This is a genomic window from Luteococcus sp. H91, from assembly GCF_038433135.1.
Classification (GTDB): Bacteria; Actinomycetota; Actinomycetes; order Propionibacteriales; family Propionibacteriaceae; genus Luteococcus.
Map to the genome: position 1 here is coordinate 1 of NZ_JBCDMV010000002.1, position 57,671 is coordinate 57,671.

Below are 57,671 nucleotides of genomic sequence, written 5' to 3' on the forward strand. Positions count from 1 at the left end.
GGGTGGGGGGCCTCCACCCCTGTCGTGGGGGAAGACACCACGGGGTCGCTCAGCTCAGGCTGGCGCCGTTGGTTGCGATCACTTCACGATAGAAGTCGAAGGACTTCTTGCGGTAGCGCTCCAGCGTGCCGGTGCCGTCGTCATTGCGGTCGACGTAGATGAAGCCGTAGCGCTTGGAGAGCTGGGCGGTCGATGCGCTGACCACGTCGATCGGGCCCCACCAGGTGTAACCCAGCAGGTTCACCCCGTCGGCGACGGCCTCACGCACCTGCACCAGGTGGTCGTTGAGGTACTGGATCCGGTAGTCGTCCTCGACGGTCTTGACGCCGTCCTTCTCCACCAGCACGTCCTTGGCACCCAGACCGTTCTCCACGATGAACAGCGGCTTCTGCCAGCGATCCCAGTAGTCGTTGAGCACCAGGCGCAGGCCGACCGGGTCGATCTGCCAGCCCCATTCGGAGGCGGGCAGCGTCGGGTTCGGGACGCCGGCGAAGATGTTGCCGGGGCCCTTCTCCACCGACGGGTCGGCCGAGGCGCAGATGCTCACGTAGTAGCTGAAGCTGACGAAGTCGACGGTGTGCTTGAGGGTCTCGCGATCCTCGTCGGTGATCTCCAGCTCGACGCCCAGCTCGGCCAGCTTGCGCAGGAAGTAGCCGGGGTATTCGCCGCGGCAGTGCACGTCGCCGAAGGCATAGTTGTCGCGGTCGATCATCTTGCCGGCCAGCACATCGGCCGGGTCCGGGGTGAGCGGGTAGACCGGCATGGAGATGATCATGCAGCCCACCTGCAGCTCCGGGTTCACCTCATGGGCAATCCGGGTGGCGGCCGCCGAGGCCACCAGCTCGTGGTGGATCGCCTGGTACAGGTCCTGGGTGGAGAGCTGCTCCTTGGGGGTCCAGATGCCGCCGGACATCAGCGGCGCGTGCAGCACCGAGTTGATCTCGTTGAAGGTCAGCCAGTACTTCACTCGGCTGCCGTAGCGCTCGAAGCAGGTGCGGGCGTAGGTCTCGTAGAAGCCGATCAGCCGGCGATCCACCCAGCCGTCGTAGGTCTTGGCCAGGTGCAGCGGGGTCTCGTAGTGGCTGAGCGTGATCAGCGGCTCGATGCCGTGCTTCTCGCACTCGTCGATCACCCGGTCGTAGAAGGCCAGGCCGGCCTCATTCGGTTCGGTCTCGTCGCCCTTGGGGAAGATCCGGCTCCAGCCGATCGAGAAGCGGAAGACCTTGAAACCCATCTCCGCGAACAGGGCGATGTCCTCGGCGTAGCGGTGGTAGAAGTCGATGCCCTCCAGCTTCAGGTTGTCCGGGGTGGGCTCGTCGGTGGGCGGGGCGGCGATGCCCTTGGGCATCACGTCCTGGATGCTGGGCAGCTTGCCGTCGGTCAGGTAGGCGCCCTCGTACTGGTTGGCGGCAACCGCGCCGCCCCAGAGGAAGCCGTCAGGGAATGTGATGCTGGTCATGGTCTGATTCTCCTTGATCGTGGGTTGTCGGGTGTGGGTTGTCAGGCGACGACGACGCACGCGTCGGTGCCGGCGGCGACCGGTCCGGCGGCGGCCGGGGTGACCTCGGCGAGCTTCGCGGTATTTGTGACGACGACGATGGTGGTGGGGTCGTAGCCAGCCGCAGCCACCTTGGCCAGGTCGACGGTGCACAGCACCTGGCCCTTGGTGACCTTGTCGCCCTTGGCCACCTTCATCTGGAAGCCGTCGCCCTTCATCTGCACGGTGTCGATGCCGACGTGCACCAGCACCTCTGCGCCCTGCTCCGACTTGATGCCGAAGGCATGGCCGGTCTTCATCGCGACGATGACCTCGCCGTCACACGGGGCGACGATGGTGCCGTCGTCGGGCATGACGCCGAAGCCGGAGCCCATGGCGCCCGACGCGAAGACCTTGTCCGGCACATCGGCCAGCGCAACCAGCTGACCGGCGACGGGGGAGCCCAGGGTGACGGTGCTGCCAGCCAGTGCGGAGGGAGGGGCGTCGTCGGCATCCTCGACGACGTCCGGGATCAGGTCGTCGACGTCGGCCGACTCGCGATCGGCGAACAGGAAGGTCAGGACGAAGGCGATGCCGACGGCCGCGGCGCAGCCGATCAGCTGCATCGTGAAGTTGCCGACCTTCATGTAGGCGGGCAGGCCCAGCAGGCTGGGGAAGACGAACTGGTTGTTGGCGCTGCCACCGATCGCGGCGATCATGCCGCCCACGGCACCGCCGGCGATGCCGAAGTAGAAGGGGAGCTTGAGCGGCAGGTTGACGCCGTAGATCACGGGCTCGGTGACGCCGGCGACGAAGCCGGAGAGTGATCCGGCGGTGGCAATGTCGCGACGCTTCTTGCTGCGGGTGCGCAGCACGATGGCCAGCGCGGCGGCGGCCTGGGCGAGCACGGCCGGCGGGATCGGGCCACCGAGCAGCGTGTAGCCCTGCGTCGAGAGGTCATTCAGCATGATCGGCACCAGACCCCAGTGCAGGCCGAAGAGCACGAAGACCTGCCACAGGCCACCCATCACGGCACCGGCCAGCCAGGGGGCGGTGTGGAAGAGGTAGTTGACGCCCGACGAGACGCCCTGGGCGGCCATGGTGGTGACCGGGCCGACGGTGATCAGGATCAGCGGGACCATGATCAGCATGGCCAGCAGCGGGGTCATGAAGTTGCGCAGCCAGTCGGGCAGCACCTTGTTCAGTCCGCGCTCCAGGTAGCTCTGCAGCCAGACGCCGACGATGATCGGGATGACCGAGCTGACATAGCTCATCATGGTCACCGGGATGCCGAAGAACTCCACCTGGGCGCCGGGGGTGTTCAGCGCGATGATCGACGGGTAGACCAGCGCCGCACCGATCGCCATGGCGGTGAACTGGTTGGCCTTGAAGCGCTTGGCTGCGGTCACGGCCAGGAAGATCGGCAGGAAGTTGAACATCGCGTCGGCCGCGGCATTCAGGATCATGTAGGTGGTACTGCCGGTGCTGATCCACTTGAAGGTGGTGGCCGCGGCCAGACCGGCCTTGAACAGGCCGGCGCCGGAGAGCGTCCACAGCACGGGCAGGAAGATCGAGCTGATCAACGCGATGAACTGGTTGAGCAGGTTGCCCTTGGGGCCATCGTCCTGGGCGGCGTTCTCGCCGGTCAGCTTGCTGATCTCGCCGAGCGCGGCGTAGACCTTGGGGACGTTGTTGCCCACGACCACCTGGTACTGGCCGCCGGCCTTCATCACGGTGATCACGCCGGGGATCTTCTCCACGGCCTTGTCATCGGCCAGCGACTCGTCCTTCAGCTTGAGCCGCAGCCGGGTGGCGCAGTGGGTTGCGCTCGCCACATTGGCCTCGCCACCCACCTTGGCGAGGATCTCCTCCGCCGTCTTCCTGTAGTCCACCGACGCCATTGCCGGACTTCCTTCCATCGTGTTCGGAAAACAAAAAAGACCCAGAACACGCTGACGTGTTCCGGGTCTTGCCCCAGCCAGTGGCCGGGTAACAATCCTGGTGTCCCTGAGGACGAGCAGAACATTACACCTGCTTCTGACCGAGTGGAAGGGTGGTGTGGGTTTTTCTGTTCCGCCCCTTGCCAGTGCAACCTTCGTGGGCGGTGGGCGGGATTCCCCCTGACCAGCGCGGCGGTGCACCCCGGAGGACCACTGGGCACCCGGTGCAGCGGGTGCAGAGTTGCATCGTGGGGTGCAGAGTGGTGAAGGGCAATGCTGACACGTCAAGGAGGGGCCATGGAGTTCGAGTTCGACGCCGAGGTCTTCGAGTGGCGCGGCCCCGCGCCATTCCACTTCGTCCGGGTGCCCGACGACGTCGCCGACGACATCAAGCTGGTGGTGGCACAGGTGACCTACGGCTGGGGCATGGTGCCGGTCACCGGCCGGATCGGTGACACCGGCTTCACCACCTCGCTGTGGCCCCGCGAGGGCGGCTACGTGGTGCCGCTCAAGGATGCGGTGCGTCGGGCGGAGGGGATCGAGCTTGACGACCGGATCACCGTCTGGCTCCGGCTGGGCCGGGATTGACCTGGTGCACGTCACGACGACGAAAGGAGAGCCGGATGAGCAAGCGCGTCGCCCTGCTGCGCGGGATCAATGTCGGCAAGGCCAACCGGGTGGCCATGGCGGAGTTGCGGGACTTGGCCTCCTGCCTTGGCCTGACGGACGTCGCGACCCATCTGCAGTCCGGCAACCTGATCTACGCCTCCACCGACACCCCCGCGGAAGACCGGACGTTGCTCAGCAGCGCGCTGGGCGAGCGGTTCGGCTTCGAGATCCCCGTCGTGGTGGCGGAGCAGGCAACCATCACCCGGGTGCTGGCCGAGCATCCCTTCGCCGACGGCGACCCGAAGAGCGTCCACATCGGGTTCGCGTCGCAACCACTGCCGGAGAACCTCACCGGGGAGCTGAACCTGATCGCCCGGGACTGGGAACGTTTCGCGGTGCAGGGCGACATCCTGTTTGCTGACTACGGCGGCCGCTTCCACGACTCCAAGGCAGCCAGCAAGCTCGCCCGCCTGGTCAGCCCCGGCTTCATCACGCTGCGCAACCTGGCGACGGTGCGAGCCATCGCCGAGAAGTTGGGGTGAGGCCCATGCCCCAGCGATTCCCGCGCACAGATCGGCGAATTCCTGCGCTCCTGCCGGCTGCGCACCAAGCCCACCGAGGCCGAGGCCGGTTTCCCGGGCCTGATTGCGTGCATCGACGGATCGATCGTTCGGGCCGCCGGGACCGGCTGCCCGGACGCCCCTGAAGTGGTCACCACTCCCAGTCGAGCGCGTGCATGCCGGGGGAGGGGTTGGAGATCACCAGCTCCACGATCGACCCCGGCGTCAGCTCCCGCTCCACCGTGGGCTCGGCGTCGCTCTGCGCCGGTTTGACGGTGTGCATGATCTTTCGGGGCAGCGGGCCTTCGAAGTGCACGGTCAGGGTCAAGAGCTGGGCGGGGCGGCTCAGGGCGTAGCCCATCGACGTGCATTCGCTGTCGCCGTGGAAGGTCAACCGATGCTGGGTGCGACGGTTGTCGCCCTTCTTCAGCGGCGGGTCGAAGAGGAATTCGTAGACCTGGGCGCCCTCGTCGACGGGGATCACCCGCCCCAGCTTGCAGCCGAGCCGGGCTTCGGCAGTCGCCTGCTGTTGCGCCAGATCGACGGAGATGGACCAGCCGCGCAGGTCGTCGGCGGTGGCCTCGATCACCAGCGTCGTGGTGGCCGAACGCTCGGCCCGCTTGGCGTCCACGAAGACCTCATGGTGGGCGGTCAGTAGCTTCTGCCCCGACGCATTGGGCAGATGGGCGTTCTGGATCACCCGCCGCAGCATCTGCACCCGGTCACTGGTCCAGGCCTTCTGCACGGCCGGACGGATCGCATTGCCGATGCGTTGGGCAAGGTCACTGCTGGGATTCTCGGGTCGGGACGTCGGTGTCACGATGCCTCCTTGGAGCGGAGAGTATTGGCCCATTCTTGCGCAGAGACCACCCCGCCGGACAGGACTTCGGACAATTCCTTCAGCCACTGCCCATGGAGGTGGCACGCGGTCAGGGGCGCATCACCAGCAGCGCGCCCGGCGCCACCTCGGCCTCGAAGACCCGGGCGTGGCCGGCGGTGTCGCCGTCGAGTTCATAGGGCATCTCCTCGGCGACGCTGATCCGCACCCGTCGGGCCTGGAGCTGGTCCACCCGGTTGACCCGTTCGCTGCCCAGGGCCATCACCTTGGCGGCCATCGCCGCCCAGTCGGCGTGGTTGCGCGGTGACGCGATTGCGACGTCCAGCAGCCCGTCGGTGGCCGAGGCACGGGGCATCAGCTGCAGCCCGCCCTGCAGGATGCCCACATTGCCGACAACGGCCATCATCGCCCGGCGACGCTCCGGCGGCTGTCCATCCACCTGGAAGCTGAGGTCCATCGGGCGGGCGTTCACCTCCTGCGCCGCGGCCAGGAAATAGGCGGCCGAACCGACCGTCTTCTTCAGCTCCGGCCGGGTCTTCTCCATGATCCGAGCGTCGATCCCGATCCCCGCCATTACCGCGAAGTGCTCCGCGCCGGCCTCGTCCCCGTCGATGGTCACCTTGACCAGGTCGATCGGCTCCGGCTTCCCGCCGAAGGCGACGCGGGCGGCGGCCACCTCGTCCAAGGGAATTCCCAGGTTGCGGGCCAGCAGGTTGCCGGTGCCGGCCGGGATGATCCCCAAGGGGATCCCGCTACCCGCCAGCTCCGAGCAGACCACCCGCACGGTGCCGTCGCCGCCGGCCACCACCACCAGGTCCACGTCGCGGGCGATGGCGGTGCGGGTCATCGAATAACCCGGGTCGGCCGGTTTGGTCTGCAGCCACAGCGCGTCGTCCCAGCCTCCCTGCTCCAGCTCGTACTCGACGGTGCGACGGAAGCTGGCCCGATCCATCACCTTCGACGGATTCCAGATCACCGCACAGCTGCGGGACGCTGCGGTGGTCCGGGGGCGGCGGCGCGGCACCGGAACCATGTGCACCCGGGCCAGCACGCACGCCAGGCTGGCGCAGATCAGCCCCATCAGGAAGCCGCCGATGATGTCGCTGGGCCAGTGGGCATTCATCACGAAGCGGTCATAGGCGATCAGCACGACACCCAGCACCCCAACGATCCGCCACAGGTAGCGCACATCCGACGGCTGCCGAGTGGTGGTGGTCGTCGCGATCACCATCAGCGCCGCCGTGGTGGCCATGGTCATGTGGCCGCTGGGGTAGGCCCAGCCGGCATGGGTCATCACGTCATCCATCGGCGAGCTGGGGCGCGGCCGGGTGAAGATCCGCTTGAGCAGGAAATTCCCGCCCCAGGACAGCAGCACGGCCAGCACCAGGCCCAGTGCCAGATTTCGGAGTCGCCGGCGCCAGGCCCAGCCGGCGATCAGCACCAGGATGGTGGCGAAGACCCCGGGCAGGGTGGCGATCGAGATCGCCGTCCACACCTGGGCGGCCTCGCTTCCCGGGGCCAGCCGCCAGCTCAGGGAAAGGGCGTCCAGCGGGGCCAGCGCATCAGTGCACAGCGTCAACCAGGTCCAGAAGATGAACAGCGCCAGGGCCGCGGCCAGCACATAGAGGGCGAAATGCGCCCGCACCCGGATCACGAGGCGGTGCAGGCTGGGCATGGCCCGATTCTGCCAGAGGGCCCGGCCGATGCCGATTTCCGAGAATCGACCTCCAGATTCGTCCACCGGAGCACGGGTTCCGCGTACACCCGTGCCCCGGCGCGATTCTGGAGGTCGGTTTTCGGAATCCGTTGCCGAGCATCCGGCCCGGGCGATATTGGTGGGCGCGCTGCGGCCCGCACTCGGTAGGCTGTCGTCCATGATTGATCCCAAGCTGCTGCGCACCGACCCCGAACGCATCCGACGTAGTGAGATTGCGCGTGGCGGCTCCGGGGAGGTCGTCGACCAGCTGCTGGCCGCCGACGAGGCCCGCCGCAGCAATATCCAGGCCTTCGAGACCATGCGCGCCGAGCAGAAGGAGCTCGGCAAGCAGGTGGCCAAGGCGCAAGGCGAACAGAAGGCCCAGCTGCTGGCCCGCACCAAGCAGCTCGCGGCAGATGTGAAGGCCGCCCAGGCCACCGCCGACGAGGCTGGGCAGAAGTTCGACGAGCTGATGAAGCAGCTCGGCAACCTGGTGATCGATGGCGTCCCCACCGGTGGTGAGGACGACCTCTACGTCGTCGAGACCATCGGACAGCCGCGCGACTTCGCCGCCGAGGGCTTCGAGCCCAAGGACCACCTGGAGCTGGGTGAGCTGCTCGGCGCCATCGACATGGAACGGGGCGCCAAGGTCTCCGGCAGCCGCTTCTACTTCCTCACCGGCGTCGGCGCCCAGCTGGAATTCGCCCTGTCCCAGTTCGCCATGGCCAAGGCGCTCGAGTGGGGCTTCACCCCGATGATCCCGCCGGCGCTGGTCAAGCCGTCGGCGATGGAGGGCACCGGATTCCTGGGCCAGGCCGCCGCCGACGTCTACCACCTGGAGGTGGACGACCTCTACCTGGTCGGCACGGCCGAGGTGCCGCTGGCCGCCTACCACTCCGACGAGATCCTGGAGGCCAAGCAGTTGCCGCTGCACTATGCCGGCTTCAGCCCGGCCTATCGCCGCGAGGCCGGCAGCTACGGCAAGGACACCCGCGGCATCTTCCGGGTCCACTGGTTCGACAAGTGGGAGATGTTCGTCTACTGCGATCCAGAGCAGGCCGAGGCGGAGCACCAGAAGCTCTTGAACTTCGAGAAGGAGTTCATCACCGCGCTGGAGCTGCCCTTCCAGGTGCTCGATGTCGCCAGTGGTGACCTGGGCCTGAGCGCCGCCCGCAAGTACGACTGTTACGCCTGGCTGCCCACCCAGAACCGCTACCGGGAGATCACCTCCACCTCCAACTGCACCGAATTCCAGGCCCGACGCCTGAACATCCGGCAGCGCAAGGACGGCGAGGTCAGCCCGTTGGCCACCCTGAACGGCACCCTGTGCGCCATGACCCGAATGATCATCATGCTGCTGGAGAACCACCAACAGGCCGACGGTTCGGTGCACATCCCCGAGGCGCTGCGCCCCTACATGGGCGGCCTGGAGAAGTTGACCCCCAAGGCCTGACGGCCCAGCCATGAGCTCACCCGAGCCCGGCGAACCCACCGGCTTCACCCGTCCCGACGGATGGGCGCCGCTGGGGGAGCCGGGCTCGTCCACGTCCCAGCCCAACGCCGCTGACGTGCCCGCGATTCCGAAAAGTGACCTCCAGAATCAGTCCCCGGAGACCGCCGCAGCGCAGCCCTTGGAGGACAGACCAAATCCGGAGGGCGATTCTCGGAATCCAGCATCGTCACCCGGGGCGCCCAGGCAGCTTCCGGAGGCTTGTGCCCGGATTCCCGCGCCGATGCCCACTCCAGAGGCCGCATCTCGGAATGCTGGGTCGCGGCTGGATGTGCGCTCCCGGGCGCTGCGCCGTGGCGCGTGGTTCGCCGTGCTGATGCTGCTGGTCTTCCTGCTGGTTCGGCCCGCACTGCGCCCGGACCCGAAGCCGGACAGTGTTCCGGACCTGCGGGTCCCCAGCTCTGCCCCCAGTGAGCTGGACGAGACCGAAACCCCGCGGCCCTACCCGCCGTCGCCACTGCCCAGCACGGCCACCCCGCCGCCCATCCCGAATGCGAAGCCGGCGCCCTATGCGTGGGGAGCGCAGGTCAAGAGCCTGCGGCCGGATCTGGTCAGCCCGGAGGTGGTGATGGCCCCGGACGCCACACCCGACCTGGACCAGCCGGTGATTGCCGCCGGGAAGACCTGGGTGTTGATGACCGGAGAAGGAATCCTGGGGCGGGAGAGCACCGCGCCTGACGCCAGGATCAGGCTGCACGGGCTGGATGCCGTCACCGGCAGGCGGCGCTGGCAGCTGGCGATGCCGTACGGCCTGTGTGGCAGCCACCTGTTGGATGGCAAGCTCGCCTGCGCATCGGGCGAAACGGTCGACGAGACCACCGGGCTGCCCACCCGGTGGAGACTGCAGCTGGTTGACCCCGCGAGCGGGAAGGTCACCGCCAGCACCACTGTCGACGGCTGGTTCACCATGGCCGCGGTGCAGTCCGACCGGTTCATCCTGGTGGAGCAGGCCCAGCCCGCCCCGAAGCTGGTGGTGCACGCCTTCACAGCGTCGTTGGCACCGGCCTGGCGCACGGACCTGTCTGTCCATCCGCTGCACGCCGGCTTCTTCAGCGGCAATCGCTTCGTCACCCGGCACGACCTGACGGTGCCCAAGGGACTCGCGTTGGAGAAGGTGCGGCTGCGGCAGGTGGACCAGATGCTGGCGCTGTGGGGCACTCGCCACATGGCCTTCCTTGACCTGACCAACGGCAAGGTCCGCGGCGTGCTGGCATGCTCCCGGCTGGTGGACGACGGCGTCCGGATCTGGTGCAACGAGCAGGGCCGCGCCGCCGCCTACTCCCGGGATCTCAAGCCACTGTTCCGTACCGCGCCGGGGGTCCGGCTGGCCCACCCCCGCGTGGACCGGCGCCACGGTGACCGCTCCGTTCCGGTCTTCGTGAACCAGCACGGCCAGGTGGTGGGGGTGAACCGGGCGATGGGCAAGACCCAGGGCGTGATCGCCGACACCTCCGCCCACAGCACCGTCGCCGACGCCCTGGAGCCCATCGCCGTGCAGGCGGGCGGAAGCATCTTCATCGACGACGCCAGCGGGGTGATCGGCTTGGACCAGTCCGGGACCAAGGCGGTCTGGGCCGTGCAGGACTACGTCACGCTGGAGGTGCTGTCCCACGGCAAGCAGGCGCTGCTCAGTGACCAGCAGGTGCTGGACGTGGTGGATCCGGTCACGGGTGCGGTCTCGGCCAGATTCAAAGACCTGCCCGGGTACACCATCGCCGGGGTCGGCAACCCGGCCGACGACGCGATCATCTCGGTTGGCCTCGACGGGCTCTGGCGGCTCCGGCTGCCGTAGCCACCCTCCTGCGGTTTGCACCCGAGCGACCAGCGCCCCGGCTCAGAACCAGCGGGCGAGTTCCTGGGCCGTGCCGCCGTCGTCGAAATTCCCCGTGACGTGGTCGGCGCAGGCCTTGACCTCGTCGGGGGCATCCCCGATCGCCACGCCGCGGCCGGCCCACTTGAGCATCTGGGTGTCATTGCGGCCGTCGCCCAGGGCCAGCACATTCTTCTTCTTGACGCCCAGCTCGGCGCAGACCTCCTTCAGCCCGGTCGCCTTGTTCACGCCGACGGGGGCAATGTCCAGCCACGCCGACCAGCCGATGAAGTAGCTGACGCCGCGCATGCCCAGCGCTCGGGCGATCTTCTTGAACTCCTCGCTGGAGGAGTTCGGGTCACGGATGATGACGCGGGTGACGGGTTCGGCGCACAGCTCCTCGACGGTCTGCAACCGCATCTCCCCGGTGAGGTCACCATCGGGGAAGAGTTCGTTGAGCCGGTAGCCGCCGCGCGGATCCTCGACGGCAACCCGCATGTGCGGGTGCTTGGCCAGCACCTTCTGGATTGCGGGGCCCGGGTCGAAGGTGACCTGCTTGCGCAGCCGGTAGGGCGGGAAGTCCACCACCACGGCGCCATTGGAGCTCACCGCGGGGCCGGGTGGCAGATCGAGCGCCTCGAAGATCGGCTGGGTGTCACCCCAAGCCCGTCCGGTGGCCAGTACCACCGGCACACCTGCGGTCTTGATCCGGTCAACCGCGTCACGGACTGAATCTGGGAGATGACCTTCGTGATCGACGAGTGTTCCGTCGATGTCCAGGGCCACCATCTCGGGGCGCCAATTCATGGATCGAGTCTGCCACCAAGCTGTGACCAAATGGTGAAGCGCGGGTGGCCACAGCATGTCAATGCCGGGCCCCCGCGCTTGTCAACGGGTACTGACCGGACGGTTCAGATGTCCCGAGCGGAATCAGGCCGCCAGGCGACGGCTGGTCCCGCCGCGGCGCAGCACCTCACGGGCAGCCTGCAGGACCACCTCCATGCTGGGCTTCACGCGGTGCAGGCTGCGGCTGGGCGTAGGACTGTTCCGGGCCTTGCGCAGGTGCCGCTTCACCGTGGAGAGGCTGCAGCCCAGGCGGGCCGCAATGGTCTCCAGCGAGTCGTGCGGGTTGGCGGCGCGCAGCCGGACCACCTCGGTCGGGTCGATCTGCCGGTTGGGGGTCACGACACCGGCGAAGGAGTCGAGATCCTCCGGCTTCACACGAACGCCCAAGCGGGAGCGGATCGCGTTGCGCTGGGCGGGGGTGGTCCCGGCCACATAGCCGGCGACGTCGTGCTCCACGACGGCGGTGTAGAGGCAACGCTCCAGCAGCGGGCAGCTGCCACAGGCCTGTTCGGCCTTGCGGGTCAGCATGGACTGCAGGTGGCGCTCCTGGGCATTGGCCGGGGGGATGTGATCCTCCAGCAGCGGATGCTGGAAGACCTCAGCGAGTTCAACACAGGCCCTGGCCGGAGTGACGGTTCTGGTCTGGATGGTCATTTTGGTTGTGACAACTTTCGGTGCGGGAATCGGGGTGACGGTGTCCCTACGACGGAGTTCGTGTCCCTTGCGGTTCCCACGGTGACCCCGACGGCTCTAGGTTGTCAGGCCGAATCGCGCTCCAGTCGCCCCAATGGTGAGGGGGGCTACCTGTTCCCCGGGTGCCCGGATACTCACCGAAACATGAGTACTGGTACTCATAGTTCACCTTTGAACTGTTGAAGGCGGAAATGGCCACTCGCAATCCCTGTGAGGGCAGGGATTTTGCGGGGGGTGACCGGCGGGCCTGGCGACGACGCCGTCTGATTCTTGGCCACAGAAGGCACTTTTCCACCGTGTCACGTATTTGCGTGACAGTGCACCGATTGTCCCCCGTGGCGGTGTCACCTGAACAGAGGACAAGCGAAACTGTGAGTGTTAAGTATTCGATCAGAAAAGCCGCTGCTGTCCTGACGACGTGCCGGTCTATGTGGTGGCCAGCGCACTCGCCAGCAGGGCCATCACCCTCATCCCGCGCGAGACGGCCTCCTGCCAGTTGGTGGCGCCGGCTCGGTCGCGTGGCCACGGCCAAGAGGGTGTGGTGCAACCGACATGGCTCTGCTCACCTCCCAACTCTGGTTCAGATGACGAGATCGTAGCCCCCGGTGCGGCGACGATGGGTGGTGGTTCACGGGCGGGCGGCCGGGACGGAACACCGGTCCGCGGCCCGCCGTCGACGCCTGCGCCCCGGCATAGTCTGGGGCAATGAGCGCGAGCGACGAGGTGCTGCAACGGCTGCCCGACGGAACCGTCAAGCAGCGCAACCCCTTCACCGGAACCCAGGTGTGGACCGTGCCGGGGCGTGGCAAGCGTCCGTTGCCCAAGACGCTGGACGATCCGGCGCCGCTGCCGCCCGGCGGGGGAGTGCCCGGCTGCGCCTTCTGCCCGGGGCATGCGCTCGACAACCCGCCCGAGCGCTCCCGGCTCGTGCGCGACGGGAAGGGATGGAGCACCATCACCGGGTTGACGGCCATGGAACTGGATGACACCGAGGCGGACTTTCGTCGGGTGCCGAATCTCTTCGAGATCTGCTCGCTGGACTATTGGCGGCTCAACCACGGCATCGAGCCCAGCCGGGAGGTGCTGGAGCGGGCCGACGCCTACCTGGCCGATTCCGCCGGCCATGAGCACATCGAGCGGGTCTGGCGGCTCCGGGAGCGCTTCGCCAAGGTTGGCGTCGAGCCCACCGAGGAGCTGCTGCGCCAGGCGGCGCTGGGCTGGTTCGGCACCACGCACGAGCTGGTGATCCCGCGGCGGCACCACGTCGACGACGCGCAGGACACCAGCGAGTTGGCGTCCTCGGGCTGGCTTGGCGTCGACGAGCACCGGGCCTATGTGGGGCTCACGGTGCAGGCGATGGCGGACCTGTATGCGGCCAATGCCGCGGCGCGTTATGTCTCGGTCTTCCAGAACTGGCTCAAGCCGGCCGGCGCCAGCTTCGAGCATCTGCACCGGCAGGTCGTCGCCATCGACGAGGTGGGGGAGCACGCCGGGGCCGCCGCGGAGGTGCTGGTGCGCAAGCCCAACGCCTTCAACGAGTACGGGCTGGACATCGCGATCGAGAACGGGTTGCTGCTGGCGGCCAATGACCATGCGGTGGCCTTCGCCGGCTTCGGGCACCGTTACCCGTCGGTGGAGATCTACTCGCTCTCCGAGCGTAGGGAGCCCTGGCTGCTGGACCAGCAGGAGATGGACGCGATGAGCGACCTGCTGCACGCGATGCACGCCGCCGGCGGGGAGAAGCTCTCCTGCAATGAGGAGTGGCATCACCGGCCGCCGTCGCTGGCGGACGGGATCGGCGCGATCGGGGAGGAGCACATCCCTTGGCGGATCGTCGTGAAGTGGCGGATCTCCACCCTGGCCGGCTTCGAGGGCGCCACCAAGATCTACCTGAACACTCTGTCTCCGTGGGATGTGCACCGTCGGGTGCTCAAGGAGCTCTACCGGCTGCGCGACGAGGGCCGGATTGCCCCGATGAAGCTGGGCGACGAGTGCGACGTCGTCCCCGGGAGCATTCCCTGCTGAGCTGTTGTCAGCTGGCCAGCTGACCCTCCACAGGCCCGTGGCGGACGGGGTGTAGTCATCAAGGTCCCTGGCGATCCGGAAGGACGGTGCCGGAGGTGACGAGTGTCATGAGGTGGGCGCCTTGTGGCGGCAGCGCCGGGCCATCGTTGGGGTGCTGGAGGCACACAATGGGACGAGTGTGACACGGGTATGGGCGATGTTTGCGGGCCGTCGAAAAATCGGATGAAAACTGTCAGAGGCTCCCTCTAGTGTCATTCCTGCCATGCAGACCTTTCCTCCGGCCACCCAGGCCTTCAGCCACCGCACCCGCGACGCCCTGACCCCATCCGCTCGGGGCGGCGCGGGTGCCACCGCGCGCGGCGATGAGCCCGACACCCGCAGCCCGGCGCGTTTCCTGCGCTGGCTGCTGGGTCAGCAGCTGGATCTGGTGCTGGCCAGTGCCGCCGTCGGGGCGCTGTGGTTCCTGCCCAGCGCCGTGAACCCGTGGTTGCTCGGCCGCGCCATCGACGAGGGAGTCAGCAAGGGCAGCGTGCTGGCCACCCTGCCGTGGGCGCTCGCGATGGTGGCCAGCATCACCATCGGCGTGGTGGGCGGCACCCTGATGCACACCAGCGCCGTCACCGGCTTCCTGGTGGCGATGTACAAGACCATGAAGCTGGTGCTGCGCAAGGGCACCCAACTGGGGCACGTGGCCACCAGGCGGACGCCGTCGGGGGAGATGCTCTCCATCGCCGGCGGCGACGCCGAGACCTACGGCATGGTCTTCGAGGTGGTGGGCCGCACGATCGCGGCCGCAGCAGCCTTCATCTTTGTCGCCGGGCTGGTGCTGGGCGAATCGGTGAAGCTTGGGCTGGTCACCCTGATTGCCGCGCCGCTGCTGGTCGGGGCCGCATCGCCCCTGCTGAAACCGCTGCAGCGCGCTCAGGCCAGCGAACGCAGCCGCTCCAGCGAGCTGACCGGCATGGCCACCGACATCGTCGCCGGCCTGCGGATCCTGCGCGGTATCGGCGGCGAGCAGACCTTTGGTGACAACTACGCCACCCAGTCGCAAAAGGTGCGGCACGCGGGGGTGCTGGCCGGCAGCTGGCAGGCAGCCGTCGACGCGCTGAGCGTGCTGCTCTCCGGCCTGCTGCTGGTGGTGCTCACCTGGTTGGGCACCCGAGAGATGCTGGCCGGACGCCTCTCGATCGGGCAGTTGGTCAGCTTCTTCGGCTACGCCATCTTCATGGTCTGGCCGATCAGCACCTTCTTCGAGTTCGTGCAGAAATGGGTGCAGGGGTTGGTGGCGGCCAAGAAGACCATCGCCGTGCTCGGGCAGCGTCCGCCGTGGCGTGAGCCCGACGCCGCCCAACCGCTGCCCGTCGGGGCGACCATCGCCGATGAGGCAACCGGTTTCGTCGCCCATCCCGGCCGGATGACGGTGGTGGTGAGCGCCCTTCCCGACCACTCCGCGGCCCTGGCCGACCGCATCGGGCGCTACCTGCCGAGCCAGACAGACCCGGTCTCGCTCACCATCGACGAGGGCTTGAAGGGTCGCGCCGCCAAGCAGGCCCGGGCAGAACGCGAGCGTCAACGGGCCGAGCTGGTGGCCGCCGACGAGGCCACCGCGGAGGCCCGCTGGGGTGTCAGCTTCGACGGCGTCGACCTGTCGCGGGTCAGCCTGGACGAGCTGCGCTCCCGGGTACTGGTGGCCGACGCGAATGCCCAGGTCTTTGCCGGAACGTTGCAGCAACTGGTGGATCCGCACGGCCGCGCCACCCGCGAACAGGCCGAGGCGGCGCTGCGCACCGCCAATGCCGAGGACGTCTATGACGCGCTTCCCGGCGGCTGGCAAGGCGTGCTGGACGAGCGCGGCCGGGGTCTGTCTGGTGGTCAGCGGCAACGGCTGGTGCTGGCCCGCGCACTGCTGGCCGACCCCGAGGTGCTCGTGTTGGTGGACCCCACGTCGGCCGTGGATGCCCATACGGAGGCCCGGATTGCGGCCCGGCTGGCCGAGCACCGTCGGGGCCGGACCACGATCGTCACCACTGTGTCCCCGCTGTTGCTGCACCACGCGGACGACGTCGTGCTGTTGATCGACGGCAAGGCGGCTGCCCGCGGCAGTCATGCGGACCTGTTGGCCGGCAACGCGGCCTACCGGGATGTCGTCGCCCGGGGCATGGACGACGACACCGAGACCGATCAGGAAGGAGGCCAGCGATGAGCGAGCCCCGGCAAGCGGTTGCCGACGACCTGCTGGCCACCTCCGCCAGCACGTGGCTGGATTCGGCACCCGGGCACGGCTCGGAGATCCCCGACGTGCTCCGGGTGGACGAGTCCGTGTGGCTTCCGCTGCGGCTGCGCGGCTGGCGACACCGTCGTGACCTGCGCGCGAAGCGGGCGGAGGACTTCTACGCCGCCTCCCGCAATCCGGAGCGTGGCCTGCCGGTGGCGCCCGACTCGGACGTGGTGGCCTTCGTCAAGAAGATGCTGATCGACCGCAAGCGGTTGGCCGTCGGGCTGGTGCTGCTCAATGGTCTGGCCGCCGTGGCTGGCCTGCTGGTGCCCCGGATGCTCGGCGGCCTGGTGGACCGGGCTGGGCAGGGCGGTGACGCCCTGGCCAGCCAGCTGGACGGGATCGCCCTGACCGTGGTCGGGGTCGTGCTGCTCCAGACCCTGCTCACCTTTGGCGCCCGCCGGATCAGCGCCGTCTTCGGCCAGGACATGCTGGCCGAGGCCCGCGAGTATGTGGTCCGCGTGGTGCTGCGGCTACCGCTCTCCACGGTGGAGCGGGCTTCCAGCGGTGATCTGGTCACCCGGGTCACCCGCGACGTCTCCACCATGTCCGGTGCCGTCCGGTGGGCCCTTCCCCAGCTGGTGATCGCGTCGGTGATGACGGTGCTGACCATGGTGGCGATGTTCCTCAACTCGTGGATCCTGGCGCTGCCCAGCGTCGGTTCCATGCTGCTGCTGGCCGTCGTCGCCCGTGGGTACCTGCGCAAGGCACCGATGGGCTACATCACAGAGGGCGGCACCTACTCCACGATCAATACCGGCCTGACGGAGACGATCGAGGGCGCCCGGACCGTGGAATCCCTGCGCCTGCAAGGCACCCGCACCGCGCGCACCGACGTCGACATCGAGGAATCGGCCCAGGCCGAGCGCTACACCATGACGCTGCGCAACCAGATGTTCCTGAGCGTCGACTACGCCTACCAGGGGCCGCTGGTCTTCATCGTGCTGCTGGGTGCCTGGGGACACTCGCACGGCTGGGTCACGCTGGGCCAGATCACCGCCGCTGCCATCTACGTGCAGCAACTGATCGAGCCCATGGACCGGTTGATCCAGACCCTGGACCGGCTGCAGGTGGGGATGGCTTCCACCACTCGCCTGCTCGGCATCGCGGCGGTGCCGCAGGATCGGCAGCCCTCCGGTGAGGTTCCCGTCGATGACCGCCTGCTCGCCAAGGACCTGCGCTTCGCCTACCGCGAGGATCACGACGTGCTGCACGGCGTCAGCCTTGATCTGCGGCCGGGGGAGCGACTGGCGATCGTCGGCCCGTCCGGTTCCGGCAAGTCGACGCTGGCCCGGCTGTTGAGCGGCATCAACGCGCCCCGGGAGGGTCAGGTGAGCGTGGGCGGCGTCGACGTGATGGGCCTGCCCCTGCAGGACCTGCGTACCCGGGTGGCACTGGTCACCCAGGAGCACCACGTCTTCGTCGGCACGGTGCGGGACAACATCGTCCTGGCGCGGGAGCAGACCGCCACCGACGAGGAGGTCTGGGAGGCCCTGCGCGCGGTGGACGCGGCCGGCTGGGTGGAGCGCTTGCCCGACGGCCTGGCCACCAAGATCGGCTCCGGCAACCAGGTGCTCACCCCGGCCCAGGCGCAGCAGGTGGCACTGGCCCGGCTGGTGATCGCCGATCCGCACACCCTGGTGCTGGACGAGGCCACCAGCCTGATCGACCCGAAGACCGCCCGTCACCTGGAGGGATCGATGGCCAGCCTCTTGGACGGCCGCACCGTGGTGGCGATCGCACACCGACTGCACACCGCGCACGATGCCGACCGGATTGCCGTGGTGATCGACGGGCGGATTGCCGAGCTGGGCTCCCACCACGAGCTGATGGAGCTGGACGGGGAGTACGCGTCGCTCTGGCGGGCCTGGACCAGCTGATTCGGCCCCTGGCGGCCGGCACGAACTGCGGACGGAGACTCCTGCCAGGCAGCGGAAGCTGTGCCGCCGTGAGATCCAACGTCATTGCTGGTCTCCTTGTTGTGCTCAGGCCATGGGCCGGGTGTCGCGTCGGCGATGCCCGGCCCATGGAACCAGTTTCTTCTTGTGGGGTTGTTCTGTCAGGACTTCTGCTGTTTCGGCACCGTGACCATGATCGAGATCATCGAGACGACGACCAGGAAGAGGTTGAACAGCATGGTGACCATGCCTGCGGTGCGGATGTTCACATTGGTCTGGATTCCGTTCATCTGCACCGCGTCGCCGATGCGGGTGACGTCGGCCCCCATCATCGCGGTGAAGATGGCCAGGGACAGGGCCGCACCGATGGCCGAACCCAGGCTGGAGGCCATCTTGTAGATGCCGGAGCCGGAGCCGGACTGCGCTGCGGGCAGGTTGCTCAAGGCGGCATCGGTGGACGGGGTGGCGTAGAAGGCCAGGCCCAGGCCGAACAGGGCGTAGGCGATCACGGCCAGCACGCTGTAGGTGTCCACCAGCACATTGGTCATGGCCAGCAGGATGCACACGACGCCGACGATCGCGGCGCCCCACAGCATCGGCCTGCGAGGGCCGAACTTCTGCAGCAGCTTCTCGCCGACGCGGATGAAACCGATGATCGTGATGGCATAGCCCAAGGTGAGTAACCCGGCGCGCCAGGGGTCGAAGCGCTCGGGGCGGGCCAGCTGCAGCATTTGCTGGCTGACGATCAGCAGGCCGATGGTGGCGTTGATGGTGAAGTTGGAGATGGTGGCGCCGGTGAAGGTCTTGTTCGTGAACAGGGAGAAGTCCATGAAGGGGTTGGACTGCCGCTGCTCCCACCAGACGAAGGTGGCCATGCCCACGAGGGCCAGCGCGGCCAGGGTCAGCGTAACCGGACTGGCCCAGCCGAGCTGCGCGCCGAAGATCACGACGATCATCAACGCAAGGATCGTCGCGATGAAGAGCAGCAGCCCCACGATGTCGAAGCGCTTGGGTGCGGTCTTTTCGGCCTTGCTCTCCGGGGTGCCCCACATCATCGCGATGGACACCAACGAGATGACGATGGAGGCCCAGAAGATGTAACGCCATCCGATGTTGGTCGCGACGAAGCCACCGAAGATGGCGGCCAGACCGGAGCCACCCCAGGACCCGATGGACCACATGGACACCGCGCGCTGGCGAGCCGGTCCGTCCCAGTAGGCCTTCAACAGGGCCATAGTCGACGGCATGATGCAGGCCGCCGACAGGCCCTGGATGGCGCGGCCGGTCAGCAACAGCGGCAACGCGGCGGAACCGCTGGCCAGCACCACCAACAGGGACCCGACCAGACCCAGCACATTGCCCGTGATGGCCACCTTCACGCGGCCCAGCTTGTCCGCCAGGCCACCCATCAGGACGATGAACAGGCCGCTGAACAGGGCGGTGATGCTCACCGCAAGGTTCATCTGGTTGACGCTGACGTGTGGATTGGCCCACTGTCCGGGGGTGGCGGTGGGGCCGTTGATCTCGGTCAGCATGTTGCGTGCGACGGTGCCGGTGGTTCCGGCGAACAACCAGAAGGTGGTGACTCCCAGGACGATGCCCCACAGCAACTTCTCGTTGCCGCGAAAGCCCGTCGCGGACTCGGGGGTGGTGCTCATGCGTTGCTCTCACTCTCGGGGGTCTTCTTGCCCAACCACGCCAGCGCCGCGACGGCGAGCGCCTCGGTGCCGGTCTGCAGGGTGGGGTGGATGGTGGGCGCGAAGCCCGGGTTGTGGTTGCCGATCACCTCGGCGCCCTCGGCGAAGCCACCGACGCCCCAGTAGCAGTAGGGGACACCGAAGGCGTCGGGGATGATGCTGAAGTCCTCGCTGGCGGGGACCGGGGCCAGGTGCAGCACGCGCTCCTGCCCGAAGTGGCCGACGAAGGCCTCGGTGACCCGCTCGGTGGTCTGCTCGTCGTTGGTGGTCAGCGGGAAACGGTCGTAGTACTCGACATCTGGTTCCTTGGGGCAGCCGGAGGCCTCGCACTCTGCGCGCACGATCCGCTCGATGGCCTCCAGCACCTTGTCGCGGACCGCATTGTCGTAGGTGCGCACGTTCAGCAGCAGCGTTGCCGTGTCCGGGATGATGTTGGACTTGCTGCCGGCCTGGATGCTTCCGACGGTCACCACACCGAAGTCCCCGGGGGCGATCACGCGGCTGACGATGCCCTGCAACCGCACGACGATGGTGGAGGCGAGCACGACCGGGTCCACGCCCAGGTGCGGCATCGAACCATGGGATCCCTTGCCGTGCACGGTGATCCGGATGCTGTCGCCCGCCGAGAGCACGGCGCCGGTGCTGGTGGAGACGGTGCCGGCCAGTCCGGGCAGGACGTGCTGGGAAAGGCAGACGTCGGGCTTGGGGAGCTTGTCCACCAGACCGCCGTCCACCATGGAGCGGGCACCGGCGGCGATCTCCTCGCCGGGCTGGAAGAGGGCGATGTGGGTGCCGCTCCACGCGTCGCGGTGCCGGGAGAGCAGCTCGGCAGCGCCCAGGCCCCAGGTGATGTGCATGTCGTGGCCGCAGGCATGCATCGCGCCGTCGGTCTGCGACGAGTAGTCCAGGCCCGTGGCCTCGGTGACGGGCAGGGCGTCGATGTCGGCGCGGGTCAGGACGCAGCGTCCCTCACCATTGGCGAGCACGCCGACGACTCCGCCACCGACCTGCTGGACCTGGTAGTCGAAGCCCTCCAGTCGACGGGTGATCTCGGCCGCCGTCTCGCCCTCCTCCATGGACAGTTCCGGGTGACGGTGCAACTCCTTGTACAGCTCCTCCTGCCAGACCAGCGTCTGCTCGATGCCCTGCAGGGCCGGGTGGGTGGTGCTCATGCTCGCGTCCTTCCGTGGGTGCCTGTCTTCGACGCTAGGGACCATTTCACGCCCGGGCTGGGTGTTTCCTTCAGTTGCCGGGACGTTCGCCGGTGGCCGAATGCCTCGTGGTGGTGAATTGCGGCGACGTAGCGTGGCTGCGGACGTCGTGGGGGCACAGGCCTCCGCCAGGCACAGGAGGCCAACACCAGATGAAACTCGCAGACCAGATCGTGGCCCAGTTGCAGGCGGCGGGAGTCCGTCGCATCTACGGCATCGTGGGAGACTCGCTCAACCCCGTTGTCGACGCGGTGCGCCGCACCGGCGGAGCGGAGAAGGGCGGCATCGACTGGATCCACGTCCGCCATGAGGAGGCGGCGGCCTTTGCCGCCGCGGCTGACGCCCAGCTTACTGGTGAATTGGCGGTGTGTGCCGGTTCCTGCGGCCCGGGCAACCTGCACCTGATCAATGGGCTCTACGACGCGAACCGCTCCGGTGCCCCCGTGCTGGCCATCGCCTCGCACATCCCCAGCGCCCAGATCGGCCAGGGCTACTTCCAGGAGACCCACCCGGACCGCCTGTTCACCGAGTGCAGCGTTTACTGCGAGCTGGTCAGCACCCCACAGCAGTCGCCGCGGGTGGTCGAGGCCGCCATCCAGCACGCCGTCACCCTGAACGGCGTCTCCGTGGTCACCATCCCCGCCGACATCACCAATGAGGATGCCGCGGCGGAGGCGCCCCAGCACAGCCCGCTGTCTCGCGGCTCGCTGCACCCCAGCCCCGAACGGCTGCAGGAGCTGGCCGACGCGATCAATGCCGCGGACAAGGTGGCCATCTTCGCCGGCGCCGGCGTCCAGGGCGCCCATGACCAGGTGATCGAACTGGCCGGCAAGATCAACGCCCCCGTCGGTCATTCCCTGCGCGGCAAGGACTTCATCCAGTACGACAATCCCTATGACGTCGGCATGACCGGCCTGCTGGGCTATGGCGCGGCTGCAGCCGGCATGGAGGATGCGGACCTGTTGGTGCTGCTGGGCACCGACTTCCCCTATGACCAGTTCCTGCCCGACGTGCGCACGGCCCAGGTGGATCGGCGCGCCGAGCACCTGGGTCGCCGCACCGACGTGGACGTGGCCGTGCACGGTGATGTGCTGCCCACCCTGCAGGCCCTGCTGCCGTTGGTGAAGAACAAGCGCAACAGCCGCTTCCTCAAGCAGATGCTGAAGAAGCACAGTCGCATTGTGGACAAGGGCACCAATGCCTACACCCGCAATGCCAAGAAGCTCACCCCGATCCACCCCGAATACGCGATGGCGGTGCTGGACGACCTGGCCAGCGACGAGGCGGTCTTCACCGCCGACACCGGCATGTGCAATGTCTGGACCGCCCGCTACGTCACGCCCAATGGTCGGCGTCGGCTGATCGGCTCCTTCCTGCACGGCTCCATGGCCAATGCCTTGCCGCACGCCATCGGCGCCCAGTTCGCCTACCCCGATCGCCAGGTGATCAGCGTCAGCGGCGACGGCGGGCTGTCCATGCTCTTGGGCGAGCTGCTCACCATCGCCACCTACCAGCTGCCGGTGAAGGTGGTGGTCTTCAACAACTCGACGCTGGGCATGGTGAAGCTGGAGATGCTGGTCAACAGCCTGCCCACCCATGGCACCGAGGTGCCCGACTCCAACTATTCCGCGATCGCCAATGCCGTGGGAATCAAGGGCATCCGGGTGGAGAAGGGCGAGGACCTCCAGAAGGCCTACCACGAGGCCCTGGAGCACGATGGACCGGCGCTGGTGGAGGTGGTCACCGACCCCAATGCCCTGTCCATCCCGCCCGAGGTCAGCCTGGACCAGGTCTACGGCTTCGCGACGGCGATGAGCCGCACCGTGCTCAACGGCGGTGCCGGTGAGGTGGTGCGGATGGCCCGCTCCAACCTGCGCAACATTCCGCGCAGCTGAATCCCGGACTGGCTCGGGCTCCCTCGCCTGCCACCGAATCCGAGAAGCGACCGCCAGATTCACGTCTTCCGGGCCGCCCACGCGGAGGCCCGGGCAGACCGCCAATCTGGCGGTCGCTTTTCGGAATCCCACGACGACTCCTGCGCGCCGCGACCCGAAGCGACCTATCTTGTGGGTGGATGACACGGGAGGGAGCGGTCATGAAACAGCGGGTGAGGGTGCTGGCCCTGGCGAGTCTGCTGGCGGTGGGGTGTGCGCCGAACGGGAAGAGCCCCAGCCCGGGCCTGTCGGGGCAGAGCACGCCGGCGCCCAAGCCCTCGGCGGCGCCGTCGCCGGCGGCTTCGGCCAGCAGGCCTGTCGACCAGTTGATCAACACCCAGAGCGTGATCAGCTACCAAGGGATCGGCGCCTACAGCCTGGGCACCCCCGGCGCGAGGTTGCAGGAGGAAGGGTTGGCGACACCCAACCAAGCCTGCGAGAAGATGTGGGACCCCACAACGGCGCCCCAGATCCTGGGGATCGAGTTGAACTTCGACGGTGATGGGAAACTCATCGGCGTCTCCACCCTGAACCCGATGATGAGGACAACCTCTGGAGCGCACGCCGGCATGACCTTCACCCAGGTGGCCAAGATCTACGGCAAGGGCTTCAGCTACGTCACCCTGCCCTATGGCGAGCAGCGCAATCTCACCGTCGGCCGGATCAGTCACGGCAGCCGGGAGATCCTGTTCGGCCACCGCGCCGACAGCGGCGAAGACGGTGATGCCAAACCAGGGATCGACGTCAGCTGGGTGATGGTGCAGGAGCAGTCCAAGGGCATCCACTGGGGCTGCTGACCCTCGACGGGGTGATCGCCAGGAGACAAGGGGTTGACGAGTCTTCCGGGTGTTGCTTTATTCTCGGGAACGCCGTTGGGAAGGACACCGCGCATGGGCTCACCGGATCTTGCGAGAGACGAACTCCTGCTGGACATCGCCCGCACACAGGGAGCGTCGCTGGCGATCCGGGCCGTGACCACGGCCTACGCCGATCGGCGCCACCCGGGCGTCGTGGCGTCATCCGCGCTGGCGACGGGCTATGCCGAACCGAACCGTGGCGTGGTGGCCGTCCAGGTGATCACCGAGATCGACGGTCGGCGCATCGGCGAGCCCGAGCCGTCCTTGTGGGTGAAGGATCGCTTCCTGCAGCCCACCGACGACGGCGTCGCAGCCCTGACGGCGCCCGCCACGCTGCTGGGCACGGCACTGTTCCCGCTCGCCCTGCTTGAGGGGACGGAGGAGGTTCAGGTCGGCGACGGGGAGTGGAGCCAGGTTCGCATCACGTGCGAGAACCTTGTGCGCTCTGCGGGGGAGGCGGGCGACGATGTCCGGGAAGCCTTGGACATGCAAGGGATGGCCTCCATCGATGTGGTGGAGGCCCAGGTGCGGCAGTCCGAGGGCCTGGTCCGCGAGGTTCACATCGAGCTGCCAATGGCCGACGGTGAGCTGGATGGCCTGCACCGCTTGGTCTTCGACCTACGGCTGGATCCCACCGAGCCACGAGTCGTCGACATCCCTGCGGCAGACTCCGATATCCGCTTCGAGGAGTTCCTGATGGACCTGTTGCAGGAAGAGTGAGGGGAAGACGCACAGCGCCCCCGGCCCGGGTGGGCCGGGGGCGCTCCCTTCGGACAGACTCAGGGACCGTGAGTGCAGGCTCCAGCACGCCGAAGCTCGGCCGGATCAGCGACGGCGCTCGGGAGATGTTGTTCGGCCATCGTGAGGTCAGCGGCCAGGAGACCGACGCCACTTCAGACGGCAAGGTCGGCGGGGTGATGGTGCAGGAGCAGCCCAAGGGGGACCCTTGGGGCTGCTGACATCTCGCGGCCGGATGTGACCGGGTAGTGGTTGGCATGCTCAGGGTTCTGCTCCGACCTCAGTAGGCACTCTGATCCCGCCGTGGCACTTTCAAACCCCCGCGCTCTGCTGGCAGGGATCAGGACGCGCCGGACGGAGAGCCACGGTGCGCTCGTAGGGGCTCAGTGCGCCCAGTTGACGACTGCGAGACGTCACACGAACAATTGCGCCCTGGCCGTCCCTGGGCGGCGCAGGGTTGCCAGGGAGTGGAAAGACTGAGCCTCTCATGATGAAAAAAGATGAAAATATGTAGAAAGTATTGACAGAGATTGCAGATGGCGCGCACTCTTGAGGCATGAAGTTCGCCACGCGTCTCAACTCGTTCAAGTCGGTAGCCGAGGGCACCGACGCCATCCTGCGAGCCGTCGCAGGTATCGAAGGGATTGACTATGTCGATCTCAACTATCCGGAACACTTCGACCGCAGCATCCCCGAACTCAAGGCGTTGCTGGCCGAGATGAACCTGACCGTGAACAGCGTTGCCATGCGCTTCCGCAGCGACTTCGTTGGCGGTGAGTTCACCAATGCTGATCCAGCCGTTCGGCGGGAGGCCATCGAGCTCACCAAGAAGGGCATGGATGCGGCCGCCGAGCTCGGTGCCGACTCGTTGACGGTGTGGTTGGGCTTCGATGGCTACGACTACACATTCCAGAAGGACTACGCGGCTGCCATGGATATGGAGGTGGCGGCCTACCAAGAGATCGCTGACCACAATCCCGCACTCAAGATCTCCATCGAGTACAAGCCTTACGAGGAGCGAGTTTTCGCGCTGGTGCCCAATGGTGGGATCACATTGAACGTTCTCGACCGCGTCAATCGGCCCAACATGGGCATGACACTCGACTTCTGTCACCAGCTGATGGCCAACGAGCAGCCGGCCTTCATCGCCGCCCTCGCGCTGGCGCAGGATCGTCTGTTTGGCATCCACCTCAACGACGGTCACGGCCGCACCGATGACGGGCTCATGATCGGCTCCGTGCACCCCTTCGAAACCGTCGAACTCGTCTACTACCTCCTGCGGCACAACTACGACGGCGTCATCTACTTCGACACCTTCCCCATCCGGGAGAACCCCGTGGAGGAAGCACGCAAGAACGTCGAAACCCTCACCCGCATCTTCGAACGGGTCCAGGCTGCCGGCGTCGACCAGATCACCAAGGTCGTCCAGTCCCAGGACGGCATCCAATCCCAGGCCCTGCGCAACGCGCTCGTCTGACCAACCAGGAGAAACACCATGCAGTTCACATCAACAAAGAAGTTGATCGCCGTCGGTTTCGTGGCGGCCGCAATCACCGCCGGCTGCACTCCCGGCAACACCACCAGCGGTGGCAGCGCCAGCGGCAACGCGTCCAGCGCTGCCTTCAATCCCGACGAGGATCCCGCCGGCAAGGAGTTCGCTCAGGTCCGCACCGATCTGGGCAAGATGCCCACAGTGAATGACGAGGTGAAGCTTGGCGCGGTGTCCAAGGCCTTTGAGAATGAGTACTGGCGTACGCTCAAGGAGGGGATGGAGACCGGGGTGGCCAAGGCCAAGGGCAGGGGCACCAGTGTGAGCATCACCGTCCAGTCGGCCCAGAATGAGTCCGATGAGCAGGGGCAGCTCTCGATCGTGCAGAACATGATCAACCAGAAGTACTCTGCCTTGCTGCTTTCTCCCATCTCGGACGGCAATCTGGTGCCCGGCGTTGAGGATGCCAACAAAAAGAACATCCCGGTGATCAATGTCAATGACGGCATCATCGCGGCTGCTCCCTACTACGTCGGTCCCAAGGCCAAGCAGAACGGCGAGCTGGCGGCCGAGTTCATCTCCAAGAAGCTCAACGCCCAGGGTGAGGTGGCCATTGTGATCGGCATGCCGAAGGCCTTTGCTGCACGCCAGCGTACCGCCGGTTTCGAGGAGTGGATGGGGAAGAACGCCCCCAACATCAAGATCGTCGAGAAGCAGAATGCCGACTGGGACAGGTCCAAGTCCAAGGATCTGGCAGACACCTGGATCAAGAAGCACCCGAACCTCAAGGCGATCTTCTGCAACAACGACACCATGGCTCTTGGCGTGCAGGAGGCTGTGAAGGCCTCTGGCAAGGACATTGTTGTGGTGGGAGTCGATGGCATTGGTGAGGCGTACAAGTCGATCAAGGCTGGTCAGATGGATGCCACCATTGATTCCTTCCCGCTCTACAAGGGGCAGATCGCCGTGGAAATGGGTCTACGCAAGCTGGGCGGGCAGGAGCTGCCGCGCGTCATCTGGACGCCCCAGGCGCTGATTGATTCCAGCAATGTGAACACCCCCGCAGAGAAGCTCATCAACTGGTCCGAGCCCCAGGCCTGAGTCGTATCGACTGATCGCTGCTGTGGGAGCCGTTGATGCGGTTTCCACAGCAGCGGACTGCGAGAGGAAGATCATGAACAACGCAGTGCGGCTCACCAGCATCTCCAAGAGGTTCGGCCACAACAAGGTTCTGAAGGGCGTGGACATCGACGTCCGTGAGGGCACAGTGCACGCACTCGTCGGCGAGAACGGCGCCGGAAAGTCCACTCTGCTCAATATTCTGCACGGGGTCTACCAAGACTACGACGGTGAGTTGGAGGTGCTCGGCCAGAAGGTCAACTTCAAGAATCCGTTGGAGGCCATCCACCATGGCATCTCCAAGGTTCACCAAGAGATCCAGATTGCACCGGAACTCACAGTCGGGCAGAACATTGCGCTCGGCTCCGAGGTCAGTGCTGCCGGCTTCATCAGGCGGGCTGAACAGTACAAGCGCATCGACGCCATCCTGGCTGATCTGGGTTGCTCCTTCACCAGCCGGACGCGGGCGGGAGACCTGTCCGTCGGACAGATCCAGATGGTGGCCATCGCCAAGTCGCTCTTCCACGAGGCCCGGGTGATCTCTTTCGATGAGCCCACTGCCTCTTTGTCTGATCGCGAGAGCGAAATCCTCTTCCGGGTGATTGGTGAGCTGAAGGAGAAGGGCATCACCATCATCTACGTCAGCCACCGGCTCGACGAGGTGATGACCCTGTCCGACGACATCTCGGTCCTGCGGGATGGTGTGGTGATTGGTACTTGGCCACGGGGGGAAATTTCCAAGGAACAGATGATCGAGAAGATGGTGGGTCGGCAACTGAATGCCGTGCTGGCCGTCACTCGGGAGGCTGGCCAGCAGGGCGGTATCGAGAGCCTGCCCGCGCTCAAGGTGACGGGACTGAGTGGCGACGGCTTCACCGACGTGAGCTTTGAACTCCTTCCTGGCGAGATACTGGGCTTCTCTGGACTGGTTGGCGCCGGGCGATCCGAACTGGTGGAAACAATTTTTGGCGCACGCAAGAAGAGCGCTGGCACGGTGGAGATCTTCGGCAAGGCAGTTGACATCGACAGCCCACGCAGAGCCGTCGGTCACGGCATTGCCTTGATTCCCGAGGACCGAAAACGACAGGGATTCGTTCCCAATCTGGACAACCAAATGAACATGTTCCTCCCACTCTTCGAACGGAACAAGACGTGGGTGGTGAACCGGCGCGCCATCGCCAAGAACTTCAGTTCCTACGGTGAACCGGTGAACGTCCAGCCCGCCGACCCCAAGTACCTCACGGCCAGTCTCTCTGGTGGTAACCAGCAGAAGGTCATCCTGGCAAAGTGGCTGGCCATCAGGCCGGAGATCCTGATCTTGGACGAACCGACCAAGGGGATCGACGTCGGCACGAAGTCGGAGATCTACCTACTCATACACAAGCTAGCCGAAGATGGCAAGGCGGTCATCGTCGTTTCTTCCGAGCTACCCGAGATTCTCGGGATCAGTCACCGCATCATCGTGATGCATGAAGGCCGGGTCACGGCCAACCTCGTCAACTCCGGTCTTGATGAAAAGACCGTGCTCAACCACGCCATGGGGGCACTGCAATGAAGCAGCTCAAACAACTTCTGCTCGGCCGCGAGATCACCACTCTCGTCGCTCTGATCTTGATCATCGCCGTCTTTGCGGTGCTTAATCCCACCTATCTCGCCCCCGCCAACTTGGTGGACGTGCTGGACCAGGCGACGATCAACGGTCTGCTGGCCCTGGGCATCACCTTCGTCATCATCACCGGCGGCATCGACCTCTCGGTCGGGTCAGTGATGGCCATCGTGATTGTGGCAGTTGGCAAGCTCTTGGCGAGCCACGGCATGAATCCGGTGCTCGCAGTGGTGTGTGGCCTGCTCCTCGGAGCCGCGTTGGGTGGTTTCAACGGCTTGTTGGTCACAAAGTTCAAGCTGCAACCCTTCATTGCGACTCTGGCCACCATGTCGATCTTCCGTGGCGTTGCCTACATCGTGACCGGTGGCTGGCCCGTGCTGGACATGCCACAGGCGTTCCGCACCATGCTCGATGGGGATGTTGCAGGTGTCCTGCCAGTAGCCATCGTGATTCTGTTGCTGTTCGCCCTCACGGGTCATGTCATCCTGACCCGGACCAAGGCCGGTGTTTACGCCTTCTCCATTGGAGGCAATGAGGAGTCCACTCGACTGTCGGGCGTGAATGTTGACCGCTACAAGACCCTCACCTATGTGCTCTGTGGCATTGGTGCCGCGTTGGCCGGTATGGTGATGCTGGCCCGACTGGGTACCGGTGAGCCGGCCGCAGGCCAGGGGTATGAACTGAACGCCATCGCCGCTGCAGCCATTGGCGGCACCAGTCTGGCCGGTGGCCGGGGCAGCATCATCGGAACCCTGCTGGGCGCCCTGCTGCTCTCGGCGCTGAAGGTGGGCCTGGTGGTCCAAGGCGTTGACTCCTTCTGGCAGTACATCGCCACAGGCGCCATCATCGCTTTCGCTGCCTACTTCGAGATCATGCGGGACCGGATCAATGCCCGCGCCTGAGATTGTCGTGATCGGCAGCATCAACTATGACCTGTTCCTGATGCAGGATCGGATCCCCCTGCGGGGCGAAACTCTACTGGCCAGGGGTGTCCGGGAGGGGTTTGGCGGCAAGGGAGCCAACCAGGCCGTGCAGGCCGCACGGCTCGGCCGAAAGGTTGCGTTCGTCGGGGCCGTCGGCAGCGATGATCGAGGCACGGCATCCATCGCCAACCTGCGGGAGCAAGGGATTGACTGCCACGTGGACGTGGTCGCAGCGCCTACTGGGCTCGGCGTGGTGAATGTTCTGGGTGACGGTTCTGTCTTCGCAACTGTTGTCCCAGGAGCCAATCTGTCGGTGACTGTGGATCGCGTTCAGGCTGCGGCGTCACTGCTTGAGGCAGCACAGTACGTCATCCTGCAGAACGAGATCCCCGTGCCGACGGTGCGTGCAGCCATGGAGCTGGCGCGTCACAGCGGAGCGAAGGTGGTCTACAACGCCGCCCCGATGAACACCGCATCCAGTGAGTTGGCTCGTGGCTGTGACGTGCTGATCGTGAACGAGGAAGAGGCGATGGCGCTGTTGGGGCGCCGCTTGGAAGATCTCACAGCAATTCGGAACGCTCTTCCGGAGTTGGAGGGACTCTGTCCCCAGGTGATTGTGACTGCTGGGGAGCATGGCGCGTACACCTGCCATGACGGGAAGACAAGGCATGTCGCCCCCATGGCTGTACAGGCCGTGGACACCACGGGTGCAGGTGATTCCTTCGTCGGTGCCTTCACAAGTGCGCTGGTTTCCGGCGCGACTTTCGATCAGGCTGCTAGCCTTGCCAGCGCAGTGGCCGCCGAGACCACGACTGGTGTCGGCGCCCAGACCAGCATGCCTACCTCCATGGAGAGGGGTGGATCCGACGATTCCCTACGAGCGTCGTCAGAAGATCCTTCAGGTTCTCGGTGAGTCTGAGGTTGCCTTCATCGATGACCTGGCCCAGTTGCTCGACACCTCGTCATCCACGGTTCGCCGAGATGTGAATGCCCTGGTTAAGAGCGGGGAGATCACCGCGCTGCGCGGTGGTGGGATCAAGATCAGCGACCGGCCATCCGAGCTGCCAACCTCCACCAAGGCGCACATCAACCTGGATGAGAAGCGCCGGATTGCGCGGGCAGCGGCGCAACTGGTCGACAATGGTGACACGATCTATCTGGACTCAGGAACGACCACTCTGCAGATGATTCCCTTTCTGCGGTCGATGGAGATCCGGATCGTGACCACCAACACGCAGGCCTTGGTTCCCGCCGGAGAGTTCTGCCGCAATGTGGTGATCGTCGGTGGTGACTACGGTGCTGACATCGGCTCGGTGGCTGGGCCGATCACTGAGCAGATCCTGAGCAACATGTTCTTTGACAAGGCCTTCATCGGGACCAGCGGAGTGAGCCGAAGGGCGGGCGCGTCAACCTTCGACGTGCGTGAGGCTGCCAAGAAGCGGATCGCGCATGAGAACAGCACCCGATCCTATGTCTTGGCCGACCACACCAAGCTGGGGAGAACCACCTTCTACAAGGCCCTCGACTTGGCCGAGACCTTCGTGATCACCGACGCCGAGCACGAACTTCTGACCGATGCCAAGGGGCAGATTGTTGCTGAGTAGGAGGGCTCCTACCATCGCGGTCACTCTGAACTCACCCGGGGCATGTCGGACCGCAACCGAGGTCGGACTCTTCAGATGAAACGCGCAGCGCGACGGCTGCGCCCCCCCCGACATTCGTCGGGGGGGGCAGTGCTGCATCGGGGGTGAGGCGCCCCGGCGCTCCCTTCGACAGGCTCAGGGATCGTGAGTGCAGGCTCAGGGATCGAGGATCAGTCCAGACCGAAGTCCATGGCGGCGGCATCCAGCGAGACCTCGGCCTCGCCCGCGCCACGTCCCAGCGACGGGATGGACTTGCCCGCGCCGGCCTTGAGCTCGCCCACCAACTCGGCCGACGCACCGCCCAGCACGCCCTGCGCAGCGTAGATCTCCAGCTTCTCGCGCGAATCGGCGATGTCCAGGTTGCGCATGGTGAGCTGGCCGATCCGGTCCGTCGGGCCGAAGGCGGCATCCTGCACCCGCTCCATGGACAGCTTCTCCGCGTGGTAGCTGAAGTTGGGGCCGTCGGTGTCCAGGATCGTGTAGTCCTCGCCGCGACGCAGGCGCAGCGTGACGGTGCCGGTGACCGCGGAGGCCACCCAGCGGGTGATGGACTCGCGCAGCATCAGGCTCTGCGGATCCAACCAGCGGCCCTCGTACATCAACCGACCCAGCCGGAAGCCCTCGGAATGGTAGTTGGCCAGGGTGTCCTCGTTGTGGATGGCGTTCAGCAGCCGCTCGTAGGCGATGAACAGCAGCGCCATGCCGGGGGCCTCGTAGATGCCGCGGGACTTGGCCTCGATGATCCGGTTCTCGATCTGGTCGCTCATGCCCAGACCGTGCCGGCCGCCGATCTCATTGGCCTTCATCACCAGGTCCACGGGGGAGGAGAAGCTCTCGCCATTGATCTCCACCGGGCGGCCCTGGTGGAAGGTGATCTTGACGTCCTCGGTGTCGATCTGCACCGACGGATCCCAGAACTTCACGCCCATGATCGGCTCGACGGTCTCCAGCGAGACATCCAGGCTCTCCAGGGTCTTGGCCTCGTGGGTGGCGCCCCAGATGTTGGCGTCGGTGGAGTAGGCCTTCTCCTTGGAATCGCGGTAGGGCAGGTTGCGCTCGGTGAGCCAGACGCTCATCTCGTCGCGGCCGCCCAGCTCGCGGACGAAGTCCTCGTCCAGCCAGGGCTTGTAGATTCGCAGGGCGGGGTTGGCCATCAGGCCGTAGCGGTAGAAGCGCTCGATGTCGTTGCCCTTGTACGTGGACCCGTCGCCCCAGATGTTCACGTCGTCGCTGGCCATGGCGCGCACCAGCAGGGTGCCGGTGACCGCGCGGCCGATCGGCGTGGTGTTGAAGTAGGCACGGCCGGCGCTGCGGATGTGGAAGGCGCCGCAGGCCAGGGCGCTCAGCCCCTCCTCGACGAGTTGCTCGCGGCAGTCCACCAGGCGGCTGATCTCGGCGCCGTACTGGGTGGCACGCCCGGGCACCGACTCGATGTCGGGCTCGTCGTACTGGCCGATGTGCGCGGTGTAGGTGCAGGGAACCGCACCCTTCTCGCGCATCCAGGCGACGGCGACGGAGGTGTCGAGGCCTCCGGAGAAGGCGATGCCGACGCGCTCGCCGGCCGGAAGGGAAGTCAGAACTTTGGACACAGGAAGATCCTAGCGCATATCTATTCGATCCGTCGAATAAATATTCCATCGGACGTGGTGGGGCCTCGACGGGCCCGGCCATCGTGGTGGAGTTCCACTGGCCCGCGGGCGCAACCACGGTCTCCGAGCCTGTCGAGGGGGTGATTCTCAGCGACTGGGCGTGGGCGAGGCGCTGGCCACGTCGAGCGGATGGAAGCCGCAGACATCGGTGAGGTTCTCTGCCGCCGGGGTGCTGGCTGCGGCCGATGGCGACGCGCTGTCGCTGGGGTCGGGCTCCGGGGTGCTCGGCGCCGTGGTCTTGGGGGCTGGCGGCTTGGGAGCCGCCGTGGTCGGAGCCGCCGTGGTCGGAGCCGGCGCCGGCGGGGCCTCGGACTCCTGGATCGCCTTCTGGATCCGGGTTCGCATCGCGTCGAAGTCGGGGTTGGCGGAGACGAAGCCATCCTTGCCGTTCACGAACAGCACGCTGGTCTGCTTGCCGGAATCCCGCACCGCCAGCGCCAGGTCGGCGATGTCCGGCAGCACGGCCGACGGGATGTCGGTCTTCACCATGTTCTGGGAGGCCCTGGCGATGCCCTCGTACTTGGTCAGCATGGTCGGCACGTCGGCCTGGTCGATGATCGCCTTGACCAGACACCGTTGGCGGCCCATCCGGCCGAAGTCACCCAGTGGGTCCATGTACCGGCTACGGCCGTACCACAAGGCGTGATACCCATTGAGCTTCTGATTGGGGCCCACCTCGAGGAAGCCGGTGGTGTCTTCCGGGTGATCCGCCGACCCGTTGATCGGCAGCCGCTGGTTGATGTTGACCGTCACGCCGCCCATGGCGTCGATCACCGAGGTCAGGCCGTTGAGGTCCACCAGGGCGTAGTAGTCGGGCACCTGGCCGGTGATCTCACCGATGGTCATCTTCAGCGCGTCGGCGCCGGGCTGGTCTGTGTCGGTGAACAGCTCTGGATGCTCGCTGGGCGCATTGGACCAGACTGCATTGAGCGCATAGGACTGGTCCATCGGATCCCCATTGGTGAAGCCCTCGGGGTAGGCGTCGCGCAGCGGCCCCGCCGGGAAGGGGGCCTTGGCCAGGTTGCGGGGCAGCTGGACAAGCACCGTCGCGCCGGTGGTGGTGTCGATCGACGCCAGGATCATGGTGTCGGTGTTCATCTGGTCGACGCTGACATGCTGCGTGTTGCGACGGAAGTCCGAGCTGTCGCCGCCCAGGAGCAGGATGTTCAGCCGCGGCTTGTCCTTCCAGACATTCTTGCCGGAACCCAGCGTCGGGCGGGTCTGCGAGCGTCCTTCCTTGCCGAAGATGGAATCGATGGTGGCGGCCTGGGTCAGGGCGTAGTGCCCGGCCAGCGTCATCGGGGCCGAGGTGAGGAAGACCAGCACCCCCACCAGTACCGATGCGATCCCGCGCTGACCCCCGCTGAGCCGTCGCGGCCGGTGCACCAGCCAGGTGCCGACGATGATCGCGGCCCAGGTCAGCGCGGCCACCAGCAGCAGGGCAGCGGCGAGGCGCAGCCGGTGCGGGGTGGTGATGGTGCGGGCGAACCAGCCCAGATCCGTCGCTCCCTTGAAGACCAGGAAGGCCAGAGTGCCCAGGAAGAAGCCGAGAATGCCGTAGCCGAGGGCCTTGTTGCGCCGCACCAGCCCCAGCCCGGGCAATGCGGTGCCCAGCACGGTCCAGCCGACGGCGTCTCCGAAGCGCGGGAAGAGGCGGTGGGAGACCCGCGCCGGGGCCACCTCGCCGCCCAGGTCGTCCTCGGTCACCAGGACGCGTCGTCCCGGCGTGCTCGACGAAGGGGTACCGCCCGCCATCGCCTCAGGCCACCAGGATGATCTTGCCGATGTTGTCCCCGCCGGCCAGCTGCTCGTGCGCTCGTCGTGCCTCCGCCAGCGGGATCCGGGTCTCGGGGGCCGGCTTGATCCGGCCGTCCGCCACCATCGGCCAGACCACCTCGGCCACCCGCTGGCAGATCTCCGCCTTCTGCTCGACCGGGCGGAAGCGCAGGCTGGTGGCGGTCACGGTGCCGCGCTTGGTCAACAGCTTGCCGATGTTCAGGGTGCCCTTCACGCCGCCCTGCATGCCGATGATCGCCAGCCGTCCGCCGGTGGCCAGCGCATCCACATTCAGCTCCAGGTACTTGGCGCCCATCACGTCCAGGATCACGTCGGCGCCCTTGCCGTCAGTGGCCTCCTTGACGGCCGCCAGCCAGTCGTCGTGGTAGTCGATGGCGACGTCGGCACCCATGGCCCGGCAGTGCTCCAACTTCTCCGGGGAGCCAGCGGTAGTCAACACCCGGCAGCCCAGCGCCTTGGCGTACTGGATGGCGAAGGTGCCGATCCCACCCGCGCCGCCGTGCACCAGGAAGGTCTCGCCCGGCGCGAGGCCCACGCCGTCCATGTTGCTCACGACGGTGGCTGCCACCTCCACCAGACCAGCCGCGGTCACGGCGTCGACTCCCTTCGGCACGGCGATGCACTGCCCGGCGGGCACCACGAAGTACTCGGCATAACCGCCACCGGCCAGCAGGCAGACCACCTGGTCGCCGATGCTCATGCCGGTGACACCCTCACCCAGCTCGGCGATGGTGCCGGTGGCCTCCAGGCCCATGGTCTCGCTGATCCCCTTGGGCGGCGGGTAGTGCCCCTGGCGCTGCAGCAGGTCCGCGCGATTCACGCCCGCGGCAATGGTCTTGACCAGCACCTCGCCGGGCGCGGGGGACGGGGTGGGAATCTCGGCCCACTCAATCTGCTCGGGGCCACCGGCCTCGGTCACGGTGATTGCATGCATGTGCCAAGCCTGCCACAGCGATGGGTTGGATCAACCGTGGGAGACGACATCGGGATTGGGCGGCTCGTGCGGGTTGATCAGCGGCACATTGATCGTCTCGCCGTACCCCCGATCGGCGTCCAGATGGCTGGCGACGTCGGCCACCAGCCGAGTCATCTCCGCGTCGGCGCCGCCACCCGGGCAGAGGATGTGGGTCCGGCTCGTCTGGCCGTGGTAGAGCGTCAGGTGGGCGCCCTGGGCGCTGGTGGTGACCTTGCTGACCTCACTCCAGCTGCCGGCCTTCTCGACGCCGGGGCCCAGGATCTTGTAGCCCTCCTCGTCCAGATCGACGAAGGTGCGCAGCTTCACCATGGAGTAGGCGGCCATGCCGGCCAGTGCCAGCCCGAGCAGCAGGACGATCCAACTCAGTGCCACCCACAGTGCCGCCGCGCCGCTGGTGACGGCCAGCAGGATCGCACCGAGCAGGGTGAGCACCGCGGAGATCAGGAAGGCCCGGATGGGAAGGGCGGGCTTGAGCACGTAGCGCTGCGGTTGCGGGTGGGGGGTGGTCACGACACTCCTTGCTCACGGTGATCTGGACTCACGGCGATCTGGCGTTGATGTGGCGGCGAGGGTGGGATTCGAACCCACGGAGAGTTGCCCCTCGGTCGCTTTCAAGGCGACTGCACTAGTCCACTATGCGACCTCGCCGTGCCGACAGGCTCACGGTGGTCCCGGGGCCTGCGCGTCAGCGTTCATCGTACTCGACGCGGGCAGGGGCTCGGACCGGCCCGGGAGGTCTGCGCCACAAACCACATTCTGATGCGCGGGTGATGCCGTAGCGGCACTGGGGGCCATTGAGGATGCGGTTTGTGGCGCAAACCAGCCGAGCCGCAAGGCCCCGTGGGGGCGCTTGGCCCCGGTCGGCATGCCCGACTTTGCCCGAGAGCCGGGGGCACGGTAGCCTTGACCCTCGTTGGAGGTGTCGCCTAGTCAGGTCTATGGCGCCCGCCTGCTAAGCGGGTTTGGGGCTAAAACCCCATCGCGAGTTCAAATCTCGCCACCTCCGCCAACACGGCATCGGCCCGGATCATCTGATCCGGGCCGATGCCATTTCTTGTTCCAGCGCCCGCGCTCGACGGGCTGAGCGGTGGAAGGTCAGACGTTCACCGAGTCGTCGGCCAGCGAGATGTCGCCCTCGTCCTCGCGTCCGGGGGTGCGCAGATTCCACTTGCGAATGATGAAGCGGAAGAGCATGTAGTAGATGACGAAGTAGACCAGGCCGATGGCCACCAGCAGCAGGGGCTTGGTGGAGATGTTCCAGTTCAGCGCCAGGTCGAACAGACCGGCAGAGAAGCCGAAGCCCGCCTTGATCCCGAGCGCATTGCACAGTGCGAGCGAGACACCGGTCAGCACCGCGTGCACCACATACAGTGGCCAGGCGACGAACATGAAGGCGAACTCCAGCGGCTCGGTGACGCCGGTCAGGGGCTGCGCACCGAGGTGAATGATGCGTCGCTGGTGGACCAGGCGGCCCTCAAGGCGGCCGGCGCACATGGCGTGATGATGAGCGGCACCGTGGTCCAGGTGGTCGTCGGGCCCGAGGCCGACACCCTGAGCGAAGACATCCAGGACCTGATGTGACGTCGGTCCTCGCACCCGTCGCCGGTACCGTCCGGGCCCTGACCGAGGTCAGTGATCCGGTCTTCGCCGCGGAAATGGTGGGTTCCGGTGCCGCCATCGAGCCGCAGCTGGCCGTGCAGGAGGTGATCGCACCCATCGCGGGCAAGCTGCTCAAGGTGCACCCGCACGCCTTCGTGATCCACGACGGTAGGATCGGCGTCCTGGTTCACATCGGGATCGACACGGTGAGGCTCAAGGGCGACGGGTTCACGGTGAAGGTGACCGAGAAGGACGCCGTCGAGGCGGGGCAGACGATCGTCGAGTGGGATCCGCAGGTGGCGGTTGACCACCAGATGGATCCCGTGGTGCTGGTCTGCCAGATGGACACGGCGCCCGGCTCGATCACCTCCCCGCTGGCCGGCGGGCCGGTGGCCCGGGGTGAGGAACTCTTCACCGCGGTCTGAGGCCCGGACGTGATCCGGGCCCCGAGCTTGTCGGCGGGCTGGTCTTCCGCGAAAACACGAAGGAGCCCGGCAATCCAGGGGATTGCCGGGCTCCTTCGTCGTTCAGTGCTGCGTCACTGCTTGTTCAGCGCCTCGCGCACGGTGTCCAGCTGCTCGGCGATCGGCTTGGGCAGCTTGCTGCCGAAGCTCTCCAGCCAGGTCTCCAGGCGGGGCAGCTCGTCGGCCCACTCGTGGGCGACGTAGCGGGTGCACTCCTCGACGGCCTCGGGGGTCATGTCCAGACCCTCGACGTCGAGCTCGCCGGCGGCGGGAACGATGCCGATCGGGGTCTCCTGACCCTCGACATTGCCCTCGACCCGGTCGATCATCCACTTCAGCACCCGGCTGTTCTCGCCGAAGCCGGGCCAGATGAACTTGCCCTCGGCGCTCTTGCGGAACCAGTTGGTGTAGAAGATCTTGGGCAGCTTGTCCTCGTCGGTCTTGTTGCCCATGTTGATCCAGTGCTGCAGGTAGTCACCGACGTGGTAGCCGATGAAGGGCAGCATGGCCATCGGGTCGCGACGAACGACGCCGACGGCGCCCTTCGCGGCTGCCGTGGTCTCCGAGGAGCAGGTGGCGCCCATGTACACGCCGTGCGTCCAGTCCTTGGCCTGGGTGACCAGCGGGATGGTGTTCTCGCGACGGCCACCGAAGACGATGATGTCCAGCGGGACACCATTGGGGTTGTTGAAGTCCTCGGACAGGATCGGGCACTGCTCGATCGGGGTGCAGAAGCGGCTGTTCGGGTGCGCGGCCTTCTCGTTCGGGCGGCCACCCACCGGGCCCTCCTCGGGGGTCCAGCTGCGGCCCTTCCAGTCGGTCAGGTGCGGGGGCTTGACGGCGGTCATGCCCTCCCACCAGACGCCACCGTGATCGGTCAGGGCGACATTGGTGAAGATCGAGTTGCCCTTCTCGATGGTGCGCATGGCATTCGGGTTGGTGGCGGCACCGGTGCCGGGAGCCACGCCGAAGAAGCCGTTCTCCGGGTTGACCGCGTACATCCGGCCGTCCTTGCCGATCCGGATCCAGGCGATGTCGTCGCCCAAGGTCTCGACCTTCCAGCCCGGGATGGTCGGATCCAGCATGGCCAGGTTGGTCTTGCCACAGGCGCTCGGGAAGGCGGCGGCCAGGTGGTAGCTCTTGCCCTCGGGGCTGGTGAGCTTCAGGATCAGCATGTGCTCGGCCATCCAGCCCTCGTCGCGGCCCATCACCGAGGCGATGCGCAGCGCGTAGCACTTCTTGCCCAGCAGGGCATTGCCGCCGTAGCCGGAGCCGTAGCTCCAGATGGCGCGCTCCTCCGGGAAGTGCACGATGTACTTGATGTCATTGCACGGCCACGGGACGTCCTTCTGGCCCGGCTCCAGCGGCATGCCGACGGAGTGCAGGCAGGGTACGAACTCTTCCTTGCGCTCGATCATGGCGTCCAGGGCCGGCTTGCCGATCCGGGTCATGATCTTCATGCTGTTCACGACGTAGGCGGAGTCGGTGATCTCGATGCCGAACTTGGAGTGCTCCGAATCCAGCGGGCCCATGCAGAAGGGGATCACGAACATGGTGCGACCGCGCATGCACCCGTCGTAGAGCCCGTTCATGATGCCCTTCATCTCATCCGGGTGCATCCAGTTGTTGGTGGGGCCGGCGTCGGCCTCCTTGGCGGAGCAGATGAAGGTCTGGTCCTCGACGCGGGCGACGTCATCGGGATCGGACTTGCAGTAGATGGAGTTGGGCATTTCCTTGTCGTTCAGGCGAACGGCGGTGCCGGAGGCGACCATCAGGTCAACCATCTCGTCCCACTCGGCGTCGGAGCCGTCGCAGTAACGGATCTCATCGGGCTGGGTGAGGGCAGCAACCTCGTTGACCCAGTCGACGATGCTCTGCAGAGCGGGCACCTCGCCCTTGACCGGGATGTCCTTGACATCCTTGCGCTCGAAGTCCTTCGTGGGCTCGTCGTCCAGCGGGACGATGGGCTCGGGATTGGGAACCTGCATGCTTGTGCTCCTGTACGTCGGTGTACGAATGGTGTAGACCAGAGTGATGACTGGTCTGAAAACAGACCACCGGGATGAGTTGTATCATCCCTCACCATTTCTACCCTTGTCCACTTGTCGTTGCGGCCTTCTCGCCCACCGGATTTGTGTTGGGCGGCCGGGGCAAGGTAGAGTTACTTCTCGCCCGCAAGGGAATGCACTCGTGGCTCAATGGATAGAGCATCTGACTACGGATCAGAAGGTTGGGGGTTCGAGTCCCTCCGAGTGCGCCAGGACAAAGGCCCCGAATCAGCTGATTCGGGGCCTTTGTCGTGTTCTGTGAGAAATCCCACAGCGTTCCGCATAGTGGCTTGTCGCGTCGAGCTGGGTGGCCGAACAAGAAGCTGCCCCCAGCAGGGAGCCAGGTATGACCTGGATTCCTGCTGGGGGCATGGCCGCTTTCTTCATCTGTTGACGCGGGGTGCCGGGTACTGGCTCCATTCCCTCTCCCTGGCCGCCTCGTGAGTGGCTTCAGGATGTCGGTTCCGATTGGGCTTCGTGGGCTGCTCGGTGACACCAATCTGCCCTCTGGGGGGCAAACTGCACAACAGGCGGGATGAAGATTGGTCAATCTGATCAAATTATCGAGCGTAGACTGGTCAGTCTTGAGCAGATCACCCAGCCGCAGCCCACGGCGGGCCCAGGAGGAGCCATGGCGGAACCCAGCGTGTACCAACTCGACGAGACCGACCGGCGGATCCTGGCGGTGCTCGACGAGGATCCGCGGATGCCGGTGCTGTTGCTGGCCCAGAAGACCCAGCTGGCCCGAGGGACCGTGCAGTCCCGGCTGGATCGCTACCGCGAACTCGGTCTGCTGCGGCTGGCCAGCACCCGGATCCCACCGTCGGCGTTGGGCTGTGGGCTGGCCGCGACGGTCTCCGTCGAGCTGGACCAGCACCAGCTGGAGGACGCCGTCGCCGCGCTGCGTCGGATCCCCGAGGTGTTGGAGTGCTTTGCCCCGGCCGGCGGAACCGACCTGTTGTGCCGCGTCGTTGCCCGCAATCCCGACGACCTGTACCGGGTCAGCGAGGAGATCCGGCTCTGCCCGGGCATCCTGCGCACCTCCACCAGCGTCTTCCTGCGCGAGGTGGTGGGCTACCGGGTCCGGCCGCTGCTGGAGGCCGGTCCGGGCAAGCCCAAGGCGGTCCGCCCGCCTAGACTGGGGCGAGGCCAAACGGCCGCGACCGCACCCGCGTCGCGCGCCGCCCGACCGGCGAAACGGTGAACTCGGCAGTGAGGACCCTCATGGGCAAGATCAGCTGGCTGGACCAGACGGCAACGCGCGACCTCGTCGGCGGCAAGGGGGCCAACCTCTCCGAGCTGCTGCGGGCCGGTTTCCCGGTGCCCAATGGCTTCGTCGTCACCACCGACGCCTACCGGCACTACCTGGCGGCCAATGACCTGGCCGGGCCGCTGCAGGAGAAGCTGGCGACCGGCGACGAGGAGGGTATCGCCGAGCTCTTCCGGGCGCCGCTGCCGCAGGATCTGGCCGACGAACTGACCGATGCCTGGCGCAAGCTGGGCGCAGGCCCCGTGGCCGTGCGCAGCTCCAGCACGGCGGAGGACCTGACGGAGGCCAGCTTTGCCGGCCAGCAGGACAGCTACCTCAACGTGCACGGCGAATTCGAGCTGTGCGACGCGGTGCGACGCTGTTTTGCGTCCCTGTGGAATGAACGCGCCATCGGCTACCGCACCCGGCACGGGGTGGCCCAGGGCGGGGTCTCGCTGGCCGTCGTGGTGCAGCTGATGGCCGAGGCCGAGGTGGCCGGTGTGATGTTCACCGTCAACCCCGTCAATGGGCGTCGCGATGAGACGCTGATCACCGCCACCTATGGGTTGGGAGAGCAGACCGCCCAGGGCGGCGACGCGGACAGCGTCGTGGTGCGCGACGGCGTCGTGACCGAGCGAACCGTCGCGGACAAGCGGGTTCGCACCCAGTCGTCGGCCGGTGGGCAGGGCACCGAGGACGTGCAGGTGGCTGCCGCCCAACGCCTTGAGCACACCCTGGCGGATGACCGGGCGGTGGAGCTGGCGGCGCTCGGGGCCCGGGCAGCGGAGCACTTCGGTTGCCCGCAGGACATCGAATGGGTGCTCACCGGCAACCACTTCGTGTTGGTGCAGGCCCGGGCGGTGACGGCGATCGCGCAGACCGTCGGCCAGATCCCCGAGGACTGGCCGGTGGACGACGACAAGGCAATGTATGTTCGCGCCGCGATCGTCGAGCAGCTGCCTGACCCGCTCAGCCCGCTCTTCGCAGACATGGCGCGCCCCGCGGTCGCCCAGGGGCTGCGCACCGTGCTGCGACGCTACTTCGACGACCGTTCCCTGCAGCCGGGGGACATGGACTTCCCGACGATCAACGGCTACGCGTACTACTACTACAGCCGTGAGGGGATGCTGCGGCTGTTGAAGCAGAGCCCGCAGGCCGTCGCCGCCCTGGGTGGTCGGAGCCAGTACAACGGCGAGAAACTGTGGGAGAGCGCCCACCCGGCCTACCAGCAGGTGGTGGCCAACTGGTCCGCCAAGGAGCTGGGGAGCATGCCCAGCCGGCAACTGCTGGCCGGCGTGCAGTCGCTGCTGGATGCCGCCTGCGAGTACTACTCGACGGTGCAGGCAGTGATCCCCCTGGCAGCCAGCGCGGAACTGCCCTTCACTCGGCTCTACACCAGCCTGGCCAAGCAGGCCGACGGCCCGGCCGCCGCCACCTTCCTGGTGGGCTTCGAATCCCGGCCGATCCAGGCGGAGAAGTCGTTGTGGGCACTGGCGCAGTGGTGCCACACCCAGCCCGAACTCAGCCAGGCGCTGGTGGCCAACCGAGATCTGGCCGGCGTGCCCGGTGCCGAGGACTTCCACGCCCGGCTGGAGGAGCACCTGGCCCGCTTTGGCCACACCGTCCACAACCTGGACTTCATGGTGCCGGTGCCCGCCGACGATCCCCGGTCCGTGCTTGAGACCCTTCGCTGGTACCTCTCCGGCAAGGGGACCAGCCCCGACGAGCGACTGGCCCAGCAGGCCGCCGACCGCGAGGCGGCCGAGGCCCAACTCTTCGAACGGCTGGATCCGGCGCGCAAGGCGATCCTGCAGCCGCTGCTGGCCAAGGCGCAGCACCTGGCCCCCGTCCGGGCGGACGCGCTGGCCGACGTCGGGCTGGCCTGGCCGGTGATGCGCCGAATGCTGCGGGTGCTGGGGCAGCGCCTGGTTGACGTTGGGGTGATCGGTGAGCCCGACGAGGTCTACTGGCTGCAACGCGCCGAACTGGACGAGCTGTGCGAGCACCTGGACGCCTTCGGCGGGCCGCGGGAGAGCTTGACCGAGCTGGTGGAGCAGCGCCGCACCGTGTGGCGGGGCCAGCGGGCCGCCAACCCGCCGCAGCTGCTGCCGCGCAATGCCTGGTACAAAATGTTCCACCGCCTGATGCCCGCCATGGAGACCCAGCAGAAGGGTCCCGTGATCAACGGTCTCGGCGTCAGTCAGGGACGGATCACCGGCCCCGCGCGGTTGGTCTGCGGCCCGGAGGACTTCGGCGAGATGCTGCCCGGCGAGGTGCTGGTCTCGCCGATCACCACCCCCGCCTGGACCCCGCTGTTCGCGATGGCCTCCGCGGTGGTCACCGACGTCGGTGGCCCGCTCTCGCACAGTTCCATCGTCGCCCGTGAGTACGGGGTGCCGGCGGTGCTGGGCACCGGGATCGGCACTCGTCGGATCCGGACCGGGATGCTGGTCACCGTCGATGCCGACCGTGGCACCGTTACCCTGCCCGAGGGAGAGGCGCCGGTGGAGTCCGGCTTCAAACCGAAGGTGCCGTACAAGTTCGCCATGGGAGCCGCTGCGGCCGCCGCCGTCCTGTTGAAGAAGATGCTGTGAGGCCGGGCCTGCGCCGGGCCGGCGTGCTGATGGCGGTGGCCGTGCTGGGACTCACCGGCTGCAAGGGCAAGCAGGGGCCGGAGGCCTCGGGCGGGGAGCCGCCGACGCCACAGCAGGTGGAACTCAGCTACACGGTGCCCAAGGGGATGACCGAGGTGAGCGTGCCGAGTGCGACGCCCAGCGCCGGGGTCAGTTATGACATCAAGCTCTACCGTTCCGCCGACTCCTGCGAGCTGCGGGTGGTGCGGCTGCTGATTCCCAAGGGTGACGACCAGGAGGATCAGGACGTCACCTACAACATGTTGGGCGCCATCATGAAGTCGTCGGGGATCAACGAGTTCACCACCAATGGCGTGATGGTGCCGGGTGATCCCGGCCCCATCCCGACGCTGACGGTCAGCGGGCAGACCTCGACGGCGACGATGCGGGCGATCGGCCGGTTGAGCAATGAGTCCAAGCAGGGCTACCAACTGGTCTACGGCTGTGGCAAGGGCAAACTGGTCGAGAAGACCTGGGACGCGCTGGTCAAGTCGCTCTCGGTCAAGGGCTTCACCGGGCCGTTGACCGAGCACTGACCCGAGCCCACCCCAAGGGGTGAAAGGCGGTGGACGATGCTGGTTTGTCGGGGAATCTGCGCTAGAAATGCGCCGTGGCCGTTGCTGATCTGATCTACCTGGTGACGGGCGCGGCCCTCTTCCTGGCCGTCGTCCTGCCCACCGCACTGCGTCGACTCCCCATCTCCGCGCCGATGGTGCTGGTGCTGATCGGTGGCGTGCTGGGTCTGCTGCCCGGTTTGCCCACCCACTGGGTCAACCCGATGGTGCATCCCGTCGCGACCGAGCACTTGACCGAGCTGTGCGTGCTGGTGGCTCTGATGGGCGTCGGCCTCTCCCTGGACCGGCCGCTCAGCCTGCTCAGCTGGCGGTCGCTGCGCGCCTGGTCGGCGAGCTGGCGGCTGCTGCTGGTGGCGATGCCGCTGACCATCGCCGGGGTGGCGCTGGCCGGCTGGGGCCTGCTGGGCCTGGCGCCCGCCTCGGCGTTGTTGCTGGGCGCCGCGCTCGCCCCCACCGACCCGGTGCTGGCCAGCGACGTGCAGGTTGCCGGCCCCACCACCGGTGTCGACGTCGGAGAGCTCGACGAGGAGGACGAGGTGCGTTTTGGCCTGACCGCCGAGGCGGGCCTTAACGACGGCTTGGCCTTCCCCTTCGTCTATCTGGCGATCATCTGGGCCGGTGCCGGCTCGCTGGGCGGCTGGGTCTGGCACTGGGTGTGGTGGGATCTGCTGGCCCGGGTGGCGATCGGCGTCGTGTGCGGCGTCGTGGTCGGCTGGGTGCTGGGCCGGCTCGCCTTCCGCCCGCCCAGGGCCGCGATCCGACGGGTTCTGACCGGTGAGCCGATCCTGGCCGTCGCCTGCCTGGCCATGGCCTACGGCGCCGCGGAAGCGCTGCACGGCTACGGCTTCCTCTCGGTCTTCGTCGCCGCCGTCACCATGCGCTGGCTGGAACCCGACCACGAATACCACCGCTCGATGCATGAGGTGACCGACCGGTTGGAGACCATGCTCACGCTACTGCTGTTGTTGATGATCGGGCTCAGCCCCAGCAACGGCGTCCTGGCGGAGCTGAGTTGGGGTGGCGTGGCCGTCGCCCTGCTGCTGGTGTTGGTGATCCGGCCGGTGGCCGGCTGGCTCTCGCTGTGGGTGCGCAGCGCTCATGAGCATTCTGCTGGGGTGCAACTGACCAAGGCGGACATGGCGGTGATGAGCTTCTTCGGTGTCCGCGGCATCGGCACCGTCTACTACCTTGCCTATGCCACCGGTAAACACCATTTCGCCAGCGAGGGCATCCTCTGGTCCACCGCCGCCTTCACCATCATGTTCTCGGTGCTGGTGCACGGCGCGTTGGCCGGGAAGGCGATGAGCTGGCTGGATCGTCACCGGGACTGAACCGAGAGGGCAGACCCTCGGGTACGTGTGGGGCGGGGGCAGGGGCTTGGCCCCACAGGCGGCAAATCTGGCGGGCCAGGCGGTTTCCCAAGGATTCTGGATCGTGCAACCTTCGGAATCTCCCGCCAGAACCTCCGCCCACCGCGGAGCCAATCGGTCAGCTGGCGGGCCGCTGCGGCTCCGGCCGGCCGCCGCGGGCCCGTAGCTCGGACTCTGCTTGTTCCCGTCCGCCACTCTCGAGTGCGGCCAGACTGCTGCTGGCCTGCCAGACCAGCCGATCCCGGCGCCAGACCCGCACTCGCAGATCCCCCAGCTGATGCTCCAGCGCGCCGGAGGCCAGACGTCGTTCCTCCACCAGCGGCACCGGCAACACGAAGGACTCCGCTGTCGGATTGCTGGCCTCCACCACAACCCGCCAAACCCGGCTGTGGCCCTGCACACGCCAATGGTCCCGGCCATCGGCGGTGGTCAGCTCGGCGTGCACCGGGCTGGTGCCAGGGTTTCCCAGCCGCAGTTGCCGCCCGTCGGGCAGGCGAACCACCAGGGCCGTGACCTCGGTGGTGAGCCGGGCGTCGCGGCCCGGCCGGCCCAGATGGATGGTGCCGCCCGCAAATGCCACGCAGGCCGACGGGTCGTCGAAGCCCTGGGCCTGGCCCCACCACCAGGCGGTGGGGAAGCCGCCGCGGCCCCAGTTCTTCTCGGCATAGAGCTGGGCGTCGGTGAACTCCCAGAGGTCGTCGGGGGTGACCAGGCTTCCACTCACCCGGCCGCCCAGCGCCCAGGGATGCCAGTACTGGTTCATCCACGGCACCATCTGAAAGACGCTGGAGCCACCCAACAGCCCCTGCCAGCGGTGCACCTCCTCCAGCCGGGCGGTCAAGTGCGCGTCGCCCAGCCGGACGTCGAGCGCGGAATCGCTGCCGTGCACGGTGCCAGACTCGCCCGACATCTCCACCAGCACCCCGTCCCGGGCGGCCGTGGCTTCCGGCAGGTGGGCCGTGGCCAGCAGGGGCGGTGCGGTGCGGCTGTCGCAGGCCAGCCCGGCGATACCCCAGACCGGGCCGCGACGAGGGGTGTTGACCCCGGCCAGCAGGATGGCGACCCGATCCTGCGCGGCGTCGGTGATCCGCCAGAACCAGCCATCCATGGACACACCGCGGGCGCCCAGCAGGTCACCGCCGGGGAGCTCGGCGCCGGTGGTCCGGTAGGCGTCCAACAGGTCGCCCAGCATTCGTCGTCCGTTCACCAGCTCACCGTAATCTTCGGTGAAGGCCGTGCACCACAACCACGGCCATGAAAGGACCACCATGAGCACCAAGATCTGGGCCCACCGGGGTGCCAGCGCCATCGCGCCGGAGAACACCATGTCCGCCTTCCGCAAGGCCGTCGAGCTGGGCGCCGACGGGATCGAACTGGACGTGCAGCGCAGCGCCGACGGGATGCTGGTCGTGATCCATGACGAGACGGTCGACCGGTGCACCAATGGCAGCGGCCGCGTGGTGGAGCTGACCTGGGACGAGATGAAGGATCTGGACGCCAGCGCCGGGGACCCGGCCTTCGCCGGGGAGCGGCTGCCGCTGCTGGGCGACGTGCTGGAGCTGCTGGCACCCACCTCGATGGTGCTGAACATCGAGCTGAAGGATGGGGTTGAGCACTACCCGGGGATGGACCGGCAGGTGGTTGAGGCTGTGCGGGCCGCCGGGATGACCGATCGGGTGATTCTCAGCTCCTTCAACCATGTGCAGTTCGCCGGCTCCCGGGAGCTGGGCCTGCCGCTGGGCCTGCTCTACGTGGAGCCACTCTTTGCCGCGGAGGAGTACGCCGCCGGCTTCGGTGCCGCCGCCGTGCACCCCGACTTCCGCACCCTGAGCGAGCCCGGGCTACTGGACCGCTTCCGCGCCAAGGAGATCGCCGTCAACGTCTGGACCGTCAACCGGCGCGAGGATCTGGCCGCGATGATCGCCACCGGGGTGGATGCGGTGATCACCGACGACGTGGAGCTCGCGCTGGAGGTTCGCGCCGCCCACGGCGGCTGAGCTGGAAGCCCGTGGGCCTGCTCCACGCGCACCGGCTCGACAGGTCTGCGCCACAAACCACATCCAGATTCGCACCGGGTGCCATAGAGGCACTGGGTGGCACTCAGGATGCAGTTTGTGGCGCAAACTGCTGGTGAGTGGGTGCCGGGTTGCACTGGACCTGAGCCCGTCCCGACCGGCGGCGGGACAACTCCCGCTGCGAACCCTGCGAGGGCTGCGCGTTGCCGGTGCCCGACGCGAATATCCCGCGGGGGCGGCGTTCAGCAGCGCAGCCCGGGGCGCCGGAGGCGCAACGCTCGCAGGTTCGGTGACAGTCCAATGACATTCGCCTGCCACCATGGCCCCATGGCGAAGGTATTGCTGGTGGAGGACGACGCCGGGGTGCGTGAGGCGATGGGCCTGGCCCTGCGCGGGCTGGGCCACGACGTGGTGGCGGCCGAGGACGGTTACGCGGCCCTGCGAGAGATGACTCCGGGACACCCGCATGAGGTGATGGTGCTGGACGTGATGATGCCCGGGATCGACGGCTTCGAGGTCTGCCGCCGGGTCCGGGTCACCGACGGCATCCCGATCGTGATGCTCACCGCCCGCACCGAGCCCGTGGACATCGTCGTCGGCCTGGAATGCGGCGCCGACGACTACGTCGGCAAGCCGGTGGAGCCCCGGGTGCTGGACGCCCGGATCAAGGCGCTGCTGCGCCGCGTCGCCAGTGAACCCCGCAACGCCCTGGTGGAGCTGGGCGATCTCCGGATCGACGTCGACGCGATGGTGGTCACCCGCAACGGGAAAGACCTGGGGCTGACGCCGATGGAGCTGAAACTGTTGGTCTTCCTGGTGCGCAATGCCGGCCAGGTCCTGAGTCGTAACCTCTTGCTGGACAGGGTGTGGGAATACGAGTACACCGGTGACTCCCGGCTGGTGGACGCGGCGATCCAGCGGTTGCGCGCCAAGGTGGAGCCGGACCCGGCGCACCCCACCCACATCCATACCGTGCGCGGTGTGGGCTACCGGCTGGATCGACGATGAGCGGCCGGGGCGTGGAACGCCGAGCGCGCTGGCGGCGGCCTGCTTGGCTGCGGCTGCCCGGGCTGCGGACCCAGATCGCGCTGGCCGTGTGGGGGGCGGTGCTGGTCACCAATGGGATGGCGAGCGATCTGGCGATCAGCTCGGTGGATTCCGCGAATCACCAAGCGGCCTATCGTGCACAGGCGGCTGCCCTGGCCGGCCAGACCTCCAGTTGGCTGGCCAACCGGGACGCCACCGCGGCCGAGTTTGGCCGAACTCGTGCCCAAGCAGCCGGCGCGGTGCGGGTCTGGCAGCTTCCCGCCAATCGGGTGCGGACGGATGGCCTGGGCGATTGGGCGGTGGAGGTGCCGGAATCCGCGACGTGGCAGAGCGGGGAGGTTCCCTACGAATCGGTCTATCCGCTCGGATCCGAGGGCAGCGGCGCGAGCAAGCGCTGGGTCGGCTACCTCTCCAACGACACCGCAATGCAGGTGTTTCCACGCGGGGACGGGACGGTGCTGGCGGTGGTCGAGACCGTCGACTCCGGCGTTGACTGGTCTGCCCAGCACAAGTTGAAGCGTGATCTTGACCGGCAAGGCTGGGCCTTGGGCCTGCTGTCCGGCGTGGGGGCGTGGCTGCTCTCCGGGGCCCTGATGCGCCCGGCCCGCCGCGCCAGCGAGGTGGCCCGACGGCTGGGCCGCGGGGAGCTCTCTGCCCGGGTGCCGGTCACCGGCCGCGACGAGATCGCCGTGCTCGGCAGCAGCATCAACGACATGGCCAGCAGCCTGCAGCAGATGATGGCCGCCCAACGGCACTTCATCTCCGACACCGCGCACGAGCTGCGCACCCCCACCGCCGCCCTGCTGGCGACGGCCTCGGCGCTGGACGAACCCAGCACCCGGGACGAGGCCGCGGCTCTGGTCAGCCCCCAGTTGCGTCGACTGAGCACCCTCACCGAGGACCTGCTGGCGCTCAGCCGCTTCGACGACGGGAGGGAGGCCCGGGACGACCAGGTGGTGGATCTGGTCGATGTGGCGGAACACGCCGCGCGGCAGGTTGCGGCCGGTCAGGACGTGCGGATCCGCAGCGAGGGGCCGGTCTTCGCGATCGTCGACCCGGCCCGGATCTCCACCATCGTCCGCAACCTGGTCTCCAATGGTCTGCGGCATGGCGAGGCGCCCGTCGTGGTGGTGGTCAGCGAGGCCGGTGACCAGGGCGTGATCCGGGTCAGCGACGCCGGCCCCGGCGTGCCCGCGGAGCAGCGCGAGGTGATCTTCAACCGCTTCGTCCGCGGCGACGACGCCCGGCACGGCGAGGGTGCGGGGCTGGGGCTGGCCATCGCCCGGGAGAATGCGGAGCTGCACGGCGGTTCGCTGGAGCTCGGCGAGGATGGGCACGGCTTCACCCTGCGACTCCCGCTGTCGCCGCTCGCGACCGCACCCGAGAGGGCCGTGGAACGAGTGCGCCGCATCAGCACCACCGTCACCCGGCCGCCGGCCCACGGGATCACCGTGCCGGATGTGCTCACCGGCCTGTTCTGGAATGGGGCCGCGATGTTCACGATGCACCGCGCGCTCATGTTCCTCGTCTGGGGGGAGACGTCGAATGCGGGGTTGCTGCTCGGCTCCTCGATGGCCCTCGTGCTGGCGGGACGCTGGCTCGCCGCCCGCAACGGCTCCACTCATCCTTGGCGCTGGGGTTTCACGGCCCTCGCCCCGCTGCTGGTGGTGCTGGTCTTTGGCCTCGGCAACCTCCCAGCCGCCCTGGCCGTCACACTCGGGAGCCTGCTGTGGATGATCACGCAGAGGCGTCGCTGACCGGTATCGCGCTGGTGACGGTGCGATGACATCGCGCTGGTCGGCTGGGAGGCATGAGCTTCCCCGTCACTGTCCAGCGGACAGCCGGCCCCACCGCGCGGGCCCACGTCGCCGCACCAGCGCCCCCGCCGATCGTCGTCGAAAGGGCGTCGCTGACGCGGCTGCCCTGGTGGCCGGCACTGCTGGTCTGGGGACTGTCGGCGGTATGTTCGGGCGCCCTCGGCCTGCATCTGCACGCCACGCTGCGCACCGGGATGGACCTGGCCATCTTCGACCAGGGCATTCGCGCGTTGAGCCACGGTGGTGCGCCCGTCTCGGCGATCAAGGGCGGCATGAGCCTGTGGGGTGATCACTTCCACCCGGCGATCGTCGTGCTGGTGCCGCTGTACTGGCTCTGGGACGATCCGCGAATGTTGCTTCTGGCCCAGGCCGTGCTGGTCGGGGCGGCCTGTGCCGTGCTGACCCGGTACGCGCAGCAGGTGCTCCCCGCCCGGCATCGAAACCGGACGGCGACGCTGATCGGGCTCTGCCTGGCCGGCTCTGTCGGGGTGCAGGGAACGGTGAGCTTCGACTTCCATGAAGTCTGCTTGGCCGCGGTACCCGTCGCTCTGTCGGCCACGGCGCTGGCCAGGCGACGGTGGACCCCGGCCATCGGTTGGGCACTGGTGGCGCTTCCGGTGAAGGAGGACATGGGGCTGGTGGTGCTCGGCGTGGCGATCGTGCTGGTGGTGCACGGGCAGACCCGTCGGGCGATCGCCCCGATCGTGTTGGCGTTGGGCTGGACGGCGGTGGTGGTCAAGCTGGTCATCCCCGGCATCGCCGGTCACGGCTGGACCTACCAGGCGACGGTCTCCGGCGGAGTCACGACGCTGCTGGGCAACCTGGGAGCGTCGCTGACCCGGATCGACGGGATCGGCGTGACCTCACTCGTGCTGCTGCTGGCCACCGGGCTGCTGGCGCTGCGATCGCCGGTGGCGTTGTCCGCGCTCCCGATGCTGCTGGCCCGCGGCGCGACGTCCGGCAGCCACCTGCCGATGCTGGGCTACCACTATGACCTGTTGCCGCAGATCTTCCTGTTCGCCGCGGCGATCCAGGTGCTGGGGCGGCTGCAGCCCGCAGCTCTTCGAGTGGCCGTGCGACGCCTGGTGCTGCTCATCCTTCTCCTGCTGCTGGTGGGGCCGTGCATGTGGCGGCTGGTGGCCGGTGCCCTGCTGGAGGACCGGCCTGGGCAGGCGGCCCGCGCCCTGGGCGAACTTCCGGCGGGGGCGGTGGTGGCGGTGGATCCGGTGCTCGCCAGCCACGCCAGCCGACACCACGAGCAGCTGCGGTTGCTGGAGCCCGCCACCGCCCCGGACCGATCCACCGGCTGGGTGGTGTTGGATCTACGTCGTCACAACCTGCCGGGAACAGAGCCGGGGCAGCCGCGGGTCACCGCGCTGGAAGGCCTCGGCTATCGCATGGTGGCGCGACACGGGGACTTCGTCGTGCTGCACCGCTCCGGTTGGCGTAGACGGTGCCATGCGGGGTGTGGCACTCCTCATTCCAGACGGTGAGACTCACCCTCGGGAGAACAAGGTCGTGCGACCAATTCCGAGAATCGACCGCAGGATTCTGCTCTGTGGCCACGTTTGAGCGGGGCGCCAATAGTGTGGCGCGATTCCGAAGGTCGGTTTTCGGCAAACCGCCCCTCGACAAGCCCGAGGACCGTGGTGACGTGCCTGATCGACGCAAGCACGGTGGTCGAGCCTGTCGAGGTCTCTGGTCGAGGCCCCTCGACAGACTCGGGGATCTGGGTTGGGTGGGGCCTCGTGATCAGGCGTCGAAGGCGATCCGCTCCGGGTTCGAGTACAGGTTCATCCGGTCGCCGCGGACGAAGCCGGCCAGTGTGAGGCCGGTGGAGTCCGCCACCTCCACCGCCAGTGAGGAGGGCGCGGAGATTCCTGCCAGGACGGGGATTCCTGCCAGCACCGCCTTCTGGGCCAGCTCGAAGCTGGTCCGGCCGGACACCATCAGCACGCAGCCCGAGGCCGGGCGTCGACCATTGAGCAGGGCCCAACCCACCACCTTGTCGGTGGCATTGTGCCGGCCGACATCCTCCCGGGCCACCAGCAGTTCCCCGTCGGCGGTGAACAACGCGACGCCGTGCAGGCCGCCGGTGGCCTCAAAGGTGCGCTGCACCTCGCGCAGCCGGTCGGGCAGGCCGAGCAGCACGTCGGCCGGAACCCGGCAGGAGTCCTGGCTGAGGTCGAAGGCGGCCTCCTGGCGCAGCAGGTCGATCGACGCGGTGCCGCACACCCCGCAGGCGGAGCTGGTCACACTGCGGCGCAGCCGAGCGTCGGGCACCACGACGCCGGGGGCCAGCCGCACGTCCAGCACGTTGTAGGTGTTGGCCGGCTGCCCCAGATCGTCATCCATCACCGAGCCGGCGCAGTAGCGGGCCTGCAGCACGTCCTCGGGGCCGCGGATGATGCCCTCCGCGGCCAGCAGGCCGTGCACCAGCTCGATGTCGGCCCCGGGGGTGCGCATCGTGACGGTGTAGGGCTCGCCGCCCAGCCGGATCTCCAGCGGCTCCTCGACCGCGAGCCGGTCGATCCGTCGGGTTCCCTGTGGGTGTAGGGAATCGACGTGGATGATCGGGTGCCGGGCGGTGACCCGGGTCACGGCTGCCAACCGTCGAGCATGGCCCCAACCCGGGCGATCTGCGCGCGCAGGGCCTCGGCGCTGGGCTCGCCGCCGTCGCGGGTGGCGGCGATCCCCACCAACAGCGCGGTGATCGGCCCGGCGGGGCGGGCGGGGCCGTGCGCGACGCCAGCCACCAGCTGCAGCAGCTCGGGCGTGATGGCGGCGATCGTCTCCCGATCCAGACCGAATTCCCGGCAGACGTCGTCGGTCCAGGCGTCGCGGCGCCGGGTGACCTCCGGATCGTCGGAGCGTTGCTTCATCGCTTCTCCTTGCTGCTGCGGACAACCTCACGATGCCCGGCGTCCAGGCGTCGCGTCCAGCCCTTGGCATCCAGGTGTTCCAGCAGCGGGATCACCACCCGACGGGTGCTGCCCAGGGCCTGGCGCGCCTGGCTGGTGGTGAAGGGCTGCGGTAGTGCCGCCAGCTTACGCATGGCGCGGGCGGGCCCGAGCGGCGCGAGCACGATCTGGTCATCCAGATCCAGCAGACGCCCCAGCCGTACCGCGGCGGCGATCTGCTTGGGGCCAAGCCCGAGTGCCGCCAACTCGTCCCGCTCCGGCGCCGCGAAGGGGTGCGCCTCCAGCCGGGCCTCCAGCTCGGCCAGCCCGACCTCCGCCTCGCCCAGGTGGGCGGTGGTTCCGGGGCGCTCCAGATGGCCGTCGGACACCCGCAGGCCGGCGTCGGGGGCCAGCGCTTCGGCCAAGGCGCGTTCCGGGAGTCCGACCGCACCCGCCGCGGCGCCCAGCGAGATCCTGGCCTGCAGGGGATTCTCGGCGATGGCCCGGTCGGTGACCCGGCCCAGGTCGTCGGCCCAGGCCGTCCACTGGGCGGGGGAGACCAGCAACCGGTTGCCGGCCACCTCGCGGGGCCCGGGGCTCCGCAGGGTTCCGGCGGTGATCGCGGCGGCGATTTGCTGCTCGTCGACGCCCAGCGCCAGCAGGTCGCTGGCCCGCATCCAGCCGCGCCGGGCCACCTCCCTGGCCGTGTTGATCCGGTCCCCGGCGACCAGCAGTTCCTCGCCGCGTCGCCGTCCGGCACCGCGCCGGGTGAGCTCGGGTGGGTCCACATCCAGCACCAGCGCGCCGCACAGGACGTGCTGTTGGCCCGGGTCGCGCAGGATCATCCGATCCCCAACCCGCAGTGGCAAGGGGTTCTGCCAGCTCAGTCGGACCGCGTCGCCGGCCAACGGGCGCACGCGCACCTGCATCGCCGCGGTGCCGACGTGGGCCATCAGGTGCTCCGGCAGGTCATCGCCGGGGGCATCCAGCCGGGCGTCGACGCTGGCGGTGGTGCGCCAGGCGCCGTGCAGCAGGGCGTCGCCGCGGGTCAGCTGGTCGGTGGCGATCCCGCGCAGGTTCACCGCCACCCGGGCGACCGCGGGCACCTCGGCCCGCGCCTGCTCCAGCGCCTGCAGGCCGCGGATGGTGGCGCTGACCTGGCCCGACGCGGTGTGCAGCCGCACCTGGTCACCAAGGCGCAGCGTCCCCTGGCCGAGGGTTCCGGTGATCACCGTTCCCGCGCCCTTCACGGTGAAGACCCGGTCGATCCACAGCCTCACCCGGCCGTCGACGGTGGGTTCCGGCAGTGCCCCGCACAGCCGACCGAGCGCGGCGCGTACCTCCGCCAACCCCTCGCCGGTGGCAGCGGAAACCGTCACCGCCTCACAGCTGGCCAGCGGCGTGTCGGCCAGCTGCTCGCGCGTCTGGGCCAGCGCCGGAGCGGGATCGGCCAGGTCGCTACGGGTGATCACCAACACGCCATGCTCGATCCCCAGCGCCCGGATGGCCGCCAGATGCTCGGCACTCTGCCGTCGCCAACCCTCGTCGGCGGCGACGACGAACATCACCGCCGGCACCGGACCAACCCCGGCCAGCATGTTGGCGATGAAGCGCTGATGACCCGGGACGTCGACGAAGACCACCTCTTCGGCGCCGCGGTCGACGGGCAGCCGGGCCCAGACATAGCCCAGGTCAATGGTCAGGCCGCGGCGATGTTCCTCCGCCCAGCGGTCCGGGTCGGTGCCGGTCAGCGCCCTGACCAAGGTGGACTTCCCGTGGTCGACGTGCCCGGCCGTGGCGATCACCCTCATCGGCAGGTGTCCATGGCTCGGCGCACGGCCTCGGTCAGACTCGCGTCATCCCCCGGCTCGACGCAGCGCAGGTCCACCAGGCAGCGGCCGTCGTCCACCCGGGTCAGTACCGCCGGCTCGCCCCGGCGCAACGCCAGCGCCAGCGGATCCGCGGCGCCCGGCAGCGCGACCGCCACCCCGGGCAGTTCATGCCCGGGTGCCCCACCACCGCCGATCCGGCCCGCCACCGGCACGATCTGCCCACCGACCGCCGTCGCCAGGCTCTGGCTGCGCTCCCGCAACTGCTCGGAACCCAGCCGACGAAAGCGGGTCACTGGCGGTTCCGGCCCGCGCAGGGTGGCCTCCAGCGCGGCCAGGGTCAGCTTGTCGACGCGGACCGCCCGCGCCAGCGGATGGCGCCGCATCCGCTCCACCAGATCCGCGTCACCCAGCACCAGACCGGCCTGCGGGCCGCCCAACAGCTTGTCGCCGGACGCGGTGACGACGCTCGCGCCAGCCGTCAGGGCGGTATTGGCGTCGGGTTCGTTCGGCAGGTCAGGGTCGGGCGACAGCAGCCCGGAGCCGATGTCACAGACCACCGGCATGTCCAGACCAGTCAGCTCCTCCAGTGCGACGCTGCTGGTGAAGCCGGTGACGGTGAAGTTGCTGGGGTGCACCTTGAGGATGCAGCCGGTGTGGGTGGTGACGGCGTCGCGGTAGTCGGCCAGGTGGGTGCGATTGGTGGTGCCCACCTCGCGCAGCCGGACACCGGTGGAGGTGATCAGGTCCGGCAACCGGAAACCGGCACCGATCTCCACCAACTCGCCACGGGAGACGATCACCTCGCGCCCGGCGGCCAGGGTGGTGGTGGCCAGCATCAGCGCGGCGGCGCCGTTGTTCACCACGAGCGCGGCCTGCGCGGCGGGCACCCGCTCCAGCAGGGCGTCGAGCACCCCGGCGCCCCGGCGGGACCGCTTGCCGGTGGCCAGATCCAGCTCCACGTCGGTGTAGCCGCTGGCCGCCCGGATCGCCTCCAGAGCCGCCGCGGACAGCGGCGCCCGGCCGATGTTGGTGTGCACCACGACGCCGGTGGCGTTCAGTACCGGACGCAGGCTGGAAGCCCGCTGGGGAAGAAGTTCCAGCACCCGATCGGCCACCCGCTCGGGTGGGATCTCCCCGGCGCGGGCCTGGCCCTGCGCCACCCGGACGGCGCTGCGCACCAGCGAATCACCGAGCCGGTCGGCCGCGGCCCGGAGGGCCGGGGCGCGCAGCAGGTCGTCGGTGCGGGGGATCCGGCGACGCGGGTCGTCGCTCATAGGCCTCTCCTTCCTGCGGGGAAGTGGCGGAGGCGGACGGGAATCGAACCCGCCAGACCGAGATGCTCGGCCTCACCGGTTTTGAAGACCGGGGAGCCCACCAGGAACCCAGACGCCTCCTCGGGAACACTGCTGCTCCCGCGCCGAGGGTAGCCGATCGGGGCAGCTGGGGCGCAAGGCTTTGAGCCAGGCCACTTCCAGATGCCGGTTTCAGGACGGCGCCGACACCGCCCGAATGTCGGGTCAGCTGCCCATTTCCGAGAATTGCCCTCTGGATCTGACCTGTCCTCGGTGGGCGCCGCCTGCGGCCTGGTCCCGGACGAATTCTGGAGGTCGATTCTCGGGAACTGGGGCTGGCCCGGCTGGATCCGGGCCTCTAGGGTGGCGACATGAGCGACATCCCCAAGGATCCCTCTCGTCTCACCCAGCACGCCCACGGCGGCGGTTGCGCCTGCAAGATCCCGCCGGGCGAGCTGGAACAGATGGTTCGCGGACTGGTGGGCCGCAGCTACCCGGAGCTCGTGGTGGGCCTGGACGACGGTGACGACGCCGCCGCGGTGCTGGTCAGCCCCGGGTCGACGAACGACGAGGTGGTGATCTCCACCACCGACTTCTTCACTCCCGTCGTCGACGACGCCTACGACTGGGGCCGGATTGCCGCCGCCAATGCGCTCAGCGACATCTACGCGATGGGTGGCCGGCCGGTGCTGGCCATCAACCTGCTTGGCTGGCCGCGGGGTGTGCTGCCCACCGAGCTTGCCAGCGAGGTGCTGCGTGGTGGGCTGGCGATCTGTGAGCAGGTAGGGATCCCGCTGGCCGGCGGGCACTCGATCGACAGCCCCGAACCGATCTACGGCCTGGCCGTCACCGGCCTGGGCAATGCCAATCGGCTGCTGCGCAATGATTCCGCGGCGGCCGGGGTGCCGATCAGCCTCACCAAACCGCTGGGCGTCGGCGTGCTGAACAACCGCCACAAGGCCACCGGGGAGAAGTTCCCGCAGGCCATCGAGTCGATGACCACCCTCAACCGGG

45 protein-coding genes, 4 tRNA genes and 2 pseudogenes (1 of these 51 running past the window's edge) are annotated in these 57,671 nt (G+C 67.6%); 30 read left to right on the top strand and 21 right to left on the bottom strand.

The genetic code is table 11. The features are described 5' to 3' along the window. Positions 1-49: 49 nt before the first annotated feature. Together AAEX57_RS00725 and AAEX57_RS00730 are read right to left on the bottom strand one after the other, a co-directional pair. Positions 50-1,459 carry a glycoside hydrolase family 1 protein gene (locus AAEX57_RS00725; protein ID WP_342090314.1) on the bottom strand — a complete coding sequence of 470 codons (1,410 nt, stop codon included), beginning with the start codon at positions 1,457-1,459 and terminating at the stop codon, positions 50-52. 41 nt (positions 1,460-1,500) lie between these two features. Then, complete coding sequence (locus tag AAEX57_RS00730; protein WP_342090315.1) at positions 1,501-3,369, bottom strand: beta-glucoside-specific PTS transporter subunit IIABC; 1,869 nt, start codon at positions 3,367-3,369, stop codon at positions 1,501-1,503. Between the two features lie 345 nt (positions 3,370-3,714). Between AAEX57_RS00730 and AAEX57_RS00735 the strand changes: the two genes are divergently transcribed. Together AAEX57_RS00735 and AAEX57_RS00740 are read left to right on the top strand one after the other, a co-directional pair. After that, positions 3,715-4,005, top strand: coding sequence for a DUF1905 domain-containing protein (locus tag AAEX57_RS00735; RefSeq protein ID WP_342090316.1), 291 nt, complete (start codon positions 3,715-3,717; stop codon positions 4,003-4,005). 35 nt (positions 4,006-4,040) lie between these two features. Further along, positions 4,041-4,568, top strand: a complete 528-nt coding sequence (locus AAEX57_RS00740) for a DUF1697 domain-containing protein (RefSeq protein WP_342090317.1) — start codon at positions 4,041-4,043, stop codon at positions 4,566-4,568. Positions 4,569-4,737: 169 nt separating this feature from the next. Here AAEX57_RS00740 and AAEX57_RS00745 read toward each other — a convergent pair whose 3' ends face one another. Both AAEX57_RS00745 and AAEX57_RS00750 read right to left on the bottom strand, forming a co-directional pair. Further along, on the bottom strand, positions 4,738-5,406 hold the full coding sequence (locus AAEX57_RS00745; RefSeq protein WP_342090318.1) for a hypothetical protein: 669 nt from the start codon (positions 5,404-5,406) through the stop codon (positions 4,738-4,740). A 109-nt stretch (positions 5,407-5,515) separates the two neighbouring features. Further along, positions 5,516-7,099 carry a diacylglycerol kinase family protein gene (locus tag AAEX57_RS00750; RefSeq protein WP_342090319.1) on the bottom strand — a complete coding sequence of 528 codons (1,584 nt, stop codon included), beginning with the start codon at positions 7,097-7,099 and terminating at the stop codon, positions 5,516-5,518. Positions 7,100-7,298: 199 nt separating this feature from the next. Between AAEX57_RS00750 and serS the strand changes: the two genes are divergently transcribed. Next, on the top strand, positions 7,299-8,573 hold the full coding sequence (gene serS / locus AAEX57_RS00755; protein WP_342090320.1) for a serine--tRNA ligase: 1,275 nt from the start codon (positions 7,299-7,301) through the stop codon (positions 8,571-8,573). A 280-nt stretch (positions 8,574-8,853) separates the two neighbouring features. Continuing rightward, positions 8,854-10,422, top strand: a complete 1,569-nt coding sequence (locus AAEX57_RS00760) for a hypothetical protein (RefSeq protein WP_342090321.1) — start codon at positions 8,854-8,856, stop codon at positions 10,420-10,422. A gap of 42 nt (positions 10,423-10,464) precedes the next feature. Here AAEX57_RS00760 and AAEX57_RS00765 read toward each other — a convergent pair whose 3' ends face one another. Together AAEX57_RS00765 and AAEX57_RS00770 are read right to left on the bottom strand one after the other, a co-directional pair. Further along, positions 10,465-11,229, bottom strand: a complete 765-nt coding sequence (locus tag AAEX57_RS00765; RefSeq protein ID WP_342090372.1) for an HAD family hydrolase — start codon at positions 11,227-11,229, stop codon at positions 10,465-10,467. Between the two features lie 141 nt (positions 11,230-11,370). Continuing rightward, positions 11,371-11,940, bottom strand: coding sequence for a WhiB family transcriptional regulator (locus AAEX57_RS00770; protein WP_342090322.1), 570 nt, complete (start codon positions 11,938-11,940; stop codon positions 11,371-11,373). Positions 11,941-12,684: 744 nt separating this feature from the next. Between AAEX57_RS00770 and AAEX57_RS00775 the strand changes: the two genes are divergently transcribed. From AAEX57_RS00775 to AAEX57_RS00785, 3 genes are all read left to right on the top strand, one after another. Continuing rightward, entirely contained in the window at positions 12,685-14,004 is a 1,320-nt protein-coding gene (locus tag AAEX57_RS00775; RefSeq protein WP_342090323.1) for a DUF4921 family protein, read from the top strand. A 262-nt stretch (positions 14,005-14,266) separates the two neighbouring features. Then, positions 14,267-16,207, top strand: a complete 1,941-nt coding sequence (locus AAEX57_RS00780) for an ABC transporter ATP-binding protein (RefSeq protein ID WP_342090324.1) — start codon at positions 14,267-14,269, stop codon at positions 16,205-16,207. Next, positions 16,204-18,159, top strand: coding sequence for an ABC transporter ATP-binding protein (locus AAEX57_RS00785; RefSeq protein ID WP_342090325.1), 1,956 nt, complete (start codon positions 16,204-16,206; stop codon positions 18,157-18,159). Before AAEX57_RS00780 ends, AAEX57_RS00785 begins: the two co-directional genes overlap by 4 nt. Before the next feature lie 179 nt (positions 18,160-18,338). On the opposite strand, the gene AAEX57_RS00790 is transcribed toward AAEX57_RS00785, so the two are convergent. Both AAEX57_RS00790 and AAEX57_RS00795 read right to left on the bottom strand, forming a co-directional pair. Beyond that, the gene (locus AAEX57_RS00790; RefSeq protein ID WP_342090326.1) at positions 18,339-19,835 is read right to left on the bottom strand and encodes an MFS transporter; all 1,497 of its coding nucleotides are present in this window, start codon (positions 19,833-19,835) and stop codon (positions 18,339-18,341) included. Continuing rightward, positions 19,832-21,046, bottom strand: a complete 1,215-nt coding sequence (locus tag AAEX57_RS00795; protein WP_342090327.1) for an amidohydrolase — start codon at positions 21,044-21,046, stop codon at positions 19,832-19,834. Before AAEX57_RS00795 ends, AAEX57_RS00790 begins: the two co-directional genes overlap by 4 nt. Positions 21,047-21,237: 191 nt before the next feature. Between AAEX57_RS00795 and AAEX57_RS00800 the strand changes: the two genes are divergently transcribed. The 10 genes from AAEX57_RS00800 (at position 21,238) to AAEX57_RS00845 (ending at position 31,355) form a co-directional block, all read left to right on the top strand. After that, entirely contained in the window at positions 21,238-22,980 is a 1,743-nt protein-coding gene (locus tag AAEX57_RS00800) for a pyruvate dehydrogenase (RefSeq protein WP_342090328.1), read from the top strand. A 200-nt stretch (positions 22,981-23,180) separates the two neighbouring features. After that, a complete protein-coding gene (locus tag AAEX57_RS00805) occupies positions 23,181-23,816 on the top strand; it encodes a hypothetical protein (protein ID WP_342090329.1) in 636 nt (211 codons plus the stop codon). Between the two features lie 93 nt (positions 23,817-23,909). Then, entirely contained in the window at positions 23,910-24,596 is a 687-nt protein-coding gene (locus tag AAEX57_RS00810) for a hypothetical protein (protein WP_342090330.1), read from the top strand. A gap of 68 nt (positions 24,597-24,664) precedes the next feature. After that, positions 24,665-24,835 (top strand): hypothetical protein, encoded by a 171-nt coding sequence (locus tag AAEX57_RS00815; protein WP_342090331.1) that lies wholly within the window; start codon positions 24,665-24,667, stop codon positions 24,833-24,835. 335 nt (positions 24,836-25,170) lie between these two features. Next, positions 25,171-26,091: a sugar phosphate isomerase/epimerase family protein gene (locus tag AAEX57_RS00820; protein WP_342090332.1), complete on the top strand. Its 921-nt coding sequence runs from the start codon at positions 25,171-25,173 to the stop codon at positions 26,089-26,091. An 18-nt stretch (positions 26,092-26,109) separates the two neighbouring features. Continuing rightward, positions 26,110-27,204, top strand: a complete 1,095-nt coding sequence (locus AAEX57_RS00825; protein ID WP_342090333.1) for a sugar ABC transporter substrate-binding protein — start codon at positions 26,110-26,112, stop codon at positions 27,202-27,204. 73 nt (positions 27,205-27,277) lie between these two features. Beyond that, a complete protein-coding gene (locus AAEX57_RS00830; protein WP_342090334.1) occupies positions 27,278-28,777 on the top strand; it encodes a sugar ABC transporter ATP-binding protein in 1,500 nt (499 codons plus the stop codon). Then, entirely contained in the window at positions 28,774-29,730 is a 957-nt protein-coding gene (locus tag AAEX57_RS00835) for an ABC transporter permease (protein ID WP_342090335.1), read from the top strand. The genes AAEX57_RS00830 and AAEX57_RS00835 overlap by 4 nt, the downstream gene beginning before the upstream one ends. A gap of 7 nt (positions 29,731-29,737) precedes the next feature. Further along, on the top strand, positions 29,738-30,664 hold the full coding sequence (locus AAEX57_RS00840; protein ID WP_342097731.1) for a ribokinase: 927 nt from the start codon (positions 29,738-29,740) through the stop codon (positions 30,662-30,664). Then, entirely contained in the window at positions 30,609-31,355 is a 747-nt protein-coding gene (locus tag AAEX57_RS00845; protein WP_342090337.1) for a DeoR/GlpR family DNA-binding transcription regulator, read from the top strand. The genes AAEX57_RS00840 and AAEX57_RS00845 overlap by 56 nt, the downstream gene beginning before the upstream one ends. Positions 31,356-31,564: 209 nt before the next feature. On the opposite strand, the gene argG is transcribed toward AAEX57_RS00845, so the two are convergent. From argG to AAEX57_RS00870, 5 genes are all read right to left on the bottom strand, one after another. Further along, a complete protein-coding gene (argG, locus tag AAEX57_RS00850; protein ID WP_342090338.1) occupies positions 31,565-32,983 on the bottom strand; it encodes an argininosuccinate synthase in 1,419 nt (472 codons plus the stop codon). Positions 32,984-33,130: 147 nt separating this feature from the next. Continuing rightward, positions 33,131-34,798, bottom strand: coding sequence for an LCP family protein (locus AAEX57_RS00855; protein WP_342090339.1), 1,668 nt, complete (start codon positions 34,796-34,798; stop codon positions 33,131-33,133). Positions 34,799-34,802: 4 nt separating this feature from the next. Then, positions 34,803-35,774 (bottom strand): NAD(P)H-quinone oxidoreductase, encoded by a 972-nt coding sequence (locus AAEX57_RS00860; protein WP_342090340.1) that lies wholly within the window; start codon positions 35,772-35,774, stop codon positions 34,803-34,805. Between the two features lie 30 nt (positions 35,775-35,804). Then, the gene (locus AAEX57_RS00865; RefSeq protein ID WP_342090341.1) at positions 35,805-36,326 is read right to left on the bottom strand and encodes a hypothetical protein; all 522 of its coding nucleotides are present in this window, start codon (positions 36,324-36,326) and stop codon (positions 35,805-35,807) included. Positions 36,327-36,376: 50 nt separating this feature from the next. Beyond that, positions 36,377-36,464 (bottom strand) — tRNA-Ser (locus AAEX57_RS00870). Between the two features lie 267 nt (positions 36,465-36,731). Here AAEX57_RS00870 and AAEX57_RS00875 point away from each other — a divergent pair. Continuing rightward, positions 36,732-36,825: transfer RNA gene (locus AAEX57_RS00875), tRNA-Ser, on the top strand. A 95-nt stretch (positions 36,826-36,920) separates the two neighbouring features. On the opposite strand, the pseudogene AAEX57_RS00880 reads toward AAEX57_RS00875, so the two are convergent. Beyond that, a pseudogene (locus AAEX57_RS00880) lies at positions 36,921-37,241 on the bottom strand (PTS transporter subunit EIIC); the annotation flags it as partial. 3 nt (positions 37,242-37,244) lie between these two features. Between AAEX57_RS00880 and AAEX57_RS00885 the strand changes: the two are divergent. Beyond that, positions 37,245-37,397 (top strand): annotated as a pseudogene (locus AAEX57_RS00885) (PTS sugar transporter); the annotation flags it as partial. Continuing rightward, positions 37,394-37,840: a PTS sugar transporter subunit IIA gene (locus tag AAEX57_RS00890; protein ID WP_342090342.1), complete on the top strand. Its 447-nt coding sequence runs from the start codon at positions 37,394-37,396 to the stop codon at positions 37,838-37,840. The pseudogene AAEX57_RS00885 and the gene AAEX57_RS00890, both read left to right, overlap by 4 nt. 113 nt (positions 37,841-37,953) lie before the next feature. Here the strand turns inward: AAEX57_RS00890 and AAEX57_RS00895 are convergent, their stop codons facing one another. Further along, positions 37,954-39,867, bottom strand: a complete 1,914-nt coding sequence (locus AAEX57_RS00895; RefSeq protein WP_342090343.1) for a phosphoenolpyruvate carboxykinase (GTP) — start codon at positions 39,865-39,867, stop codon at positions 37,954-37,956. Positions 39,868-40,063: 196 nt separating this feature from the next. Here AAEX57_RS00895 and AAEX57_RS00900 point away from each other — a divergent pair. The 5 genes from AAEX57_RS00900 (at position 40,064) to AAEX57_RS00920 (ending at position 45,715) form a co-directional block, all read left to right on the top strand. After that, a tRNA-Arg gene (locus AAEX57_RS00900) sits at positions 40,064-40,139 on the top strand. Positions 40,140-40,558: 419 nt separating this feature from the next. Continuing rightward, complete coding sequence (locus AAEX57_RS00905) at positions 40,559-41,131, top strand: Lrp/AsnC family transcriptional regulator (protein WP_342090344.1); 573 nt, start codon at positions 40,559-40,561, stop codon at positions 41,129-41,131. Positions 41,132-41,151: 20 nt separating this feature from the next. Continuing rightward, a complete protein-coding gene (locus AAEX57_RS00910; protein WP_342090345.1) occupies positions 41,152-43,770 on the top strand; it encodes a PEP/pyruvate-binding domain-containing protein in 2,619 nt (872 codons plus the stop codon). Next, positions 43,767-44,345 carry a hypothetical protein gene (locus AAEX57_RS00915; protein WP_342090346.1) on the top strand — a complete coding sequence of 193 codons (579 nt, stop codon included), beginning with the start codon at positions 43,767-43,769 and terminating at the stop codon, positions 44,343-44,345. Before AAEX57_RS00910 ends, AAEX57_RS00915 begins: the two co-directional genes overlap by 4 nt. 74 nt (positions 44,346-44,419) lie before the next feature. Then, positions 44,420-45,715 (top strand): cation:proton antiporter domain-containing protein, encoded by a 1,296-nt coding sequence (locus tag AAEX57_RS00920; protein ID WP_342090347.1) that lies wholly within the window; start codon positions 44,420-44,422, stop codon positions 45,713-45,715. 157 nt (positions 45,716-45,872) lie between these two features. Here AAEX57_RS00920 and AAEX57_RS00925 read toward each other — a convergent pair whose 3' ends face one another. After that, a complete protein-coding gene (locus tag AAEX57_RS00925) occupies positions 45,873-46,961 on the bottom strand; it encodes a tocopherol cyclase family protein (protein ID WP_342090348.1) in 1,089 nt (362 codons plus the stop codon). Positions 46,962-47,022: 61 nt separating this feature from the next. Here AAEX57_RS00925 and AAEX57_RS00930 point away from each other — a divergent pair, with 61 nt between their 5' ends. The 4 genes from AAEX57_RS00930 to AAEX57_RS00945 all read left to right on the top strand — a co-directional run bounded on the left by AAEX57_RS00930 (position 47,023) and on the right by AAEX57_RS00945 (position 52,126). Then, positions 47,023-47,751 (top strand): glycerophosphodiester phosphodiesterase, encoded by a 729-nt coding sequence (locus AAEX57_RS00930; RefSeq protein ID WP_342090349.1) that lies wholly within the window; start codon positions 47,023-47,025, stop codon positions 47,749-47,751. 345 nt (positions 47,752-48,096) lie between these two features. After that, the gene (locus tag AAEX57_RS00935; protein ID WP_342090350.1) at positions 48,097-48,777 is read left to right on the top strand and encodes a response regulator transcription factor; all 681 of its coding nucleotides are present in this window, start codon (positions 48,097-48,099) and stop codon (positions 48,775-48,777) included. Further along, positions 48,774-50,573 (top strand): HAMP domain-containing sensor histidine kinase, encoded by a 1,800-nt coding sequence (locus tag AAEX57_RS00940; RefSeq protein ID WP_342090351.1) that lies wholly within the window; start codon positions 48,774-48,776, stop codon positions 50,571-50,573. Before AAEX57_RS00935 ends, AAEX57_RS00940 begins: the two co-directional genes overlap by 4 nt. A gap of 53 nt (positions 50,574-50,626) precedes the next feature. Beyond that, positions 50,627-52,126, top strand: a complete 1,500-nt coding sequence (locus AAEX57_RS00945) for a DUF2079 domain-containing protein (RefSeq protein ID WP_342090352.1) — start codon at positions 50,627-50,629, stop codon at positions 52,124-52,126. Positions 52,127-52,385: 259 nt separating this feature from the next. On the opposite strand, the gene fdhD is transcribed toward AAEX57_RS00945, so the two are convergent. The 5 genes from fdhD to AAEX57_RS00970 all read right to left on the bottom strand — a co-directional run bounded on the left by fdhD (position 52,386) and on the right by AAEX57_RS00970 (position 56,759). Further along, entirely contained in the window at positions 52,386-53,234 is an 849-nt protein-coding gene (gene fdhD, locus AAEX57_RS00950) for a formate dehydrogenase accessory sulfurtransferase FdhD (RefSeq protein WP_342090373.1), read from the bottom strand. Then, positions 53,231-53,515: a DUF6457 domain-containing protein gene (locus AAEX57_RS00955; RefSeq protein WP_342090353.1), complete on the bottom strand. Its 285-nt coding sequence runs from the start codon at positions 53,513-53,515 to the stop codon at positions 53,231-53,233. Before AAEX57_RS00955 ends, fdhD begins: the two co-directional genes overlap by 4 nt. Continuing rightward, entirely contained in the window at positions 53,512-55,344 is a 1,833-nt protein-coding gene (selB, locus tag AAEX57_RS00960; protein ID WP_342090354.1) for a selenocysteine-specific translation elongation factor, read from the bottom strand. The genes AAEX57_RS00955 and selB overlap by 4 nt, the downstream gene beginning before the upstream one ends. After that, positions 55,341-56,639 (bottom strand): L-seryl-tRNA(Sec) selenium transferase, encoded by a 1,299-nt coding sequence (gene selA / locus AAEX57_RS00965; protein WP_342090355.1) that lies wholly within the window; start codon positions 56,637-56,639, stop codon positions 55,341-55,343. Before selA ends, selB begins: the two co-directional genes overlap by 4 nt. A 24-nt stretch (positions 56,640-56,663) precedes the next feature. Next, positions 56,664-56,759: transfer RNA gene (locus AAEX57_RS00970), tRNA-Sec, on the bottom strand. A gap of 269 nt (positions 56,760-57,028) precedes the next feature. Here AAEX57_RS00970 and selD point away from each other — a divergent pair. Next, positions 57,029-57,671: the 5' portion of a selenide, water dikinase SelD gene (gene selD, locus AAEX57_RS00975; RefSeq protein WP_342090356.1), read on the top strand. The gene runs 368 nt beyond the window's last position; the window shows 643 of its 1,011 coding nt (coding positions 1-643); the start codon lies at positions 57,029-57,031; its stop codon lies off the right edge, out of view.

Coding starts and splice junctions, on each gene's coding strand:
- AAEX57_RS00725 (WP_342090314.1), bottom strand. CDS start 1,459: ATGACCAGCATCACATTCCCTGACGGCTTCCTCTGGGGCGGCGCGGTT.
- AAEX57_RS00735 (WP_342090316.1), top strand. CDS start 3,715: ATGGAGTTCGAGTTCGACGCCGAGGTCTTCGAGTGGCGCGGCCCCGCG.
- AAEX57_RS00740 (WP_342090317.1), top strand. CDS start 4,041: ATGAGCAAGCGCGTCGCCCTGCTGCGCGGGATCAATGTCGGCAAGGCC.
- AAEX57_RS00750 (WP_342090319.1), bottom strand. CDS start 7,099: ATGCCCAGCCTGCACCGCCTCGTGATCCGGGTGCGGGCGCATTTCGCC.
- serS (WP_342090320.1), top strand. CDS start 7,299: ATGATTGATCCCAAGCTGCTGCGCACCGACCCCGAACGCATCCGACGT.
- AAEX57_RS00760 (WP_342090321.1), top strand. CDS start 8,854: ATGCCCACTCCAGAGGCCGCATCTCGGAATGCTGGGTCGCGGCTGGAT.
- AAEX57_RS00765 (WP_342090372.1), bottom strand. CDS start 11,229: ATGGTGGCCCTGGACATCGACGGAACACTCGTCGATCACGAAGGTCAT.
- AAEX57_RS00770 (WP_342090322.1), bottom strand. CDS start 11,940: ATGACCATCCAGACCAGAACCGTCACTCCGGCCAGGGCCTGTGTTGAA.
- AAEX57_RS00775 (WP_342090323.1), top strand. CDS start 12,685: ATGAGCGCGAGCGACGAGGTGCTGCAACGGCTGCCCGACGGAACCGTC.
- AAEX57_RS00780 (WP_342090324.1), top strand. CDS start 14,267: ATGCAGACCTTTCCTCCGGCCACCCAGGCCTTCAGCCACCGCACCCGC.
- AAEX57_RS00785 (WP_342090325.1), top strand. CDS start 16,204: ATGAGCGAGCCCCGGCAAGCGGTTGCCGACGACCTGCTGGCCACCTCC.
- AAEX57_RS00790 (WP_342090326.1), bottom strand. CDS start 19,835: ATGAGCACCACCCCCGAGTCCGCGACGGGCTTTCGCGGCAACGAGAAG.
- AAEX57_RS00795 (WP_342090327.1), bottom strand. CDS start 21,046: ATGAGCACCACCCACCCGGCCCTGCAGGGCATCGAGCAGACGCTGGTC.
- AAEX57_RS00800 (WP_342090328.1), top strand. CDS start 21,238: ATGAAACTCGCAGACCAGATCGTGGCCCAGTTGCAGGCGGCGGGAGTC.
- AAEX57_RS00805 (WP_342090329.1), top strand. CDS start 23,181: ATGAAACAGCGGGTGAGGGTGCTGGCCCTGGCGAGTCTGCTGGCGGTG.
- AAEX57_RS00810 (WP_342090330.1), top strand. CDS start 23,910: ATGGGCTCACCGGATCTTGCGAGAGACGAACTCCTGCTGGACATCGCC.
- AAEX57_RS00820 (WP_342090332.1), top strand. CDS start 25,171: ATGAAGTTCGCCACGCGTCTCAACTCGTTCAAGTCGGTAGCCGAGGGC.
- AAEX57_RS00825 (WP_342090333.1), top strand. CDS start 26,110: ATGCAGTTCACATCAACAAAGAAGTTGATCGCCGTCGGTTTCGTGGCG.
- AAEX57_RS00830 (WP_342090334.1), top strand. CDS start 27,278: ATGAACAACGCAGTGCGGCTCACCAGCATCTCCAAGAGGTTCGGCCAC.
- AAEX57_RS00835 (WP_342090335.1), top strand. CDS start 28,774: ATGAAGCAGCTCAAACAACTTCTGCTCGGCCGCGAGATCACCACTCTC.
- AAEX57_RS00855 (WP_342090339.1), bottom strand. CDS start 34,798: ATGGCGGGCGGTACCCCTTCGTCGAGCACGCCGGGACGACGCGTCCTG.
- AAEX57_RS00860 (WP_342090340.1), bottom strand. CDS start 35,774: ATGCATGCAATCACCGTGACCGAGGCCGGTGGCCCCGAGCAGATTGAG.
- AAEX57_RS00895 (WP_342090343.1), bottom strand. CDS start 39,867: ATGCAGGTTCCCAATCCCGAGCCCATCGTCCCGCTGGACGACGAGCCC.
- AAEX57_RS00905 (WP_342090344.1), top strand. CDS start 40,559: ATGGCGGAACCCAGCGTGTACCAACTCGACGAGACCGACCGGCGGATC.
- AAEX57_RS00910 (WP_342090345.1), top strand. CDS start 41,152: ATGGGCAAGATCAGCTGGCTGGACCAGACGGCAACGCGCGACCTCGTC.
- AAEX57_RS00930 (WP_342090349.1), top strand. CDS start 47,023: ATGAGCACCAAGATCTGGGCCCACCGGGGTGCCAGCGCCATCGCGCCG.
- AAEX57_RS00935 (WP_342090350.1), top strand. CDS start 48,097: ATGGCGAAGGTATTGCTGGTGGAGGACGACGCCGGGGTGCGTGAGGCG.
- AAEX57_RS00940 (WP_342090351.1), top strand. CDS start 48,774: ATGAGCGGCCGGGGCGTGGAACGCCGAGCGCGCTGGCGGCGGCCTGCT.
- AAEX57_RS00945 (WP_342090352.1), top strand. CDS start 50,627: ATGAGCTTCCCCGTCACTGTCCAGCGGACAGCCGGCCCCACCGCGCGG.
- AAEX57_RS00955 (WP_342090353.1), bottom strand. CDS start 53,515: ATGAAGCAACGCTCCGACGATCCGGAGGTCACCCGGCGCCGCGACGCC.
- selB (WP_342090354.1), bottom strand. CDS start 55,344: ATGAGGGTGATCGCCACGGCCGGGCACGTCGACCACGGGAAGTCCACC.
- selA (WP_342090355.1), bottom strand. CDS start 56,639: ATGAGCGACGACCCGCGTCGCCGGATCCCCCGCACCGACGACCTGCTG.